This window comes from Mycobacterium sp. 852002-51971_SCH5477799-a (assembly GCF_001667145.1).
Taxonomy (GTDB): Bacteria; Actinomycetota; Actinomycetes; order Mycobacteriales; family Mycobacteriaceae; genus Mycobacterium.
The window spans coordinates 1-56173 of record NZ_LZIF01000106.1; the positions used below are offsets into that span (position 1 = coordinate 1).

Consider the following 56173-nt stretch of genomic DNA (forward strand, 5'->3'; position numbering starts at 1 on the left):
CCACGATGCGCCCATCAATCGCATTACGCTGACCGGCCAACTCCGCCAACTCCTCGAACAACACCTCCAGGCGCTCACCAGGGCTCACCACCACGGGAAGCGATGCGGTCAACGACATAACCTGATCATCGCAGCGGAGTACGACAAAACTACGCCGTGACGATTGCTAACCCCGAATGATGAGACAGCGATCCACTCAGCCGTCGATGTGCGTCGGCGGGTCGGCGAAGCTGAGATCCGCCGGATGCTGATCGGGACCCATCAGATCGCAGTGATTCTCGGGCACGAGGTAAGAACTGGCGCCATGGGGAACGAATTGGGTGACTGCCACACAGCGTTGCCATGTGCCGTCCGGCTGGACGGGTCCGTCGCACTTGCTGAGGACGGGCCCCCCGTACACACAACCGGCGCTTGCCGGCGGCGCTGCGGCGACCAGCTCCGCGGCCATCAGTAGGCCGGCTAATCCTGAAACGATGTGGCGCTTCATGGTTGCCTCCCGTCAACGACGCTACCGCTTACGCGACTGCGAACATACGGTTTGGCCGCGTTTGATCGGCATCCGAAGAGGGCACGCGGCAACCATGTCAGTCACAGCCTTTCAAGACCTGCCGCTGGCCGATCGCGACCGCAAGTGGGACGGGGACGCGGCCGAAAAGCGGGTGCGTAACTGGGCCGACGCGCAGGATGGCCCCAACCAGAAATACCGCGACGCGCACGTCTGGTACGACGGCGACAAGAAGGACAACTTCACGGCTTACAAGCTGCTGATCGCCGACGTCATCGACGGCGACCTGAAGGCCGTGCCACGCGGTGTGATGGCGGCTGGCGCGATCATGGACGGGGCGCGCGGCGGTATCGACGTGCCCAAGTCCGATGTCGATCGGATCAAGAGCCACTTGGCGAAGTACTACCGAAAGATGGATGAAAGCCCGCCGTGGGAACGGGATTAGACCCTGACCATGAGCTGCGATAGGCCGCGCAGCGTGACATTGGGTTTGTACTGAGGCTCACCGTCCAATCGGGCGTTCGGGAAACGCGCCGTCACCGCCGACAGGGCCACCCCGGCTTCAATCCGGGCCAGTGGCGCACCCAGGCAGTAATGCGCGCCGCGACCAAATCCTAAGTGCCGCGGCGCCTTCCGATCCGGGTCGAAGACGTCGGGGCGGTCATATTCGGCGGGATCCCGCTGGGCGGCGGCCGTCAGCAACATCATGATGTCGCCCGCCGGTACCTCGATGCCGCCAATCGTCATGTCGTCGCCGGCGGTTCGGGCGATCATCTGCACCGGCGGGTCATAGCGCAACGTTTCCTCGATGACCGCGGGGGCACGGTTGGCGTCGGCGCCCAGCGCGGTCCACTGCGACGGTTGGCGCAGCATCGCCAGGACCGCGTTGCCGATCAGGTTCACCGTGGTTTCGTGGCCGGCGACCAGCAACAAAACGCACGTGGAAACGATCTCCTCCGCAGTCAGATGGTCGCCCGACTCTTCCACGGCGATCAGTCCGGACATCAGGTCGTCGCCGGGCTGCGAGCGTCGCCGGTCGATCAGTCCGTGCAGGTAGGCGCGCAACCACGTGCCGGCGGCCATCCGCTCTTTCAGGTTGTCCGACGGCGTACCGGTGAAGGCGACGAACGGGTCCAGTGATTGCGCCAGCAGCGCGGATACCCGGCTGAATTGCGGTTCGTCCGCGATGGGCACGCCGAGCAGCCGGCAGATGACCGCCACCGGCAGTGGATAGGCGAGGTCTTCGACGACTTCGAACCGCCCCGTTTCGGCGATCCGGTCGAGCAACCCGTCTATCAGCGCGGTGATGTCGGCCTGCAGCGCATTCACCACCTTGGGCGCGAACGCCTTGCTGACCAGTTTGCGCAGCCGGGTGTGGTCCGGCGGGTCCAGAAACAGGAACCCCGGCGGGGCCGGGGCCGGCGCCTCGGCACCGGCCTCGATGAGCTGGCGGGTCTGTTCCTCGATCTGCGCGCGGGCGGCCGTCGACTTGGACCGGTCGTTGCTCGACGACGGGTGGCGTAGGGCGCCGTCACAGTCACGGTAGGTCGAGAACACCGCGAGGTTGCCCTCCGGCAGGGCGAACAACCCGCACTCACGAAACTGCGCGAACAGCGGGTAGGGGTCGGCACGGACCGCCGGGTCCAATAGACGTACCAACAATTCGTCGGGTTTCGTGGTCTCGGCAGGCGCTGTCGTCATCCTGACATTGTGCCCGCGTCCCGGCAGCGCCCTATTCAGCGGCGCAAGAACTCCACGATGTGGCCGGCCAGTTCCGCTCCGGCGTCCTCCTGCACGAAATGCCCGGGCGTCGTTGATCACTGGGTGGTCGATCCCCTGGGCGACACGTCGCAATACAGTGGCGGGCAAGGGAAATCGGGGACACCGCCAAACCGGTCGTCCGGTGTTCGCAGCGTTCGCACGTCACGTCCCTTCGGATAGTCCGGCCAGGCCCGGATCCGCCATCAAGCGATCGAGAAAGCCGTGCTGACCTTTGAGCAATTTGATCCGCGCGGTCGCCACCGCGAACCAGCCCACGCGATCGACCTCCAGAAACTTCCGCAGCCTCCCCGATCCTTTTGGCCACTCCAATTCGAAGGTGTTGCTGCGCGTGTCGGTGATGTCGAGGTCGCTGTGGACGGCGTAGACGGTCACAACCTTGCCGCCGGATTGCTTGAGCTGACCGAGGTCGATGCGGGGCCCCGCCGGGACCGGCAACCCCAGCTCCTCGGAGAACTCACGCTGCGCGGCCGCCCAGGGATCCTCCCCGTCGGTGTACTCGCCTTTCGGGATCGACCACGCGCCGTCATCTTTACGCGCCCAGAATGGCCCGCCCGGATGCGCGACCAAGACCTCGACGACACTGTCGCAGGTCCGGTACAACATCACACCCGCGCTCAGTTTGGCCATCGAGTCCTATGCTCCCACAGCGAGTTCCAGATCTTTGAGCGAGGACTCCAAGTGCGCGAGCAGCCGTTGCAGGTGGGGCACGCTGCGCCGGCATCCGACCAGACCGAAGTCCAGATTGCCGGCGTTGCTGGCCAGGGTGATGTTCAGCGCTTGACCATCCAGCGCTATCGACAACGGGTAGTTGCCGTCGAGCCGGGCACCACCGTAGTAGATCGGCTGCGTCGGGCCCGGCACGTTCGAGATGATGATGTTGAACGGCGGTGATGTCGAAGACACCCAGCCCGGGACCGCCGCCAGCGCCAACGCTGACGTATTGACGGCCGACAGCGCCAGTGCCTGGAACCGCGGCAACTGGGAGAACACCTTCTTGTTGCTGCGCATCGAGTCGCTGATGGTCAGCAGACGCTGCGCGGGATCATCGGCGTCGGTCGCCAGGTTGCACAGAATGGCTCCGACCAGGTTGCCCCCGGCGTCGGCCTCTTCCTCGGTGCGCAGGCTTACCGGGACCATCGCGATCAGCGGGTTGTCCGGCAGCGCGTCCTGCTCGAGCAGGTAGTAGCGCAGGGCGCCCGAGCACATTGCCAAGACGACGTCGTTCACCGTGACCCCCGCCGCCCTCTTCACGTTCTTGATGCGGTCCAGTGACCAGGACTGCGCAGCGCACCGGCGGGCGCCGCCGATCTTGACGTTCAACATTGTCTTCGGTGCCCCGAAAGGCAACGTCAGTTGCTGCTCGAACAGCGCCGCACGCGCCAGTCCAATCGTTGAGGGAGCCAGTGCCGCAAGGGATCCCGCTGCGCGGGCCAATGAGGTCAATGGAGACGTTGGACTGGACTTACGCTTGGGTCTACGCAGCGTCCACGGGGCGCGAATCTCGGGGTCCTCGGGGTCGGTGGTCAATGCGCGCTGCATCAGCTTCTGCGCGGAGACACCGTCGATCAATGCGTGGTGCACTTTGGTGTAGATAGCGAACCGGCCGTCTTTCAGACCTTCGACGATGTGCGTCTCCCACAGCGGGCGGTGACGGTCCAGCAGGGTGCTGTGCCACCGCGAGGTGAGCTCGAGCAGCTCGCGGACCCGCTTCGGCGACGGCAGCGCCGAGCGCCGGACGTGGTAGTTGATGTCGACCTCGTCGTCGTACGACCAGCCCAGGTTAGCGATTCCGCCGACAAAGCTCGCGGGATGCTTGCGGAACGTGGGCTGGAAATCCAGCTGAGCGGCAAGGCTCTTGTAGAGCTCACCAGCGAAGCCGCGGCCGGCGCCCGGCGGGGCCTCGAACAACTGCAAGCCTCCGACGTGCATGGGATGTTCGCGAGATTCTCCCAGGAGAAAGATCGCGTCGGTGGGCTTTATCAGTTCCATCCACCTATTAGACCCACTTCGGACTGATCCGGAAAGCTATCGCGCAATTGGACCGCCGTCAGATCATTGGGTCACGACCGACCATGTTGAGGTCGCGATCAGATCTCCGCGGTCCAGCCCGGCGGCGCGGTGCTGGTGCACCTTGGCGTACTCCTGGGTCGTCACCATGTCGATGAAGGCCTGCGGGGTTGGGTACTCGACGATGAGAATCGCATCCCACCAGGGCTGTTCGCCATCGCCGATCACCACCGACGGCGCTCCCCCGGCATAGCGCAGGGTGGCGCCCACGCGTTGCAGATGTGGAACCACTTCTTGGCCGTATTGCACGTAGCTCTGAAGGCCGCCCTCGGGCTTGAATTTCAACAGGTTGACCATTACCACCGGCGCATCAGCCGGTCGCGCCGCGAGCGCGGCGAATTGCTCGGGCGTCGGCTCCAAGCCACTCATGTGAATCTCCTTGCGCTGGTTTGTTTCTAAACATTTGCAGGGCGTAGTTACAGCAGATCCGTGATGGTCTTCAAGCCCGCTTCATAGAGCACGCCGGGCAGCATCCCTCCGTCGCATTCAATGGTGGTGCCGTTGACGAAGTCGGCCTGTCCGCCGGCGAGAAAAACGCACACCCGCCCGATTTCGGCGGGCTCGCCGGCGCGGCGCAACGGGACAGCGGCGAAATACTTTGCGCCATCGGGGTCGTCCTTGGGTAGCACGAATGATCGGAAGTTCTCCGTCATCGTCGGCCCGAGGGCGATGCAGTTGACCCGCACCGTGGGTCCCCACTCTTCGGCCAGCGAGCGGGTGAGGTGGTTGAGACCGCTTTTGGCCGCACCGTAGGAGACCAGGGTTGGTGATCCCGCCGGATGTCCGGCGCCGCTGGAGATGTTGATGATGCAGCCGACGCCTTGCTGGGTTTGCATCTGCCGATAGGCACGGATCGCGAACCACAGCGGGCTGATGAGGTTCATCTGCACGGCGAACGCATGAAATAGGGCCGTGCGCGCGTATTCGTCGTCGTCGGCGGGCGCGCCCTGAATGCGTTGCACCAGTTCGGGAATGCGCTCCGCATGCGGCGCCGGAACGGTCCCTCCGGCATTGTTCACCAGAATGTCGACCCGACCGTGGGTGGCCACGACGTCGGCGACGAACGCGTCGATCGAGCGATAGTCACCCTGATCGCACACCTTCTGACACGCGCGGTCCGCCCAGTCCGGTTCGATGCCGGGAATGGTGTCGAGCGGTGACCGCGAGCAGCCGATCACGGTCGCACCGGCGCGCAGCAGTTCATGGGCGATGCCCACGCCCACGCCGCGGCTGGTGCCGGTGACGATCGCGATCTTGCCGTCGAGGACGCTCATCAACACACCCTCTCACAAACCGTCCATTGTTGACAGTCACTGTCACCAAGTCATAGCCTGCCATTCCATTCGCCGTATAAACCGCGCACCGTCCGGGAGGTCGATGATGGGTAGCCCAGCCAAACTCCGTGTCATCCAGTGGGCCACCGGGGGCGTGGGGAAGGCGGCGATCGGGTGCATCATCAATCACCCACAGTTGGAGCTGGTGGGGTGTTGGGTGCACAGCGCGGACAAGAACGGTGTCGACGTCGGTCGGATCATCGGTACAGACGAACTCGGCGTCACCGCCACCACCAGCATCGACGAGATACTGGCGCTGGACGCCGACTGCGTCATGTACAGCCCGCTGATACCGAACGACGACGAAGTGATCGCCATCCTGCGCTCGGGCAAGAACGTGGTCACACCCGTTGGCTGGGTCTATCCCGATCCGAATAACAAGCGTCACCGGGCCGTCGCCGAGGCCGCGACGGAAAACGGTGTGACGCTGCATGGTTCGGGCATCCACCCCGGCGGTATCACCGAGCGGTTCCCGCTCATGGTGTCCTCGCTGTCGTCGGCGATCACGCACGTTCGTGCCGAAGAGTTCTCCGACATCCGCACCTATAACGCACCGGACGTGGTACGCCACATCATGGGATTCGGCGGTACCCCCGAGGAAGCCACTGAAGGGCCCATGGCCGGCCTGCTCGAAGCGGGCTTCAAGCAGTCGGTGCGAATGATCGCCGAGCACATGGGGTTTCGCATCGATCCCAACATCAGAACCATTCAGGACGTCGCCGTCGCGACCGCCGACATCGACTACGACCCCTTCCCGATCACGACCGGCACCGTGGCCGCACGCCAGTTCCGCTGGCAGGCGCTCGTGGATGGCGAGCCGGTCATCACCGCGGCGGTCAACTGGCTGATGGGTGAGGAGAATCTGGATCCGGCCTGGAATTTCGGCGGGCGGGGCGAGCGCTTCGAGGTGGAGATCACCGGCGACCCCGACGTAAGCCTCACCTTCAAGGGTCTGCAGCCGGAGACGATCGCGGAAGGCTTGCTGAAGAATCCGGGCGTCGTGGTCACAGCCAACCATTGCATCAACGCGATTCCCGACGTCTGTGCCGCCCAGCCGGGTATCAAGACCTATCTCGACTTGCCGTTGTTCGCCGGGCGTCCGGCTCCCGGACTCGCCGCGAGGATGCCATGACGGACAAGAGTGTGCTCGACAACCGTGTCATCGGCGCCGGCTACACCCCCGTCCAGGATCCCTTCGAAATCGGCAGCGTTCGAATGTTTTTCGTCAGCGACCCGGACGGGACGCCGGCCGAGTTCATCGAACTGCCCGACGGGGTGCGGAGCACCTACGAACTGCATCGGGGCGGGCGGCTGCGGACGGGACCGGCCAGATGAGCTACAGCCACCCTGATTCGATGCGCGGCCACGTCGCGATCGTCACGGGTGCCGCCCAAGGCGTCGGAAAGGGAGTAGCCACCGCGCTGCTCGAACGCGGCGCGCAGGTGCTGGTGGTCGACATCCAGGAAGAGGTTTTGGACAGCACCACCACCGAACTCAAGGCGATCGGACGGGTGGAACAGTTCGTCGCCGATCTGCGTGACCCGGACAGCGCCCAGCTGATCGCGGCCGCGGCGGTCAGCGCCTTCGGCACGGTGCACGGCCTGGTCAACAACGCCATCGCCACCAACGAGCCCAAGGCGTTCGTGGACATCACCACCGAAGACCTGGCCCTCGGCTATGACGTCGGCCCCCGCGCGACGTTTCTGCTGATGCAGGCCGTGCACCCATTGATGGTCGAGGCCGGCGGCGGGTCCATCGTGAACCTCGGTTCGGGGACGGGCACCGGCGGCGAGCCTAAGTGGGGCGGCTACGCCGCCGCCAAGGAAGGCATCCGCGGGCTGTCGAAGGTGGCCGCACTGGAATGGGGGCGCGACAACATTCGCGTCAATGTCATCTGCCCCTTCGCCGAATCAGACGGCGTGAAGTTCTGGAAATCGTTCGCGCCCAAGGAGTACGACAAGGCCGTGGGGCGGGTTCCGATGAAGCGCATAGGAGACGTCCGCACCGACGTGGGCGCGCTGGTGGCGTTCCTACTCGGCGATGACGCCACCTTCATCACCGGACAGACCATTCACGTCGATGGCGGAATCGGCTGCTTCCGATGACCTTTCCCAGCAGACCGGTCTCGCTCCGCGACCGGCAGCGCGCACAGATCCGGGCCGAAATCCGGCGCGCGGCGTTTCGCTTGTTCGTCGAGCGCGGGTACGACGCGGTGACCACCGAGGAAATTGCCACGGCCGCAGGCGTTTCCCCACGCACGTTCTTCCGGCATGTTCCAGCGAAGGAAGAGCTTCTCCTTGCGCCCGTGCGGTACGGCGGCGCCGCGATCGTCAATCTCCTCGAGAGACGGCCCGCCGCCGAGTCACCCGACGTCGCCCTGGTCAACGCCATCATCACGCGGACCCGCTCCTTCGAGCCGACCGACACCGAAGAATGGCGCGGGGCCCTGCTGGTCGTCCCCGACCTACTCGACAAGGTCACCGTCCACCGGCCGGCGGATAAGGAGCGAGCGACCAAGCTCATCGCCGAACGGATGGGCGCCGAACCCGAGGCCGATATCCGTCCGGGTCTGCTGGTTCAACTCGCCTTCGCGGCCGCTGATTTCGCCTTCCAGCAATGGGTGCGACAGTCCGGGAAACCACGGCCACTGGATCGTTACGTCACCGAAGCGCTGGAAGCGGTCAAAAGTCCGCACTGGAAGCGAAGGTGAATTCGCTCAGCGCCGCGGCACCACTTCGGGATTGGCGATCCGGATGGGCGTCCCGTCCAGCCAGGCCACCACTGATTCCACCGTGTCCAAATAAAAGGCACCCAGCATTTCGCGCGTGACGTACCCCAGATGGGGAGACAGCGTCACGTTCGGAAGCAACCGCAGCCGATGGTCTTTCGGCAGCGGCTCGGTGTCGTAGACGTCCAGCCCGGCGCCGGCGATGCGCCCGGCTTCCAGCGCGTCCAGCAGGGACGCCTCGTCGACGATCGGGCCCCGGGAGGTGTTGATCAAGTAGGCGCTGGGCTTCATCGAAGCCAGCTCGGCTTCGCCGACCAGTCCTACGGTGCGTTCCGACAGCACCAGGTGAATCGAGACCACATCCGAGGATTCGAACAGCGTGGCTTTATCGACCTGGCGCGCGCCAACGCTCGAGGCGGCGTCCTCGGTGAGATTCTGGCTCCACGCAATGACGTCCATGCCAAAAACCCTGGCGTATTCGGCCATGCGCCTACCGACTCTGCCCAGACCGAGCAGCCCCAGGGTCTTGCCGGCCAGGGTCATACCCGCGCTGGCCTGCCACCCGCCGGCACGCATGTTGCGATGCTCGTCGGCGAGATTGCGCACCGTCGCAATCATCAGTCCCCACGCCAATTCCGGCGTGGCGTCGCGCATGGACCTGAATCGGGGATGGGCAAAATCCGAATGCGCCACCAGAATCGAGTGCTCGCTGGCCGCGGCCATGTCCAGGTTCGGCAGACTCCTGCCGACGATCGTGATCAGCTTCAAGTCCGGCAGCTGCTCGATCAAGGTCCGCGGAAACGCCATGCGCTCTCGCAGGGTGCACACCACGTCGAACGGCCGCAACGCATCCGCGGCCTCGTCCTCGGCAAGGTGGCGGTCGAAAACGGTTACCTCGGCCCGCTTTTGCACCGGTGACCAGTCGGCAACCTGCAAGGCCACGCCGGCGTAGTCATCGAGTATCGCTACCCTGGGCATGCGGTCACCCCGATCCCGTGCATGGCTCACTGGAACATTACGTCGCGGGCGCCGTCAAGACCGCGACCGGCGGCCGAATGTGGGCAGATCCGTGGACATCGCCCGAGCACCCACCGCATACTCATCGGGTGGGGCGTCGTCTCGCTGTGTTTCTGCTCGGGTCGGCATGGATGGTCAGCGGCGCGCTCATGGCGTTCAACCCGCCGCCGCACGACATCCGCAGAGCAGCGGCCCTGCCGTTCATCGGCTGGATCACGATGGCTCTCGGGATTTACATCGCCATCAAAGTGCTTTACACGGCCGACGCCGCGCACGCCGGCAAGCCGCCCCGACACGCCAACGGGAAGGAGGCCGGTGCCCGCGAGTCCGTCAAGCTGGTGGTCGGCATGGTCTTTCTTCCCGCGTGCGGCGCCTTCGCCGTCTGGGATGGCGCTCACCGGGGATCGCTATCGCTCGTCGGCATGGGAACCGCCTGCCTGGCCCTGGGGCTGCTGGCGACACCGTTCGCATTTCAAAAAGTGCGATGGATGTTGGGTAGGGGTCGCCGCTAGGCCGATGCCGCCCTACGGGATGTTGCCGCACAGCGCGAGGCCGGCCGGGCCTGCTCAGGCCGTAATCACCGGCGGATACGGCAGATCCGTGCTGCTGTGCGGGTCGACACGCACCGGGCGACCGAGGTAGGGGAACGCGCGTTGCGGACAAGCGGGCCGGTCGCATATCTTGCAGCCCGCGCCGATCGGCACAATCGACTCGACGTTGGTCGGATCGATCCCGACGGAGTAGATGAGTTTCTCGGCATGGGCGACGTCGCAGCCCAGTCCGATGGCGAAGGTCTTGTCCGGACCGAGATAACGGCTCGGCTCGCTAGTCGTGGTTCTGGCGATCCAGAAGTAGGTGCGCTCGTCGGGCATCCGCGCGACCTGCGTCAGGAACTGTCCGGGCCGGGAAAAGGCGTGGTGGACCACCCACAGCGGACAGTTCCCGCCGACACGGGAAAAGTGAAATGCCGTGGCGGACTGACGTTTCGAGATGTTCCCCGCGCTGTCGGTGCGGACAAAGATGAACGGCACACCGCGGGCGCTGGGGCGTTGCAGGGTGGACAGCCGGTGACAGACGGTTTCGAACCCTACCTCGAATCGCCTTGCCAGCTGGTCGATGTCATAGCGGACACGCCCGGCGGTATCGAGAAATCTCAGGTAGGGCAACAGTAGTGCACCGGCGAAATAGTTGGCCAGACCGATGCGGGCCACGCCGCGTGCATCGTCACTGAGCTGATCGTCGCCGGCGATGATGCCGGTGATCAACCTGTCCTGGGTGAGCAAGGCGGTCTGGGTGGCGAGTTGAAAGGCGCGCTGGCCGGGGTGCAGCCACCGGGCCAAATACAAGGTCTTCGATTCGGGCGCATACAGACGCTTGGAGTTGGGATCCAACGTTTGGCCGTCGTCGATTACCACCGTTACGCCCAGCTTGGCGGCGAGTAACTCCGCGAGCTGACCGTCGAGACCGCCGATGCGCAAACGGTTCTCGTCGAATAGGTTTTCGGCCGCGACGTCCAGTTCTCCGATGTAGTTCTTGCGGTCGTAGAAAAAGTCTCGGACCTCTTCGAAAGGCATTGGCTGTTGCGACGGCGTCGAGGTGTCGACATTGGCGTGACTGTGCAGGGCTTCGAGGTCGGCGGTGGTGTCGTGCAACCGGCGGTGCAGATTGACCAACGTCTGACCCACCGACGGCATGCGGGCGACCAGCTCCTCGACTTGCGCGGGCGTGGCAGACGTATCGGCCAGAACTTCGCGCAGGTCCGAGACCAAGCGAGCGTCCGACTCCGGCGCAAAATAATGCGTGGGCAAGTCGAACCGATCCGTGAGGGTGAGCAGCACCGGGACGGTGATCGGACGCTGATCGTTTTCCAGTTGATTGACGTAGCTGGTCGATAAGCCCAAGACGCGCGCCAGCGCCACCTGGGTCAGCCCCTTTTCCTCGCGCAAACGCCGTAACCGTGCGCCGGCGAACGTCTTCGCCACCCGTCACACAGTACGCCTCGCCCTTACGCAAGATTCGCAAAATCTCGCGGCCAAGAACGCATGATTACGCTTTTACAGGCCATTTACCCCCGCTGCCACTCTGCGTACTGTGCGAGTTATGCGGATCCACGACGTTCGAACCCGACGCAGCGCCGATGACTTCCCCCGCGAGGAGCACCTGGCCTGGAAGATCGCCGAGGTCGCAGCGGACCCAGTCGCCGTGCTCGCGGACACCGAGGCGATGGTGATCAACCGCGTCATCGACAACGCCGCGGTCTCGGCCGCGTCGGTCACCCGTCGTCCGGTCGCCGCCGCCCGCGCTCAGGCGCGGGCGCACCCGTCCAAGGGCGCCAAGGTTTTCGGGATCCAGGGCGACTACTCACCGGAGTGGGCGGCCTGGGCCAACGGCGTCGCCGTGCGCGAACTTGACTTTCACGACACCTTCCTGGCCGCCGAATACTCCCACCCGGGTGACAACATCCCCCCGCTGGTCGCCGTGGCCCAGCACCTCGGGATCAGCGGGGCCGACCTGATCCGCGGCATCGCCACCGGCTACGAGGTCCACATCGATCTGGCCAAAGGAATCTGCTTGCACGAGCACAAGGTTGACCATGTCGCGCATTTGGGCCCGTCGGTGGCCGCCGGCCTGGGCACCATGTTGCATCTCGACAAGGAGACCATCTACCAGGCCATCGGTCAGGCGCTGCACTTGACCACCTCCACCCGACAGTCTCGCAAGGGCCTGATCTCCAGCTGGAAGGCGTACGCGCCCGCCTGGGCCGGCAAAGTCGCTATTGAAGCTGTTGACCGCGCCATGCGCGGTGAGGGCGCACCCGCCCCCATCTGGGAGGGAGAGGACGGCGTAATCGCCTGGCTGCTCTCGGGACCCGACCACACCTACCAGGTGCCGCTGCCCGAGCCCGGTGAGCCCAAGCGCGCGATCCTGGACAGTTACACCAAGGAGCATTCCGCCGAATACCAGAGTCAGGCGCTGATCGACCTCGCCCGCCGGATGCGCGAGAGTATCGGCGATCTGGAGCAGGTCGCGACGATCGTGCTGCACACCAGCCATCACACCCACTACGTGATCGGCACTGGAGCGGGCGACCCGCAGAAGTTCGACCCGGATGCCTCTCGCGAGACGCTGGACCATTCCGTGATGTACATCTTCGCGGTCGCGCTGCAGGACCAAACCTGGCATCACGAAAGGTCTTACGCGCCGGAGCGGGCCCACCGGCCCGACACCATCGAGCTGTGGCGCAAGATCTCGACGGTCGAAGATCCCGAATGGACCCGGCGCTACCACGCCGCGGACCCCGCGTCGAAGGCGTTCGGCGCCCGTGCCGAAGTCACCCTGAAGAACGGTGAGGTCATCGTTGACGAGATCGCGGTCGCCGACGCGCACCCGCTGGGGGCCCGGCCGTTCAAGCGCAAGCAGTACATCGGAAAGTTCACCGAACTGGCCCAGGGTGTGGTCAGCGACACCGAGCAGCGGCGGTTCCTCTCAGCGGCCGAGGCCCTTCCGGACCTGCAGGCGGGCGCTCTGGGTGCGCTCAACATCACGGTCGATCCGCTGGTGCTCGACAATGCGCCCACTGTTGCCTCGGGGATCTTCTGATGAGTGGATTGATCGGCAGCTCCGTGCCGGCGGCAACCAAGCGGGACCAATTTCGCGCCTCGTTGAAAAGTGGTCGCTTGCAACGATTTCCGGGCGCCTTCTCGCCACTGGTGGCCAAGCTGGTCGCCGAGCTCGGGTTCGACGGCGTGTACGTGTCCGGGGCGGTGCTGTCGGCCGACCTCGGCCTGCCCGACATCGGCCTGACCACCCTGACCGAAGTCAGCGCGCGCGGAGCACAGATCGCCTCGGTCACCGACCTGCCCACCCTGATCGATGCCGACACCGGCTTCGGGGAACCGATGAGCGCGGCGCGCACCGTGACCGTGCTGGAGGATGCCGGGCTGGCCGGCTGCCATTTGGAGGACCAGCAAAACCCCAAGCGGTGCGGGCATCTCGACGGAAAGGCCGTCGTGCCTGCCGGCGAGATGATCAAACGCCTGCGCGCTGCCGTGGCCGCCCGGCGGGACCCAAATTTCATCATCTGCGCTCGCACCGACGCCGCCGCGATCGAGGGGATCCCCGCCGCGATCGACCGTGCGAAGGCCTACGCCGAGGCGGGCGCCGACCTGATCTTCACCGAAGCCCTGCACACACCAAGCGAATTCGAGCGGTTCCGGGCCGCCGTGGACACACCGTTGCTGGCCAACATGACCGAGTTCGGTAAGTCGGAGCTCTTGAGCGCCCGGCAGCTGTCCGACATCGGCTACAACGTGGTGATCTACCCGGTGACCACGCTGCGGTTGGCCATGCACGCCGTCGAGGCCGGCCTACGTGAAATCGCGGACGCGGGAACGCAAGCCGGGCTCTTAGACCGCATGCAACTCCGCAACCGGCTTTACGAGCTGCTGCGCTACGCCGATTACAGCCAATTCGATTCCGACATCTACAACTTCGCGCAAGGAGTCGTGCAATGAGCACCGTCGAAGACAACCAGCCCCGCATCTACAAGGGCCTGGCCGGTGTCGTCGTCGACACCACCGCCATCTCCAAGGTCGTTCCGGAAACCAACTCCCTCACCTACCGTGGGTACGCGGTGCAGGACCTGGCGGCGAAGTGCAGCTTCGAACAGGTTGCCTACTTGCTGTGGCACGGCGAGCTTCCCGACGACCAACAGCTTGCGCTGTTCTCCCAGCGGGAACGCGCGTCCCGCCGACTGAACCGATCCCAGCTGTCGTTGTTGGCCAAGTTGCCCGAGACCTGCCACCCGATGGACGTGGTGCGCACCTTCATCAGTTCGATGGGGGCCGAGGATCCGGACGAGGACGACAGCAGTCCGGCGGCCAACTATGCCAAGGCGATGCGAATGTTCGCGCTGTTGCCCACCATCGTCGCCGCCGACATGCGCCGCCGGCGCGGCCTGGACCCCATCGCCCCGCACAGCCACATGAACTATGCGCAGAACTTCCTGCACATGTGCTTCGGCGATGTGCCCGAGCAGGTGGTGATGGACGCCTTCGAGCAGTCGATGATCCTCTACGCCGAGCACAGCTTCAACGCATCGACCTTCGCCGCCCGGGTGGTTACCTCCACCCAATCCGACATCTACAGTTCGGTCACCGCCGCTATCGGCGCGCTCAAGGGCCCGCTGCACGGCGGCGCCAACGAGGCCGTCATGCACGACATGCTCGAGATCGGCACCGCGGACAAGGCCGCAGAATGGCTGCGGGGCAAGCTGGATCGCAAAGACAAGATCATGGGCTTCGGCCACCGGGTGTACAAGAACGGTGACTCGCGGGTGCCGACCATGAAGGAGGCCCTCAAACGGGTCGCCGCCGCGCGCGACGGCCAGAAGTGGCTCGACATCTACGAAGTTCTGGAGATGGGGATGGCCAAGGGCAACGGCATCAAACCCAACTTGGACTTCCCGACCGGACCGGCCTATTACCTGATGGGCTTTGACATCGGCATCTTCACGCCGATCTTCGTGATGAGCCGGATCACCGGGTGGACGGCGCACGTCATGGAGCAGACCGCGTCCAACGCGCTGATCCGTCCGCTGAGCGAGTATGTCGGACCTCCGCAACGCGCTCTATCGTAAACACCGTGTTTGCGAAAGTACTTGTCGCCAATCGCGGCGAGATTGCGATCCGCGCGTTCCGCGCCGCCTATGAGCTGGAGATCGGCACGGTCGCGGTCTACCCATACGAGGACCGCAATTCCGTGCATCGGCTGAAGGCCGACGAGTCCTACCAGATCGGTGAGGAGGGCCACCCGGTCCGCGCTTACCTGTCGGTCGACGACATCGTCGCGACGGCACAGGCGTGCGGAGCGGACGCGATCTACCCCGGCTATGGCTTCTTGTCGGAGAATCCCGACCTGGCGGCGGCGTGCGCGGCGGCGGACATCACCTTCGTCGGCCCGAGTGCAGAAGTGCTCGAGCTCACGGGCAACAAGTCGCGGGCGATCGCGGCGGCGCGGGAGGCGGGTCTTCCGGTGCTGGCTTCCTCGGCGCCCTCGACGTCCGTGGATGAACTGCTGGCGGCCGCCGAGTCGATGACGTTTCCACTGTTTGTCAAGGCGGTCGCCGGCGGCGGCGGACGCGGGATGCGCCGGGTGGCCGAGGCCGCGTCGCTGCCGGAGGCGATCGAGGCGGCCAGCCGTGAGGCCGAGTCCGCGTTCGGGGATGCCTCGGTGTTTCTCGAGCAGGCGGTGATCAACCCGCGTCACATCGAGGTGCAGATCCTGGCCGACACACAGGGCAACGTCATGCACCTCTACGAGCGGGACTGCAGCGTGCAGCGCCGCCACCAGAAGGTCATCGAGATCGCCCCCGCTCTCGGCCTTGATCCTGAACTGCGCCAACAGATCTGCGCGGACGCGGTGGCATTCGCGCGAAGCATCGGCTATACCTGTGCGGGCACCGTGGAATTCCTGCTCGATGAGCGCGGCAATCATGTGTTCATCGAGATGAATCCCCGCATCCAGGTGGAACACACGGTGACCGAGGAGATCACCGATGTCGACCTGGTGTCGGCACAGCTGCGGATCGCCGGGGGGCAGAGCCTGGAAGACATTGGCCTGAGCCAGGATTCGGTGGTTCCGCATGGCGCGGCGTTGCAGTGCCGGATCACCACCGAAGATCCGGCGAACGGTTTCCGTCCGGACACCGGCCGGATCACCGCCTACCGAACACCCGGCGGCGCGGGAATCCGGTTGGACGGCGGCACGACGCTGGGCGCCGACATCAGCGCCCACTTCGACTCGATGCTGATCAAGCTGACCTGCCGGGGCCGCGACTTCGCGACCGCGGTGCGCCGGGCCCGACGCGCCGTCGCGGAGTTCCGGATCCGCGGCGTCTCGACGAATATCCCATTCCTGCAAGCGGTCCTGGACGATCCGGATTTTCAGGCCGGCCGTATCACGACGTCGTTCATCGAGGAGCGCCCGAAGCTGCTCACCGCGCGCAGCTCCGCTGACCGCGGCACCAAAATTCTCAACTACCTGGCCGACGTGACCGTCAACAAGCCGCACGGTGAGCGTCCGTCGGCGGTCTACCCGCACGACAAGCTGCCCGACATCGATCTGTCGGCGGATCCCCCGGCCGGTTCCAAGCAGCGGCTGGCCGAGCTCGGGCCGGAGCGCTTTGCGGCGTGGTTACGCGAGTCGCGCGGCGTCGGCGTCACCGATACCACGTTCCGCGACGCGCACCAATCCCTGCTCGCCACGCGGGTCCGCACCAGCGGCCTGATCAAGGTGGCGCCCTACATCGCGCGGACCACACCGCAACTGTTGTCGATCGAATGCTGGGGCGGGGCGACTTACGATGTGGCGCTGCGGTTTCTGAAGGAGGATCCGTGGGAGCGGCTGGCAACGCTGCGCGAGGCGTTGCCCAACATCTGCCTGCAGATGCTGCTGCGCGGGCGCAACACCGTCGGATACACGCCCTATCCGGAGACCGTCACCACGGCGTTCGTCGAGGAAGCGACGGCGACCGGCATCGATATCTTCCGGATCTTCGATGCGTTGAACAACGTCGACTCGATGCGACCGGCCATCGACGCCGTGCGGGAAACCGGGGCGGCGGTGGCCGAGGTGGCGATGTCCTACACCGGCGATCTCAGTGATCCGGCCGAAAAGCTGTACACGCTCGACTATTACCTGAAGCTGGCCGAACAGATCGTCGACGCGGGTGCCCATGTGCTGGCGATCAAGGACATGGCCGGGCTGCTGCGTGCGCCGGCGGCGGCGACGCTGGTCTCGGCGCTCAAGTCCCGATTCGACCTGCCGGTGCACGTGCATACCCACGACACCCCGGGTGGCCAGCTGGCGAGCTACGTGGCGGCCTGGCACGCCGGGGCCGACGCCGTCGACGGTGCCGCTGCCCCCCTCGCGGGAACCACCAGCCAGCCCGCGCTGTCGTCGATCGTGGCCGCCGCAGCGAACACGACCTACGACACCGGGTTATCGCTGCCGGCCGTCTGCGATCTGGAGCCATATTGGGAGGCGCTGCGAAAGGTGTACGCGCCGTTTGAATCCGGGCTTCCCGCCCCGACAGGACGGGTGTATAACCACGAGATTCCGGGCGGCCAGCTGTCGAACCTGCGCCAGCAAGCCATCGCGCTGGGACTCGGTGACAGGTTCGAGGACATCGAAAACGCCTACGCCGGAGCCGATGCGATCCTCGGCCACCTGGTCAAGGTCACCCCGTCCAGCAAGGTGGTCGGTGACCTGGCGCTGGCGTTGGTCGGCGCTGGCGTCAGCGCCCAAGACTTCGCCGACGACCCCGCTCGGTATGACATCCCGGATTCGGTGATCGGCTTCCTGCGCGGAGAACTCGGTGACCCACCGGGCGGTTGGCCCGAGCCGTTGCGCACCAAGGCATTGGAGGGGCGCGGCCCGGCGAAGCCGGAGCAGGCGCTGTCCGCCGACGACGAGAAGGCGTTGGCCGCCCCGGGCGTCGAGCGGCAGGCGGCGCTGAACCGGCTGCTGTTCCCCGGGCCCACCAAGGAACTCGAGGACCATCGCGAACAGTACGGGGACACCTCTCGGCTGAGCGCCAACCAGTTCTTCTACGGATTGCGCCACGGGGATGAACACCGCGTCGAGCTGGAGCGCGGTGTGGAGCTGTTGATCGGCTTGGAGGCCGTCTCGGATGCCGACGAACGCGGCATGCGCACCGTGATGTGTATCCTCAACGGTCAGCTACGGCCCGTCGTGGTGCGGGATCGCAGCATCGCCTCGGACGTGCCCGCCGCCGAGAAGGCCGATCGCGCCAACCCGGATCAGATCGCCGCGCCCTTTGCCGGCGTCGTGACGGTGACCGCCGACGTCGGCGAGGAAGTCGAAGCCGGCCAGACGATCGCGACGATCGAAGCGATGAAGATGGCGGCGGCCGTCACCACCCCGAAGGCCGGAAAGGTCGCCCGAATCGCGGTCGCGCAGACCGCACAGGTGGAGGGCGGCGACCTCTTGGTGGTGATCGACTAGCGGTGATCGACTAGCTAACGGCTGCCGTTGATCAGGGCCGCGCGCGCCAGGGTCTGCTCGGCCTGCTTCACGTAGGCGGCGTCGACCAGGACACCGTTCACGCCCACCGCGCCGCGGCCCTTGGCCTCGGCCTCGCGGTAGGCGGCGACATTGGCTTGGGCCCTGGCGATTTCGTCGGCGGTCGGAGCGTAGACCTCGTTGGCGACGGGCACCTGATCGGGGTGGATGGCCCACTTGCCGGTGTAGCCGAGTAACGATGCGCGCCGCGCGTCGCGCTCGTAGCCCACCAGATCCCGGTAGTCGGGATACGGCGCGTCGATCGCGTCGATGCCCGCGATGCGCGCCGCCACGATCACCTTGTTGCGCGCGTAAGCCCAGAATTCGCCGGGGTATTCACCGAGCGGCACGAAGTTGGTGTCCACCCGGGCCCCCTGGGACAGCGAGAAATCGCCAACGCCGAATATCAGGGCGTCCAGGCGAGGGCTGGCCACCGCGATCTCTTCGGCATTGGCCAGGCCTTCCACTTCCTCGATGAGCACTTCGAGCCGAATGCGATTGCCCAAGCCAAGTTTCGATTCCAGCTGGGTGAGCAGCACATCCACCCACCACACGTCGCGAGCGCGGCGGGCCTTCGGGATGATGATCGTGTCAAGATTGTGGCCTGCCTTGGTCACCACGCCGACGACGTCGTCGTGACACCACTGGGTGTCCAGGCCGTTGATCCGGATGGCGCGGGCGGTGCGGCCCCAGTCGATGTCGTTGAGCGCGGCGATCGCCTTGGCGCGCGACTCTTCCTTATACGCCGGGGGCACCGCGTCCTCGAGGTCGAGGAACACCAGGTCGGCGCCGCACTGGGCGCCCTTGTCGAACATGTTGTCGTTGCTCGCGGGCACCGCGAGTTCGGAACGACGGAGCAGATCGGTCACTAGCGAGTTTTCTTTCTTCTCACAGCACGCCGCGGGCGCGCAGGTCGTCAATGTCGTTGGGAGTCAAACCGAGTAGCTCACCGTAGACTTCGGCATTGTGTTCGCCCAGGCGAGGTCCGAGATGGCCGACCGCGCCGGACGCCGATGAGAAACGCGGGACCGGAGCCTGCACCGTCATCGCCCCGAGCTCTGCATCGTCGACGGAGATGAACACCTCACGATGCGCCAACTGCTCGTCGGCGACCAGGTCTTTGATGTCGTAGACCGGGGCCGCGGCCACCTCATGGGAGTCGAAGACCTCCATCGTCTCCGAAAGTGTCTTCGTGGCAACCCAATCGGCCACCACGGCGTCGACCTCGCGGGCCCGCGCCAGCCGCCGCTGCGGGTCTGAGAAGTCGGGGTCCGTCACCAGATCGTCTCGCCCTATCGCTCGGAACACGCGCAGCGCCAGGGTCGGTGAGCTTCCCGACATGGCCAGCCACCGCCCGTCGGCCGTTTGATACGTGTTGCGCGGCGCCGAAATATCCCACCGGTTGCCGGACCGCTCCGGCACCAACCCCAGCTGGTCATAACCCAGCAGCGTCTGCTCCAGCAGCCGGGCGAGCGGGTCGATCAGGTTGACGTCGATCAGTTGCCCCGTCCCGCCGTGCACGTCGCGGTGATACAGCGCCATCATCACTGCGTAGGCGGCATTCAATGAGGCGACCCCGTCGGCCAACATGAAGGGCGGCAGGGTGGGTGGACCGCCGGCCTGGCCAGTGATGTGCGCGAATCCGCTCATCGCCTCCCCCAGCGTGCCGAACCCCGGGCGCTCGCTCTTGGGCCCGGTCAAGCCGTAGCCGGTGATGTGCAGCATCACGATCCGGTTGTTGACCGCGCGCAGGCTCTCGTAGTCCAGGCGCCACTTGCGCAAGGTCTGGGGACGGGTGTTGAAGATGGCGACGTCGGCATGTTCCACCAGGCGGCGCACCAGCGCCTGGCCTTCGGCGCAGCGCAAATCGAGAGTGATCGAACGCTTGTTGCGGGACAACGACTTCCACATCAGCCCGACGCCGTCGCGCTGGTTGCCCCAGCCACGGATCGGGTCTCCATTCCGGGGTTCTTCGACCTTGACCACGTCGGCACCGAACTCGCCCAGATAGGTGGCCACCAGCGGCGCGGCGGCCAGGGTGGCGAGGTCGAGTACGCGCAGCCCGTCAAGCATTGGCACCGGCGGCAGCTCGCGTGTTCGAAGGACGTTGCAACCCAAGGTGTCCCCGCAGCGTCGACGATTCGTATTCGGTGCGGAACAGTCCCCGGCGCTGCAGCTCCGGAACCACCATCCGCACGACGTCCTCGAACGCTCCGGGCAGATGCGTTGCCGCCAAGACGAATCCGTCGCAGGCACCGGTTTCGAACCAGTCCGCCATCTGGTCGGCCACCTGTTGACCCGTGCCGACGAAACGCGGTCCCTGCAGCAAGGTGGCGCGATGATTGGCAAGGTCACGCAGCGTGACCGTGTCACCGCCGATGTGGGTACGCAGGTTCTGCATCAGCCCGCGGATGCCGGAGACCGAGGCGAGCAGTTCGTCGGTAACAGCATCGTCGAGATCATGTTGCGCGAAGTCGTAATTCATCAACTCCGACAAGAGCGTCAGGGATGCCATGGGATGAACCAGGTCATCGAGGAACATGGCTTCGCGCTCCTTGGCGTGGGCTTCCGATTCGCCGACGACAGCGTAGGCCATGGGGCAGATACGGACATCCGCGGGATCGCGGCCGGCGTCGGCGATGCGATCCTTCTGATCCGCGTAGTGGCTGCGCGCGACGTCGATGCCCGGATCGCCGGTGAAAATCAATTCGGCCCACCGCGAAGCGAATTCGCGTCCACGGCCCGACGATCCGGCCTGGATGATGACCGGCCGGCCCTGCGGGGTGCGCGGCACCGTCAACGGACCGCGCGCGGAGAAGAACTGGCCGACGTGGCCAAGCTCGTGCACCTTCGCGGGATTCGCGTAGTGCCCGGACGCCCGGTCGTGCAGGATGGCGTCGTCCTCCCAGGTGTCCCACAGCCCGGTGACGACGTCCATGAATTCGTCAGCGCGGTCGTAGCGTTCGTCGTGGCCGAGGTGGGCGTCGACGCCGAAGTTCTGTGCCTCACTGTCGTTGACCGAGGTGACCACGTTCCAGGCGGCGCGGCCGCCCGAAAGGTGATCCAGTGAGGCGAAGGTCCTTGCGACGTGGAACGGCTGGTAATACGTCGTCGAGTAGGTGGCGCCTAGCCCGATCTTCGAGGTGGCTTGCGCGAGCACCCCGAGGATCACGCTGAGGTCCAGCTTGACCGCCCGGGCTCCGTAATGGACGGCTTCGTCGACCGAGCCACCGTAGACCCCCGGCATCGCCAGGCGATCGTCGAAAAACATCAGGTCGAAGCAGCCCTCTTCGAGCTGACGGCCGATTTTGGCGTAGTAAGAAGCGTCCAAGTACCCGTGTTCGGTTGCGGGGTGCCGCCATGAGCCTGCGTAGACGGATGTGCTGCCGGCCTGCATGAAGGCCACGAGGGTCATTTTGTCGGTGCGCATTTTTGAAATGTAACATCTGATATTTCAGATTTCAAACGCTACGTTTGGTATTCTGCCCAGGTGGCAGGCATCGACATCTCCGGAACCGTCCGCGAACGCGCCGCACGCGAGTTACGCGACCGTATTCTCACCGGCGCCCTGCCCGCGGGATCCCGGGTCGACCTCGACGCCATCACCGAGGAATTCGCGACCAGCCGCACACCGGTGCGAGAGGCGCTGCTGGAGCTGTCCTTCGAGGGGCTGGTCCAAGTCGCCCCCCGCAGCGGTGTCACGGTGCTCGGCATCAGCCCCGACGACGTGCTGGACAGCTTCACCATTCTCGGTGTGCTGACCGGGCAGGCCGCGGCGTGGGCCGCCGAGCGGATCGAGCCGCAGGAGCTCGAGACGCTGCGTGAACTCGCCGCCGACGTCGTCGCGCGATCCGGCGACGACAGCATTGGGGAGGCCAACTGGCATTTCCACCAGATGATCCACCGTGCCGCGCACTCGTCCCGGCTGTTGAATCAGATCAAGCAGGCCGCCCGGGTGGTGCCGAGTAATTTCCTCACCTTGTTCCCCGAGCACGAGAAGCACTCACTCGACGAACACCAAGAGTTGCTCGACGCGCTCGGTGACAACGACGTCGAACGCGCCCGCGTGATCGCCGAACGACACGTGCTGGACGCCGGCCGCTCGCTGGCCGAGTGGCTCGAGCAGCGCCGCGACGGCTGACTGCTCCACGCATTTCGACATCTCAGGTCAGCGCGGGCAGCACCTTGTCGGTGAGCAATTGGACCGACTTCCACGCCTCGTCGACCGGCATGCCACCGACCAGGGGGTGCATGACGAGCGGGCCGTAATTCTCCGCGTCGCGCACCTCCGCGATCAGCTGGTCGGGAGTCAGGAAGCGGTATCGTCCCGATGCCCGGACCTGTTCCAGAGTCTGCACACCCGGCAGGTGCATGAGTGAACGCTGATCGGTCGACCATTGGCCGTAAGTGACTGCCTCCCAAAGGATATGCTCGCCCAGCTCCGCCCACGCCCTGTCCGGATCCTCGTGCAGGTAGATCATTCCGTAGTTGACCGGGCCCGGCATGAGGATGAACGGCGACGTGCCGGCCTCAGCGCACAGCTCACTGTAGTAGTCGGCGATGTCGGGCAGGTGATCCGCCAAACTGAGCGGCAGCCGGAATCGGGCCGCGCGACGCGCCGTGGCGCGCGCGCCGCCACCGACGTACAGCGGTGGATGCGGCCGCGTCCAGGTGCCGGTGCAGATGCCGTTTTCTGGATCGTCGCCGGACCAGACGGTGAGCATGCGTTCGAGCAAACTGTCCATCAGCGCACCGCGCCGGCCGAAATCGACTCCAAGACCGTCATACTCGACGGCGCGATACCCGAGTCCCACCGTGGTGTGCAGGCGGCCGCGGCTCATGTTGTCGACGAGTGCGATGTCTTCGGCGAGCCGCACCGGGTTCCACAGCGGCCCCAGCGCGCAATCGACGCTGGCGATCAACTTCGAGGTCCGCGCCAAAAACATCGCCGCGGCCATGATCGGATTGCAGCTCCACCCGTGCCCGGTCGCATGATGCTCGTCGACGCTGATCGAGGTGACGCCGCGGGACTCTACCCATTCCCCGAGTTCGAGCGCCGCGGACAAAAGCTTGCCCTGCGTGCGTGGTTCACCGTGCGGGGAGGCGAAGTTGAAGCGCAGCACCGTCAACAGCATGTCCGGTCTCGCTACGCTTCTGGTCCGGCCGCCGCCTGCAGGAAGGCCGGAAAGTCCGGGAACAGGGCGCGGTCGACGATCTCGATGCGGGTGCCCGCCGCGTCGAGGTAGTAGGCGAAGAGCGCTAAATCCGGTGGAGCGGTGTCGGCAGTCGCCTCAAAGGTGAAGCCGTTGTGCTCCAGCATCTTTGCGCTCTCGGCCAAGTTGTCGGTCCAGTAGCCGAGGTGATGGATCGCGTTGCCGGGTGCCGCCGTCCACGCCGTGCCAGGCACCTCCCTGATCAGTTCGACGTGCGGAGCCTGCAGCGAATAGACGAAAGTCGAAGTCACCTCTTGAGTTCCGGCGGTCGTACGAAACGGCAAGGTGTAGCTGACCGGGCTGATCCAGCGGTAGCCGGCCAGCGCGCTCATACGGGCCATCGCAGCGTCGAGGTCTGCCACGATGATGCCGGTGTGATAGAAGTCCTCGGGCCGTAGTGCGAATTCCGTCATGCGTTCCTCGCTATCTGGTTGCGAAGCCATGCACTCTCCCAGAAGTTGGTGCTGCCGGCGAGAAGTTTTTCATGGGCCTCCCGCAGCACGTCACGGGCCCCGGGGTGCTCCGCGGGGACAAGCTGCGCAAGGTGGATGGCCTGCAACGCCCGATCGGCGGCCAGGTGGGCCCTGGCTCGATCCACCAGCGCATCAGCCCCGGCCAGCTCGACGATGTCTGCGGCGACGGAGTCGAATCCCACCGGGTATAGCTCGGTGGTCGATTCGTGGTGGAACCAGCCCGAGTAGTTCTCCCAAATGGCCCGCACGTCCCAGGCCACTTTGCCGTAGCCTTGGCCGACTTCGCATTCCGCGGGTAGCGAGATCTCCCGCATCAGGGTGCGGACGTCTTTGCCGGCGTTCATCCCCGCCACGGTCTCATCGTGAATGTATTGAATCGCGTCGCGCAGCCGAGTCAGCTCAACGTTGATCCGCTCGGCGCCCCTGACCGGCTCGAAGTGACCGGTTACCAGCACCTCAGCGTGCAGATCGCGGACCCTGTCCACCGATGCGATGGCCGTCAACGCGTCCCGATAGCGGTCACCGCGCATGGTGACGAGATTGGGAACGTGGCCAATCAGTGGCCCAAACATGTTTCCACACAGACAGATACGTTCGTCCGGCAACCAAACCACCAGGGAGTCGGTGGTCTCGCCGCCGGGCACGGCGATCAATTCCATGCGCCGGCCGCCGGCCTCCAAGCAGAGGGTGTCCTCGAAATCGATGTCGACGACGGGCACGCTCTGACCGGCCAGCCGTGAGGTGCCCAGGCGCCGCTGGATGGCTTGGATACCGCCGGCCAGGGTGTCTTTGAAGGCGAACGCGCTGCGGTTGGCCCGGTACGGCATCAACCGCTCGTTGTCGTCCCGCCATGTTTTCCAATTTTCCTGCGCCACAACGGTTGTCTCGGGATCGCGCACGCTGTTCAGGCCACCGACGTGATCCACATGGCCCTGCGTGAAGATGATGTAGAGCACGGGCGAGGAGTCCACGGCGTCGAAGTTGGCGCGATGCACCGGTCCCTCGAACCCCATGCCGGTGTTGACGATCACCCGGCCCTCGGTGGTCGTGAGCAGATACGAGTTGGACAAGCCTGGCGAACACCAAAGTCCGGGTGCGATCTGTTCGGCCTTCTCGGCCGAAGCCGGGCGCATCGCGTCGGCGCCCGGCCTGCTCCGATGGACAGGTTCTGACATCGCTGGCGGCTCCTTTTATTCGGGACGGACGTCGAACTTGTCGAAGTAGAAGCCGAAGCGGCCGCGGATTTCCTCGGCGGTGGCACCGAAATGCCGCTCCAGTTCATAACGGATGCGGCCGTGTTTGCCGCGCGGATTGCCGTCCAGGTACCGCTGAAAGCCTTGTAACACCGTGGGCGGTAAGTCGACGCCCGCACACCGGTAAAGCCTCTCGAGCAGCGGAATTTCGTTGCCGTTCAGCTGATGGAAGTTGATGTCGATGCTGCGTTCGGATGCCACCAGGTCGCGGTCGCGTACACATGCGCTGAGCAGTCGGTGCACGCGGTCGCTCCAATACTCTAGCAGCCACCGCGGATCAATGCTGTTCCGGCGCAACCGATCCGAGTACGCCATCATGGTGATCGCCGACTGGATCACCGAAACGGGGTCGCGGTGGGTGAACGCCACCGTCGCATCGGGGAATGTCGCGATCAGCGGACCCAGCTGCTCGCAGTGCTGCGGACTCTTGAGCACCCATGTCCGGGGGCCGCGCAGGAAGGTCAGCGCCTGCAGCACCCTTTTCATGTACGCATAGTGCCGAGTTTGATCGAGACTCAGATAGAAATCCCGCCAGTCTGGCACGCGCGCATGCCATTCCAGCACGTATGAGGCCAGATCGAGGTCAAGAAGCTCCACCTCCTCCTCGATCGCCTCGGGGAACCGGTCATGCATGGCGGCCACCACCGGCGCGCTCGCCATCAACGCATCGTGTTCTGACTTGGCACGCGCGTAGCGGGGATCGATGCCGAAGATGTCCGGGCCCTGCCCGCGGGCGGGGATGGGATCCTGGCTCTCCCAATACGGTAGGGCCCGTCGGCGCGGGTCGGCAGCGATGAGATTCACCAGATGCGTGGTGCCCGAACGCGGCATCCCGACGACGATGAACGGCCTTTCGATCGGAATGGATTCGATCTCGGGATACCGGTGGATGAGCTCGGTAAATGACAACCGGTTGCGCAGCAGGCGCACGATGCGTTGGCGCAGCGAACCGCGGGTGAGCCGGCGCAGGCCTTCGTCGGCGTCGATCGCCGCGACGTGCGCCCGCAGCCGGTCAGCGAAGCCGTCGGTGTCGCCGAGGTCGGCGGCTGCGGCTGTCAGGCCAGCCTGCTCGATGGCCTCAGCGAGCATCCGGTCGATGTCGAGGTCGACGGGCTGGGCTTCGGTGAATTCCAGGATCTGGCGCTGGACGTCGGTCAGCCGGGGCGCGGTCAAGTCGTCGAAGTCGATGTCGTCCACCACAGAACCCACCGGAACCCCTCTTCGACGCGCCAGGTCGTATGACACAGACGCTAGACGCGACGGAGATGCATCGTGAATCGGCCTCGCCGGGGGTGGGACTACAGGTTGGCCAGATCGTCGGGAACGTCGACCTTGTGTTCTTGCAGCGCCTCCAGGGGTACCACCTCGAGGGTGCTCTCGTGCGTCGCCGCCAACACCACCGGCGCGGCGCAGCCGTCGTGGTGAGCGCGTAGCCAGTTCAGCGCGGTAACGCACCAGCGGTCACCCGGCAGCAGGCCGGGGAACCGATACTCGGGAACCGGCGTCAACAAGTCGTTGCCGATGGAACGCTGGTGCTCGAGGAATTCAGCGGTCATCACCGCGCAGATGGTGTGCCGCCCGAGGTCCTGAGGGCCGGTCGAGCAACAGCCGTCGCGGTAGAAGCCGGTCAGCGGGTCTGTGCCGCACGGTTCCAGCAGACCGCCTAACACATTTCGATCGGGCACCCGTTCAGTATTGCGCTCCCGCGGGTGAAGTTTGAAGTAATTCGCCGACTGCTTGTCAGGTTTTCCGATGCCGGATAGCGGCGCCATGCCTGTGTGGACGCCCGGTTAGGACGAGTTGCTCGAATCGCAAGGGTCGACGCCGCCCGATCAACCGGTGAGACACCCTGGCGATGGCGGCCGTGGCTTGCGCGGCATCGGCCGCTTACATCGACTTGACTCAGATCGCAGCTGCGCGGCTTGTTAGATTGTCCGGCAACGCATTTAGCACGGGATGGGCCGCATTTTATCTTCATCGGCGGGCATGACGGTATGGGCTCGCCGAGTGCCGATGGTCACGGATTGGTCACGATGACGAGCGAGCCCCACCGCTCGACGACGCCGATGACGGCACGGTAACGATCGTCATCTGAAGTCGTCGCGACGCGCTGAGCAAATCCCAGGGAATCGGCCCCGAAAACTTATCGTCACATCGTGGAACGACGTACGGCCCTGAAACTTCCTTTGTTACTGGCCGCGGGCGCCGCAGTTGCCCGGATGCCGCGGGCCACCGCGGAGGAAGCGGGCCGGTGGTCACCCGAGCGCGCCAACCGCTGGTATCAAGCGCAGGGCTGGCTCGTTGGAGCAAACTACATTCCGGCGAACGCCATCAACCAGTTCGAGATGTTCCAGCCCGACACCTTCGACCCGCGGCGCATCGACACCGAGCTCGGCTGGGCCCAGTTCTACGGCCACAACACCGCACGGGTGTTCCTTCATGATCAGCTCTGGGCGGCCGATCAGCGCGGCTTTCAAACGCGCCTTGGCCAATTCGTCGACATCGCGGCGCGCCATCGCATCAAACCGCTGCTCGTCTTCTTTGACTCCTGTTGGGATCCGCAACCGCGCGCGGGACGTCAGCGTGCGCCGCGCGCCGGCGTGCACAACTCGGGCTGGGCGCAAAGCCCGGGCGCCGAACGCCTCGGCGATCCGAAGTACGTCCCGGTCATGCACGACTACGTGACGGCGGTGATGACCCAATTCCGCAACGATGACCGGATTTTGGGCTGGGACCTGTGGAACGAGCCCGATAACCCGGCACGCCAGTACCGCAGCGTCGAACGAAGCGACAAGGAGCAACTGGTCGCCAACCTGCTCCCCCAGGTCTTTCGCTGGGCCCGGGCGGTGGACCCCAGCCAGCCGCTGACAAGTGGTGTGTGGCGCGGGGATTGGGGACAACCGCAGGGCCGCAGCGCGATCAGCGACATACAGCTCGCCAACGCCGACGTGGTCACCTTCCACTCTTACGCGGGCCCGGCGGGGTTCGAGAACCGGATCAACGAGCTCACCCCGCTGGGCCGGCCGATCCTGTGCACGGAATACATGGCGCGACCCCAAGGCAGCACCGTCCAATCGATTCTGCCGGTTGCCAAGCGCCGCAACGTCGGCGCCATCAACTGGGGCCTGGTGGCCGGCAAGACCCAAACCTACTTCCCATGGGACTCATGGGACCACCCCTACACCTCGGTCCCCAAAGTATGGTTTCACGATCTGATCCGGCCCGAGGGACGGCCGTTCCAAGACATCGAAGTGCTGACGGCCCGAAAGCTGGCCGGTAGCCAGACCTGAGCTGGTTGTGGCCTCCGTCCCCTGGTCACGCCAACCAACACCAACCCGTCATAGACCTTCCGGTAGTACGGTTGTACCAGCTCAGAAGGGGGCGGCGATGCTCGTCGGTGTTTGTCGACTGCTGGCGGCACAATGACGTGGGAAAACCTGAGCGAAGCCGAACTGATCGCGTCGGCGGGCGGCGATCCATGGGCGATCAATCAGAGCCTGCAGGCGGGCAGCCCGTTTCAGATATCGCAGTTGGCCGAGGCCTTTCACGGGGCCGGTAGGCACACCGCCGAAGCCGACCACGCCTTCGAGGACGCGCGAAAACGCTTCGCCGCGGCCTGGAACCACCAGGATGGTGGTCACCCAATCAACGACTCAGAAGAAGTCCAGCGGGTCATCAAATCCCTTGGTACGCAGTCTGAGAAGCTGCCGAAGATCGGCGCCGATCTGGAGTCGATAGCGGCTGCCCTGGCCGACGCGCAAAAGCAAGGGGCTCAAGAGATCGCCCTTCTGGACAGTGAGCTGCGGGGGCTCGACCGACTCATCGGCGCGATCAAACATGACTTGACCCTTGACCTGTCCGCGTCGGAACGCGCCAAATTGGAGAGGCTGAAGGAGGCTGCGCACGCCCAGGCCGTGGACGACGTCCGCGATGCCGTCAAACAGATGACTTCGATTCGCAATGCCTACTCGGATACGTTGCGGAAGTCGATGGATGCCCTACACACCGACGGTTACGACCCTCCGAAACCCGTCGACGAATGGATCGAGAGTCCGCTCAAGCCAGGTGAGGTGCGGGATCTTGGACCGGTCGCCGGGACCGGCGGCATTCCCGGCATCCCCGGCATCGGGGCGGCCGACTTAGGGGAAGCGGTCGAGGTGCCCGGGGAGAACGGACAGCCGGCGAAGTTGTACGCAATCTTCGGGGATTCGTTCACCGGCGATAAGGCCTACGACGGCAAGCACTATCCGTCGGTGGCCGTCCCAGTCACCTTCGACGACGAGGGCCGTCCGCATTTCGGTGCGCCGGTGACCGGTCAAGACGGCCAAAACGTCTTGTTCCCACCGCCGCCTGAGGCACCAAGAGGGACAGACACACTTCCTGCCGGGAGTATCCGGATGAGTGACGGCACCACCTACATGATGGTCGCGGGTACCGACAATCTGAACCCGTCGGGGGGATCGTGGCTTGTCAAGGTGACCAATGATCCTGGCCATGGATGGAAACCGATCCAAGGATCGTGGCGCCCCTGGACACCTAACCCACCCAATCCCAATGACCCCATTCACCCGGGCACCAGCGCGACGAGCCAACCCACACAGATCAGCGGCTATCAAGCCAAAGACGGCACGGTGTACATCGCTGCCGACTCGTTCGATCGAACCCGAGGCGTGACCATGTACCGTGTGGATCCCAACCACGTCACCGAGCGCCAATACTGGCAACCCTGGAACGGAAACGGCTGGGGACAGCCCGGCGAAGTCGCCACCGCACCGATCAGCCGCACACCCTTCGGGGAGCTCAGTTTCAGGGAAGTTGGCGGCCAGGCGGTGCTATCGGGTTTCAACCAGGGCACCGGAAACGTTGAAGTCAGAGTGGCGAACGAGCCCACGAAAGTGTTGACCGTCGGGCCGACAGTTGTTGCGCAGCAGAGCAATCCGCAAGCGCCAAACTTTGTACCCCAGAACTACGGCGGATTCATCCTGCCGGGATCAACGCTGGATAAGCTGAACCTGTTTGTGAGTCAATGGAACACAACGACCAACATTCCATATAACACCCAGGAGTTTCAGGTCAATGCGAACCACTAACCTGCCCACCGATAGGATTCAGATGATCAATAAGACGCTCGCTGTCGCTGCCGGGATAGTCAGCGCTGTGGTGACGAGCTGCAATGCCCGCGCCGACACGCCTGCTTTTCCAGACATGAGTGGGTACTCACCCGTAAACGTCGCGGACTACACGATCGGGCTTCCCAACACTGGGCGTGCACCGCTCAATACGGTGTATTTCCTTACCCCGGATGGCATCACATGCGATTTTTTCTCCGGAGAGGCGCAGTGCACCGGCAATAATTTTCCCGCTATCCCGCCGGCCGCTGGGTCCGGCACGGTGAACGCGATCGGGACCACCTCGGGGCTGGCACAATCCGGCGACCCGATTGCCGCTAACAATCAGGTCTACGGACACCCCCTAAAGACCCTGCCCCCCTTGCATTCGATCACCGTGGATGGCGTGATCTGCGGGGTGGACAGCTCGGGTACCACTGCATGCAAGGACCCCCAGGGCCGCGGCTTTGTACTGTCACCGCACGGGTCCGGCTGGCTGCCTCACGTGTAATGGCCGACTAGGTGGCGCGTAGGCGATTTTCCCCGGCGTCAGCAGTGAATGAATGGAAGATGTTTTGCGTCAATGCGATACGGCCGAGAGGGAATCATCGAACGGTTCAGTAGCGCGAGTCCCCGAAGCGAAAGAAGTGAAATGTGCGTCAACAAGTTCATGTGGACCGGTGTGCTCGTCGGGACTGCTTTCTCAGTTGCATTCACCGCCCACGCCGACCCACCCAAATTTCCGGACCTGAGCGCCGATGCCCCCGTGAACGCTTCCGATTACACGATTGACATTCCCAACCCCGGCCGGCCACCGCTGCCAACGGTCTACTTTCTCACCCCTGACGGGGTCGTCTGCAACTACACGTCCGATCAAGCACAGTGCAGTGGAAATAACTTGCCTGCTATACCGCCTGCACCGTCACACCCGGAAGCGGGAATCACCGGGGTTAATTGGGTTGGCACCACTACCGGGCTGAAGCAGACGAATGAGAGCGAACCATCGCGCGTGATCGATGGACAGCCCGTCAAAACGCTTCCTCCGGGTCATTCGATCACCGTGAACGGCATCACCTGCGGGGTGGACAACTCGGGTATCACTGCATGCAAAGACCCCCAGGGCCGCGGCTTTGTACTGTCACCGCACGGGTCCGGTTGGCTGCCTCACATGTAATTGCCCGCTAGGTGGCGCTTAGCCGGCTTCACCACCCGCTTGCATAGGTATGTCGATGGTGGCGGAGCTGAAATAGATTGGCGCAGAGTGCTTTACGAAGCCGCGAAGTCACCGACGGCGGTCATTTTGTTACCGTCCCAGGCGGCGGCGAAGCCGCCCGCGTTATATGCGCAATTCAGGATGATCGCCCGGTGTGGGGGACTTTGCATCCACATGTCGAGGGCCTTGTCGGGATTCGCGGCGGATCCGGTCCCCCAGAAGACGATCTCACCTGAATACCTGCTCCTATAGCCCGCATCCGTGATACGCACCTGCGGCGAAGAGCCGTCCGAACCGATGTGCCCGTGTACCCCGCTGCGCAGCATGTCGTCAGCGTGCCGTTGGGCCGCTTCGGCCAAACGCGGGTCGTCACTGATGGCCGCGCATCCCTGACGAAGCTGGTTGATGCCGCTGGACAACACGGTTGCCGAATCGTCTGCGCGCGCTAGAAAATTGGACACTGTTTCGGGAGCCGCGATGAAGGCAATACAGATCGCGATGACGGCGATGATGCCGACTTTGCTGGCCATGACGCCTCGTGCCGTGCGCTCGTTGTGCTGCTTTTGGTGCTCAAATGTTATCCATTTTCACCCGAGAACGATTGTGAATCGCAAATCCGTCCGCGCTCCCGACGTAGCGCGGACCGACACGGGTAGCACTCGAGCCGCTCTAGTGGCCGACGTTGTGAACGAGATCGATGGCGTACTGGTTCACGAAGTTGCCGGCCGGCGGGTCACCCTTGCCGCACGTCCCATCGGATTCACCCGGACGCTTGATCCACAAGTAGGCGTCGGCATGCGCTCCCGCGGTAGCCGCGGTGGGCGGAGTGCCCAGTGCTCGGCCGCTGGGGTTGCACCAATTGAGGTCGGAGTCGGGCGCCGGTCCGGCACCATTGCGCGACGTGTCGATCACATAGTGCGAACCACTCGTGAGACCCGAAATAGCCTCGCCGTAACCGATTTCGTCCTCGGTGGTGAAGAAGTTCGCAGTGTTGATGCTGAACCCCCGCGCGTGGCCGACGCCGGCCTGGTTGAGCCTGGCCGCCATGTCGTCGGCCGTGTGCCAGCGCAGGTGACCCGCGTCGACGTAGACGGCCGCGTTCGGATCGCGGGTCAGCGTGTCGACGGCGTAGCGAACCAAATCGAAGCGCTCCTGGCGCTGATCACCCGACAGGCAATCGGCCATGGCGAGTGCATCGGGTTCGACGATGATCGCCACCCGGGATGCACCCACGCCGGATGCGATGCCGTCGATCCACGCGCGGTAGTCGCCGCCCGAGGCCATTCCACCCGCAGCGAAACTGCCGCAGTCGCGGTGGGGGATCCCGTAGATGGCCAGGACCGGGATGGCCCCGGCGGCATTGGCATCGCCGACATACTTCCCGACCGTGCCTGCCGAGGAGCCCGGGACGATCCAGTACGCCTGCGGTGTATTGGCGATCGCGGTCAGCTCGGGGCTCGGCGGATCGGCGCTCTGCGCGGCGCGCATGGCGGCCGACGTCGGGTTGACGTAGAACGGCGCTCCGGCCAATGGGTTGCCGTCGGCAACCAGGCGCACCGTCGGGGCGGGACGAACCTGTGCCGGGAAGCCGACTTGGCCCATACCGATGACGGCCGCAACCGTAAGCAAGGGGGCGATCCACCGCGCGACTGCACTAGTAGCTGAGAACTTCACCTCAGAAAAGCTAGTGGTTCGCAAGTATCGAGCGCCAATCGCCGCGGCCCGATTGGTGCGGCCGGTCATTCTCGATGATGGCCACCGCCATCCGCTTACATGGAGCCGCCCATAGGACCTCCGCCAAGACGGCTGGCCGCAAAGGCTGCGCCCTGGTCGATCACTGCCATGTTGGTCGAGTACGTGTCATGCGCGGCGAAATTCATGCCCTCAGAGCAGATCGGGTCCTGGGCGGCGCACACCTCGATGGTCTTGGCCTGATAGAGCGGGCCGATGACGACCGGCGGCTCACCGAAGAAGTTCATCGCCTTCTCGTTGGGTAAGGCGAAGAGCACAACCGACGAGACGTGGTTAGCGATTTCCGGATCCAACGGTTTGGGCACGGCCGCCGGATCGATCCCAGTCGGCACGACAGGCGAGGTGACGAAGCCCATCACGGCCGCGCCTTGGGAATACCCGCCGAGCACCATCTTGGTGCTGGGACAGTCGTGCGCCATCGAAACGACGTGTGCGCCCGCGTCTCTGACACCGGCCTCCCCCGCGCTCGTCCAGTCATGGGTGGCGGGGTAATCCACCGGATAAACGTCGAACGACTTCGCGCCGATGCGCGAGTGCAGAGAGTCGACGAAAGCCTGTCCGGTCGGACCCAGACCGGGTGGATCGTCGGTGCCGCGGGCGAACACCACCTGAACGTCCGGACAGGGATCGGCGGTTGCGGCGGGGATGGCGGATACCAGCACACCAGCGGCAACGCTCGACGCGGCGGCTACTGCGCTAGCAAGGAGACCAGGGCTGTGACGTGCGGTCATGCGGCAGTTTGCCCAAAATTGCGAATTTTAAACCGCGATTTTCCGGCGGGCGCGCAGTGGCGCACAAAGTGCGCGTACGCAGTGGTCTCCCGGCTTCCAGCAAATCCGAACCACTGAGGTTCGTACAGTCTTGGCGGTGGCGGAGGGATTTGAACCCTCGGACGGTTTTAGCCGTCACACGCTTTCGAGGCGTGCTCCTTAGGCCGCTCGGACACGCCACCGCCGAGCAGCTTACCCAACCCAAGGGCCCTCACCCCAATCGCTGGCGGGCGAAGAAGGCCTCCAGTGGCGCAGCGCACTCCTGCGCAAGCACACCACCGCGCACTTCCGGGCGGTGGTTGAGTCGCCGATCGCGGACCACGTCCCACAGCGACCCGACCGCTCCGGTCTTGGGCTCCCAGGCGCCGAACACCAGCCGGGCGACGCGGGAGAGCACCAGCGCCCCCGCGCACATCGTGCACGGTTCGACGGTGACCGCCAGCGTGGCGCCTTCCAGCCGCCAGCCGTCCCCGAGCACCTCGGCCGCCGCGCGCAGCGCCAGGATCTCGGCATGCGCCGTCGGGTCTCCGCATGCCTCGCGGGCATTGACCGCGCGGGCCAATTCGGTTCCGTCCGCGCCGATCACCACCGCCCCGATAGGCACGTCACGGGGACCCGCCGTCGCGGCAACCGCCAGTGCGGAACGGATCAGGTCTTCGTCGGATCTCACCGACCGGTCCTGATGGCGGCGACCCGCCGCGCCCGGCTCCATCAGCTGTGGCGACCCGCCGCGCCCGGCGCCGCCGCGCTTGCGATCGCCACGGCCGCGCTTGCGATCACCGACCGAGGCGCTCGATCACCGCCGACAACTGATCGGCGAAGCCCATCTCGCGGGCGATGCGGCCCAACTGCTCATCGGCGTACAGATCGGTCTCGTCGAGGATGACCCCCAGCACCGCCTCGGGCAACCCGACGTCGGACAGCAGCCCCAAGTCGCCCTCCTCGAATGGATCCGAGTCCTCCAGATCCTCCGGATCGATGTCGGCGTCCAGCTTGTCGAGCACTTCCGCGGCGATGTCGTAGTCCAGCGCGGCGGTGGCATCGGAGAGCAACAACCGCGTGCCCGACGGGGCCGGCCGCACGATGACGAAAAATTCGTCGTCGACGTCGAGCAGGCCGAAGACCGCCCCGGAACTGCGCAATTCACGCAGCTCCGTCTCCGCGGCCGGCAGGCTCAACAGCGACTTACGGGCCATCGGAGCGCAGCGCCACTGCCCTTCTTCACGCACCACCGCGACACCGAAACCGTCCGGTGTGTCGGCGGACACGCGCTGGGCGGAGGCCCGTTGTGCTCCCATGGCCGCTTACGGTAGTCCCTGACCAGGCCCCTGACCAGATGGCGGCTGGTAGCCGCGAGATCTGACGGCGCCGTTCCCGGCCAGATGTGCCAACCTTGGAATGTGGCAAGCCCTCCATCTAAGACACCGGTGTGTGTGCTCGGGCTGGGGCTGATCGGCGGCTCGATAATGCGGGCCGCAACGGCAGCCGGCCGTGAAGTGTTCGGCTACAACCGTTCGGTGGAGGGTGCGCAGGGCGCGACCGCCGACGGCTTCGACGCTGACACCGATCTGATCGCGACCCTGTCGCGCGCCGCCGACTCCGGGGCGTTGATCGTGCTGGCCGTGCCGATGCCGGCGATAACCGGCATGCTCGCCCACATCAAAGAGACGGCTCCGGGGTGCGCATTGACCGACGTCACCAGCGTCAAGCAAGCGGTGCTCGATCAGGTCGTCGCGGCCGGTCTGCTGAAACGGTTCGTCGGGGGCCACCCGATGACGGGTACCGCGCATTCGGGGTGGACCGCCGGCTACGCCGGCTTGTTCGCCGGGGCCCCGTGGGTGGTCAGCGTCGACGACCATGTCGATCCCTCGGTCTGGTCGACGGTGATGACGTTGGCGCTGGACTGCGGCGCGGTGGTCGTACCGGCCAGGTCCGACGAACACGACGCCGCCGCGGCCGCCATCTCGCATCTGCCCCACCTGCTCGCGGAGGCACTGGCCGTCGTGGCCGCAGACGTCCCGCTGGCATTCGCATTGGCCGCCGGGTCATTCCGTGACGGGACTCGGGTGGCGGCCACGGCCCCGGACCTGGTGAGGGCGATGTGCGAAGGCAACTCCGATCAACTGGTGCCCACGGCCGATCGCGCCATCGAACTGTTGAAGCGCGCCCGGGACTCGCTGGCGTCGCATGACTCGGTCGCCGACCTCGTCGACGCCGGCCATGCCGCGCGAACGCGGTACGACAGCTTCCCGCGCTCCGACATTTTCCACGTCATCATCGGGGCGGAGAATTGGCGTCAGGAACTGGCCGCCGCGGGCCGGGCCGGCGGGGTGATCAGATCCGCTCTGCCAAGCCTGGATAGTCGACGATGAAGCCGTCGTCGTCGACGCTCACCGTGGTGTCGGAGATCGGCGAGCGCAACTTGATCACGTCCAGGCTGCCGGTGCTGCTGTAGCTCACGGTGTCCGCAGTGATGGACATCTCCGGCATGTTCACATAGACCACTGGGAGCGTGACAGAGGCGGCTCGCTCGTACAGACCGAGCCGCCGGATGGGCAGCGCATTGAAGAACGGGCTGAACTCCACGTCGACGTCGAGCGCACCGTTGTAGGCCGCGCGGTGCTCGCCCTGATGGTCGGTGACCAACCACATGTTCTCTTCGTCGCGGGCAAAGGAGAAGACGCGCTCACGCTCGGCCAGGGTCACGGTCATGCCGAGCCGCTTGGTGGCGCCGGTCTCATCGGTCAGCAAGTCGTAATAGGCGCCGAACGCCGGATGGGTATCGGTGGCGGCGGCAATGATGCGGCCATTGGCCTTGATTCTGTTGCCGGACACCTGAACTCGTACCGATTCCATCCGGGGAGCATCATGTGCGCGCCAGGTGAGCATCGCCTGCCACACGCGGCGAGACGGGTCAGAGGGGGCTGCGTTCACTCATCTACCGTAAGACGTGCCCGCCAACCGCTGCGGAAGTGCCCGGTATGTTCGCCGCAACCGCCCGGTGCCCGGCACCGAAATCCACACCGCCAGCGCCAGCAGTCCGTCGAGCACCAGCGCCAATGCGGCCACCGTCAACGCCCCGACAAGGGCGAGATGAAACTCACGTTCTTTGATCCCGTCGATCAGGTATCTGCCCAGACCACCGAGGCTGGCGTAGGCGGCCACTGTCGCGGTGGCGACCACCTGCAGGGTCGCGCTGCGTAGCCCTCCGAGGATCAACGGCAACGCATTCGGCACTTCGACGCGCATCAGCACTTGGGCCTCGGTCATACCCATCGCGCGGGCCGCATCGACGACCGTCGGCTCGACATTGGCGATCCCGGCGTAGGTGCCCGCCAACAACGCGGGCACACCCAGCAGCATCAGCGCCACCAAAGACGGACCGAGCCCCAACCCGAACAGCAGCGTCCCGAACAGCAGCACGCCTAGCGTCGGCAGGGAGCGCAAGCCGTTGACGGCGCCCACCACGAGCAGGGTGCCGCGGCCGGTGTGCCCGATGATCAGCCCGACGGGAATCGCGATGAGCGCCGAGGCCACCACCGCCAGGGCGGTGTATTCGAGATGCTCGAGGATCCGGGCCGCGAGCCCCACCGGGCCGGTCCAGTTGTCGGCGGTCAGCACATAGGAGATCGCCCGCTCGAAGAAGTTCACCGCGCGCCACCCACTACGGGCGCCACGACCGAGCGACGGCCGGCGCTTCGGGTGGCGTGTGCCCACGGCGTGGCCAGCCGGCCGGCCACCACGATGAGCACGTCGATCACCACCGCCAGCAGGAACAGCGCGATGATGCCAGCCAGGATCTGGTCGCTCTTGTTGGTCTGGTAACCCTGGGTGAACCAGCTGCCCAGGCCGCCGATGCCGATCACCGAACCGACCGAAACCATCGCGATATTGGTGACCACGACCACCCGCAAACCGGCGACGAGTACTGGAATCGAAAGCGGCAGTTCGACTTTCAGTATCCGCGTGATCGGCGGATAGCCGACGGCGGTGGCGGCGTCACGCACCTGGGCGGGCACGGCGTCGAGCGCCTCGAGCACCGCCCGCACCAGCAGTGCGGCGGTGTAGGCCGTCAACGCCACCATGACGTTGGCCTGGTCGAGGATGCGGGTCCCGATCAGCATCGGCAACACCACGAACAGCGCCAGCGATGGAATGGTGAACACGACGCTGGCGGCCGCCGTCGTCAGCCGGCGGGCGATTCGCGTGCGCTGCACCAGCATGCCCAGCGGCAGCGCGATCGCCAGCCCGATCAGCACCGGCACCAATGCCAGCCACAGATGTATCCCGGTCAGCGCCCAGGCGTCGTCGAGGTGGGTCAGCAGATAGTGCATCGGCTAAGTCCCATGAGGTTCCGCCGAGCCCGCCCGTAGGGCCTGGACCGCGGCCAACACGTCGGCGGCCAGGACACCGCCGATCACCTTTCCGGCGTCGTCAACGGCGAGGCCGATGCCCGACGGCGACGACAGCGCCGAATCCAGTGCCTGGCTCAGATTGCCCTGGGGCCGAAACAGCGATCCCACCGCGCTCATGATGTCGGACAACGAGACATTGGCGCGGTGGCGGCGCAACCCCTCGTCGTCGATCCAGCCGAGGGGCGCACCGGTATCGTCGACGACGACCGCCCAACCGTCGGAAAGCCTTGTGTCGGAGAGCTTGTCGGGGGTGATCTGTTCGACGTGGTGCATCGGCAGACCGGCCGCGTCGAGGAGTTGCAACCATCGATAACCGCGGCCCAGGCCGATGAACCTGGAGACGAAATCATTGGCCGGCCGCGACAGCAGCCGGCCAGGCTCGTCGTACTGCTGTAATGAACCGCCCTTGAACACCGCCACCCGTTCGCCGAGCCGCAGCGCCTCATCGATGTCGTGGGTGACGAAGACGATCGTCTTATGCATTTCGCCCTGTAGACGCAGTATTTCGTTCTGCAGGTCGTGGCGAACCACCGGATCGACGGCGGAGAATGGCTCATCCATCAACAGGATCGGCGGGTCGGCGGCCAGCGCTCGCGCCACGCCGACCCGTTGTTGCTCGCCGCCGGAAAGTTGCGCGGGGTAGCGGGTCGCGAGCCTGGCGTCCAGCCCCACCCGTTCGAGCACCGCGTAGGCGGCTTTGCGGGCGGCCCTGCGAGACTGGCCAAGTAAGACGGGAACCGTTGCCACGTTGTCGATTACGCGTTGGTGGGGCATCAGTCCGGCGTGCTGGATGACGTATCCGATTCCCAGCCGCAGCTTTACCGGGTCTCGGGTGGAGACATCGACGCCGTCGATCGAGATGTTGCCCTCGGTGGGTTCGATCATCCGGTTGATCATGCGCAGCGCCGTCGTCTTGCCGCTGCCCGAGGACCCGACGAATACGGTCAGTTTGCCGTTGGGCACGCTGAGGCTGAGCTGGTTCACGGCTGTGGTGCCGTCGGCGAAGGCCTTGCTGACGTTGTCGAAGATGATCAAGTCATCCTCCGATCGGGTGGTGCAAGCCGTTGGCCTGTACCCAGTTTCGCGCCGCCTCGTCAGGGTCGATGCCCGAGTTCCCCGACACCGCGGCGTTGAGTCCGGCGACACCGGAGGTGGTCAGCTTCGCCGAGACCGCATCCAGGACCACCTTCAGACGGTCGGACCGCTTCTGCGTATTGAGAAGTGGCACAATGTTTCCGGCCACGAAGTTGTGGTCGGGGTCGTCGAGGACAACCAGATGGTTCTGCGGTATGGCCGGCGATGTGGTGAAGATGTTGGCGGCATTCACCCTTCCCTCAACCAACGCGCGCACGGTGACCGCACCGCCGCCGTCGTCGATGGCGACGAAGTTGCCCGGCCTGATGTCGAGTCCATACTTCTGCCGCAGCCCCGGCAGGCCCGCCGGTCGGGTGGCGAAGGCCGAGGGCGCCCCGAATCGGACGTCGGCCGAGTGGGCGGCCAAATCGGCGATCGCCTTCAAATCCCAGGAGTTCGCCGTCTGCCCGGTCACGGTGACCGTGTCGGTGTCGGCGGCCGGGGCGGGGGTCAGAATGGACAGGCCATCGGGCAGGCGCTGGTCGAGCTCCCGCTCGACGGCGTCCAATGTGGTGGCGTTGGACTGCGGGGAGACATAGCGCAGCAGATTGCCGATGTACTCCGGCACCAGGTCAATGGAATGGTCTTTGAGCGCAGGGATATACGTCTCGCGACTGCCAATGCCCATCCGCTTGCCCACTTCGAAACCATTGGCCTGCAACGCTTGTGCGTAGATCTCGGCGATGATCTGTGACTCCGGAAAGTCGGCGGAGCCAATGACAATGGAGTTTGGACTGCGAACCTGCGCTCCCAATGGATCGGAATTGCTGCACGCTGCAACGACGGACATCGCCAGCACCGACGCTGCCGCGCGCGTGATCGCGCCCCGCAGTCGCGGCAGTGCCGTCATACCGCCGACCCTAACGCTCGAACGGCTCGGATGGCGGTCGCCGAGGACCGGTTGCGCTGAATCGGTTTCATTCTGCTCCGGATGGGGCAAAGATGGCACTATGAGCAGCCAAACCCCTGCCTCGCCGGGCCAGCCACCCCCCAAGCCCGATCCTGCGGCCAAGGCGGGCGCACCCGCGAAGGAACCGGCCATCGCCTTCACCCGCGCCGGCGCGCTGTGGTCGTCGCTGGTCGCCGGATTCGTAATCCTGATCCTGTTGCTAATTTTCATCACCCAGAACACGTCGCCGACAGACTTCAAGTTCTTGGGCTGGCACTGGAGCCTGCCGTTGGGTGTGGCGATCCTGCTGGCCGCCGTGGTCGGCGGCCTGATCACGGTTGCGGCCGGCACCGCACGGATCTTGCAGCTTCGCCGCGCGGCAAAGAAAAGCCACGCGGCCGTCCCGCGCTAGCCGGGTAGCTTGGCCAGTTCGGCCAGACCCCGCGAGATCAGCGGCGCCACAACCTCCGGGGCGTGGTCGGAGTCCGCGCCGCGGGCTTGATCCGACATCCGCCGGCGGAAGTCAATGCCCGCCGCGATGATGGCGAGTTTGAAGTAGGCCAACGCCATGTAGAACTCCCAATGCGCCAGCGGTGTCCCGGCCACCAACGAATACCGATCGGCCAGTTCGTCGGCCGTCGGCAGCAAGGGCGATGTCCATGCGGCCTGCGCATTGACGATCAAATCCAGGGCGGGGTCGCGGTACACGCACATCAGGGCCGCGTCCGACAGCGGATCGCCCAGCGTGGAGAGCTCCCAGTCGACGACGGCGCGAACCTTCGTCGGGTCGTCGGAATCCAAGATCGTGTTGTCGATCCGGTAGTCGCCGTGCACGATCGACGTGCGGCTCTGCTGCGGAATAGCCTCGCCCAGACCGGAATGCAGCCGTTCCACGTCGCCATCGCGCCGATCTTCGGGCAAGCGCACCAGCGACCATTGCGAACCCCACCGCCGCACCTGACGTTCCAGATAACCGCTGGGCTTGCCGAAATCGGCCAAGCCGACGGCGCTGGGATCGACATGGTGTAGGTCGACAAGCACCCGGATCAACGAGTCGACGCAGCCGCCGATGACGGTGTGGCTGAACGATTCGAGTTGACCGCGGCGGCGTACCACCTGGCCGTCGACGAAGTCGACGATCTGGAAGGGGGCGCCCAGCACCGAATCGTCCTCGCAGAGCGCGATCGTGCGCGCCACCGGGACGGGTGTGTCTTGCAGTGCCGCAACGACGCGGTACTCGCGGGCCATGTCGTGGGCCGACGGGGTCAACCCGTGCAGCGGCGGTCGCCGCACCAGCCAACTGGTGCTGTCGTCGTAGACCCGAAACGTCAGATTGGAGCGGCCACCGGAGATGAAGTCCGCGCGCAACTCACCGTCGCGCCCGATCCCGAGCGAACGCAGGTAGGTGTCCAGCGAGGCCAGGTCGAGCCCCTCGAGTTGGTCAGCTGAAGTCACCGAACTTGTCTACCATCGCCGAGCTCGACTCGGTGCACCACCTGCGATTGCCGGTGTTGCGCTCAGCCCGCGTCGCGGCTCACGTCGTCGTCGAGCATCCTCTGGTTTCGCGGCAACAGGTCCCACACGTGCTCGGTGGTGTTGACCGCGGCGACCGTCGCTTGACCGGACCGAGAGAACAACAGCCGAGTGACCGACGCGTAGTCGACGGGAAAGGACAGCAGCCGGGCGGTACCGAGAATCTCGTGCAGGAGGACGTTGATGACCCCGCCGTGGCTGAACACCGCGACGGTGTCGTCGGGGTCGGCGGTGGCGACGAGGTCGTCGACCGCGGCGCGCACCCGGTCACGAAAAGCGTCCTCGTCGACCGCGCTGGGCAGATGCCCCCGAGCCAGTCGCGCCCACTCTTCGGGCATCTCCGCGCGGATCTGTTCGACGGGGATGTACACCGGCAAGTCGCGGTCGTACTCGGCGAAGCGGTCGTCGACCTCGACGGTCAGCCCGCGATCCGCCGCAACCGGTTCGGCGGTCTGGATGGCCCGGCGCTGCGGACTGCTCACCACGCGGGAAATCGGAAACCTCGCGAGCGCGTTCGGGAGTCGCTCGATCTGCGCCAACCCTTCCTCCGACAGTTCCGGGTCGGAACCTTGGCCGTGTTCGCTGCGCAGCGGCAGCGCGTGCCGGACCAGGAGCACTTGCATATGTCTTCCCGTCTTGTCGAAAGGTTTGCCGGTCCGAAGTCTCTCATCGCCCGCTGACCGTCGTTCGGGGCGTGCACAATGGCATCGCTGTACCGAGCCCATTGCGCTCTAGTGCCGAGGAGGACGGATGACCGAACCGGATAGGGATTGGGACGCCGCATACCGACAAGCCATCCCGCCCCCGTGGAGCATCGGCCGGCCGCAGCCGGAACTGGCGCTGCTCATCGATGAAGGCAAGATTCGCGGCGAGGTGCTGGACTCCGGCTGTGGCCACGCCGCGCTCTCGCTGACGCTCGCCGCGCTCGGCCACACCGTTGTCGGCCTGGACGCCAGCGCGACGGCGATTCAGGCTGCCACCGCCGCGGCCGCCGAGCGAGGGCTCACCACGGCGACGTTCGCCCAGGCCGACGTCACCAGCTTCAGGGGCTACCCGCCCGGTTCGGACGGCCGCTTCTCCACCATCCTGGACAGCGGGCTGTTCCATGCGCTGCCGCCCGACCGGCGCCAGGACTATGTGCGGTCCATCTTTCGCGCCGCCGCGCCGGGAGCCTCGCTGTACATCCTGGCCTTCGCCGCCGGGGCACTCGACGACGCCCATTCGAACCGGCCGGGCCCGCCCGGCTTCACCGAAACCGAACTGCACGATGCCGTCGCGACGCTGTGGCGGGTCGACGACGTTCGCGCGGCGAAGGTGTACGGCACGGACGACGCAGCCGGCTCGCCCGACAATCCGCTGGCGCATCTGGACCACGACGACGAGGGCCACTTCATGGCGCCCGGGTTCCTGCTGAGCGCGCACAAGCCCGATTGAGCCGCCTCGCGGCCATGGAGAATGCTATTCTCCATGCGGAGATTGGGGTGTGCAGCAAGGTGGGACGGAGGCTCACGTGAGTGAATCGGGACTCGACGCGGGCGTCCTCGCCCGCTGGCTGGATGCCAACGACGCACCGGGTGGTGGCGAAGAGCCGCGGTTGACTCAGCTGAAGGGCGGCTCGCAGAACACCCTCTATCTGATCGAGCGCGCCGGCCAGCGCATGGTGTTGCGGATGCCCGGCGCCCGGGCCGACGCCGCCCGCATCGACGGGCTGCTGCGGGAGATTCGCCTGGTTCGGGCGCTGTCCGGCACCGATGTCCCGCACGCGGCGCTGATCGCCGCCGACGACACCGGCGACCTGCTCGGGATGCCGTTCTACGTCATGCAGGCGATCGACGGCTGGAGCCCGATGGACGGCGGGTGGCAATCGCCGTTCGACACCGACTTGCAGGCCCGGCAAGGCCTGGCCTTCCAATTGGTCGACGGCGCGGCCAGGCTGGGCCGAGTGGATTGGCGCAAACAAGGACTCGAAGGCTTCGGCCGGCCCGACGGATTTCACGAGCGGCAGGTCGATCGCTGGCTGGCGTTCCTCGACGCCTACAAGGTCCGCGAGCTGCCCGGGCTAGACGTTGCCTCCGACTGGCTGCGCCGCAACCGCCCGGCGCACTACCGGGCGGGCATCATGCACGGCGACTATCAGTTCGCCAACGTGATGTTCGCCCACGGCGGGCCCGCGCGCCTGGCCGCGATCGTGGACTGGGAGATGACCACGGTCGGCGATCCGCTGCTCGACCTGGCGTGGTGCCTGCTGGGCTACGACGGCGAAAAGCCGCGCGAGGACGGCTTTTATCTCGACATGCGCGGAATGCCCACGCGCAGCGAGCTATTGGAGCACTACGAATCCGTCAGCGGGTTGTCCACCGAGAACATCGACTACTACCTGGTGCTGGCCAACTGGAAGCTGGGCATCGTGCTGGAGAAGACGTACGCGGCCGGGGTAAGGACCGGCAAGGTGGACCCGAAGATCACCGACGCGTTCGGCCCGATGATCCTGCAGCTCATCGCCACAGCAGCCGAGCTCGCCCGATCCAGCAAGGTGTCCTGAAATGGGTTATGCCGAAGAGCTTTTCGATCTCACCGACCGGGTAATTCTGATCACCGGCGGCAGCCGCGGACTGGGACGCGAGATGGCGTTCGGCGCGGCGCGCTGCGGTGCGGATGTGGTGATCGCCAGCCGCAACCTGGACAACTGCGTGTCCACCGCCAAGGAGATCGAGGCCGAGACCGGCCGTGCGGCCATGCCGTATCAGGTGCACGTGGGGCGCTGGGATCAGTTGGACGGCTTGGTCGAGGCGACCTACGAGCGGTTTGGCAATGTCGATACGCTGATCAACAACGCGGGTATGTCGCCGTTGTACGACAAGCTCACCGACGTGACCGAGAAGCTGTTCGACGCCGTGGTCAATCTCAACCTCAAGGGCCCATTCCGGTTGTCGGCGTTGGTCGGTGAGCGCATGGTGGCGGCCGGGCGGGGTTCGATCATCAACGTGAGTACGGCCGGATCGTTGCGACCGACACCCGACATCGTGCCCTACGCCGCATCGAAGGCCGGGCTCAACGCCATGACCGAGGCGCTGGCGAAGGCGTTCGGCCCGGCGGTGCGGGTCAACACCCTGATGGCCGGGCCGTTCCTCACCGACGTGAGCAAGGCCTGGAATCTGGGTGCGGCACTTCAGAATCCCTTCAAGCATCTCTCCTTGGAGCGTGCGGGCGACCCGCGCGAAATCGTCGGCGCCGCGCTGTTTTTGGCGTCTGATGCGTCCAGCTTCACCACCGGCTCGATTTTGCGGGCCGACGGCGGGATCCCTTAACGCAGGAGGTTGCACGATGTCCTGGGACTTTTCTACCGATCCCGAGTTCGAAGAGAAGCTCGAATGGATCCGCGGGTTCGTTCGCGACGAGGTGGAACCGCTCGAGGTGCTATTTCCCGGGTGTGAATTTCTGCCGCTGAACGACGAGCGACGCCGCATTGTCGACCCGCTCAAACAGCAGGTGCGCGACAAGGGTTTGTGGGCACCGCATCTGGGCCCGGAGCTGGGTGGGCAGGGCTTCGGCGCGGTCAAGCTGACGCTGATCAACGAGATCCTGGGTCGCAGCCCCTGGGCGCCGATCGTGTTCGGGACGCAGGCGCCCGACACCGGCAACGCCGAGATCATCGCCCGCTTCGGGACCCAGGAACAGAAGGACCGCTACCTGTCGGGCCTGCTGTCCGGGGAGATCTTCTCGTGCTTCTCGATGACCGAGCCGCAAGGCGGCGCCGATCCGCGGGTCTTCACCACCCGGGCCGTGCGCGATGGCGACGACTGGGTCATCACCGGGCGAAAGTACTTCTCCTCCAACGCCTCCGTCGCCTCCTTCTTCATCGTCGTCGCGATCACCGACCCCGACGTGCCGGTGCATACCGGCGCGTCGACGTTCCTGATCCCCGCCGGCACCGAGGGACTGGTAGTGGAAGCCAACCACCACCTGGTCGGCGCCGATCCGCACGAGCCGGGCCATTCCCTGGTGCACTACAACGACGTGCGAGTGTCCTCCGACGCGTTGCTGGGAGAGCCGGGCCAGGGCTTCCTGATCTTGCAGACCCGGCTGGCCGGCGGGCGGTTGCACCACGCGATGCGCTCCATCGGGATGGCGCAGCGCGCCGTCGAGATCATGTCGCGCCGGGCGAAAAGCCGCTTCACCCAAGGCAGCCTGCTGGCCGACAAACAACTGGTCCAGGAATTCGTCGCCGACTCCTACACCGAGCTGATCCCGTTCCGGCTGACCGTGCTGCACGCGGCGTGGCTGATCGACCAGGGTGACGAGCGCGCCGCCCGGGCCGAGATCGCGGCCTGCAAGATCCTTGCTTCGCAAGTGCTCAAATCGATTGCCCTGCGGGCGATCCAGGTGCACGGGGCGCTGGGACTCACCAATCAGCTGCCACTGGTCAACGTCCTGCTCGGCGGCATCGCACTGGGCCTGGCAGACGGGCCCACCGAGGCGCACAAGGTGAACCTGGCCCGGATGCTGCTCAAGGGTTACGAGGCCGAAGAAGGCGATTGGCCCAGCGCGATGCTCGATGTGCGGCGCGCGGCGGCGCGCACCAAATACGGTGAGCTCGTTGACCTCTGACCGGGTGACCGCAGCGGTCGAGCGGGCGCTCGACGACCGCCAGCGCGGGGCCACCGAGGAGGTGGAACGCATCCTGGCCGCCGCGGTGCGCGTCATGGAACGCGTCGCACCCGAAGCGCCCCGGGTCAGCGACATCGTCGCCGAGGCGGGCTCGTCCAACAAGGCGTTCTACCGTTATTTCGCCGGCAAGGACGACCTGATCCTGGCGGTGATGGAGCGCGGGGTGGCGATCGTGGTGTCCTATCTCGAGCACCAGATGGCCAAGGAATCGCGTCCGCGCGACAGGGTCATGCGGTGGATCGAGGGCACGCTGGCCCAGGTGGCCGACCCGCACCTGATCAGCATGACCCGCGCGGCGGCCGGCCAGCTGTCGGCCGGCACCAGTTCGCGCGCGGCCGACCAGGAGATGATGCGGCCGCTTCGCGAGCTCCTCGTCGAACCCATTGCGGCGCTGGGCAGTACCGACGTCGAACGCGATGTCGAGGCGGTGTTCAACTGCACCGCCGCGACCATGCGTCACTACATGGGTTCGGCCGAGCAGCCCGGCGCCGACGACATCGCCCACGTGGTGCGGTTCTGCTTACAGGGATTGGGGGTCAGTTGATGCGCGCGGTAATCTGCCGTTCCTATGGCACACCCGAGGACCTGGTGATCGACGACGTGCCCGACCCCGTTGCGGCTCCCGGCCAACTGCTGGTGCGGGTCCGCGCCGCCGCGGTCAACTTTCCCGACGTGTTGTTCATCGCCGGCAAGTACCAGGTGAAAATTCCGCCTCCGTTCATACCCGGCAACGAGATCGCCGGGGAGGTCATCGCCGCCGGGGACGGCGCGCCGTTCCGTCCCGGGCAGCGTGTGTCCGGAACCACATTCGGGGCGTTCGCCGAACAGGCGCTGCTCGACGCGAGCCAGGCCGAGCTCATTCCCGACGACGCCGACTTCGCGTCGGCCGCTGCCTTCGGCGTCACCTACCGCACGGCCTATCACGCGCTGCGCTCGACCGCCGCTGTCGCACAAGGAGATTGGGTGGTCGTGCTCGGGGCCGCCGGCGGCGTGGGGCTGGCCGCGGTGGACCTGGGAGTCGCGATGGGCGCTCGGGTACTGGCCGCGGCGTCCAGCCCGGAGAAGCTCGAGCTGTGCCGGCGCCGCGGGGCCGAAGCAACCGTGGACTACGACCGCGAGGACCTGAAGACCCGCATCCGTGAACTCACCGGGGACCGCGCCCGCGTGGTGCTGGACCCGGTGGGCGGACCGTACTCGGAGCCGGCGCTGCGCGGTCTCGCGCGTGGCGGCACCTTCGTCACGCTGGGCTACGCCGCGGGCTCCATCCCGGCCATTCCGCTCAATCTCGTTCTGCTCAAAGACATCTGCGTGCGTGGCATGGAAATCCGGACGTTCATGACCGACCGGCCCGACGAGGCCGTGCGCGACATGGCGGAGTTGGCACAGATGTTCGCTGACGGCACGGTGCGGCCGTACATCGGCGCGAGATTCCCGCTGTCGCAGACCGCGGCGGCGTTGCGGCACGTGGCCGACCGCAAGGTGCTGGGCAAGGTGGTAATCGACGTCGCGTGACTCCGTGTCACGGCGTGACGATGTTGAAATTCGGGTCCGGCCCGTCGAGCACACTCAGCAGCGACTGCAGCGCGGCCCGATCGCCGGACAGCTGCAGGCCCGGTGCGCTGAAATCCCCCATCGTCACGGTGAGCAGACGAATCTTGTTGTCCAACAGTATCGCAACGGTCGCGGTCGAGGGATCGGGTGCCGCCTGGCGGCGTACCAGCACCCCATTGCGCAGGGTGAGCCGATAATTGAGTGCGGTGTCGGCGAAGGTGATGTCGATGGCGATATCCAGATCCCAGCTGCGTGGCCCGTTGACCCGAATCGCCAGGCCGTCGAAGATCTGCTCCGGCGTCAGCTGATTCAGCATTGACGGCGACGTTGTGGTGGTTGCGGTGCCGAAGTTGCCGTCGTGCAATTCCTTTGCCCCGCTGAGGAAGAAGTTGCGCCAGGTCGCGTTTTCTGCCCCGTAGGCCAGCTGCTCGAGAGTGTCGGCGCACAGTGCGCGGGCACCGGCATGTTCGCTGTCGGTGAAGATCGCGTGGTCCAGCAGCGTTGCGGCCCAGCGGAAGTCGCCGGAGTCGAAGGCCACCCTGGCCAGGTCGACGACGCGGTCGATTCCGCCCATTGCCTCTACATACCGGGGCGCCAGGGCCTCGGGAGGATGGGGCCACAACCGGGCGGGGTTGCCGTCGAACCAACCCATGTAGCGCTGATAGATCGCCTTGACGTTATGGCTCACCGATCCGTAGTAGCCGTGCGTATGCCAGGCCTGCTCGAGAGCCGGTGGCATCTGGAACATTTCGGCTATCTCGACGCCGGTGTGGCCCTGATTGAGCATTCGTAGCGTCTGGTCGTGCAGGTAGGCATACATGTCGCGCTGCAGCGACAGAAACTCGACGATGCTGTCCCGTCCCCACGTCGGCCAATGATGGGAGGCGAACACGACATCGGCCCGATCGGCAAACGTGTCGATGGCTTCGGTGAGATATCCGGACCAGGCGTGCGGGTCACGCACCAGGGCGCCGCGCAGGGTCAGCAGGTTGTGCAGATTGTGCGTGGCATTCTCGGCCATGCACAAGGCGCGGAAACGCGGGAAATAGAAATGCATTTCGGCGGGCGCCTCGGTGCCGGGCGCCATCTGGAACTCGATCTCCACGCCGTCGATCGTGTGTTTTTCACCGGTAGTGCGGATGTCGATGGTGGGCACGATTAAGGCGACTTCACCGGTGGACGGCGTCTGGCCAAGCCCGCAGCCCACCTGATCCAGGGGTCCGCGCGGCAGCAGGGTGCCGTACATGTAGGTCGCGCGGCGCGTCATTGCCGGTCCGGCGTAGACGTTCTCCTGGACCGCATGCTCGACGAAGCCTTCCGGCGCCAGCACGGCCACCGCGCCGGCATCCACATCGGTCTGCGAGGTGATGCCCAGCACGCCGCCGAAATGGTCGACGTGGCTGTGGGTGTAGATCACCGCGACGACGGGGCGCTCACCACCCCGGTGTGTGCGATACAGCGCCAGCGCCGCCCCCGCCACTTCCGTGGACACCAGAGGATCGATGACGATGATGCCGTTGTCGGATTCCACGAAGGTGATGTTCGAGAGGTCGAAGCCGCGAACTTGGTAGATGCCCGGAACCACTTCGTAGAGGCCTTGCTTGGCGGCCAGCGTCGACTGGCGCCAGAGGCTGGGGTGAACCGACGTCGGGGCGGGACCATCCAAGAACGAGTAGGCGTCGTTGTCCCACACCACCCGTCCGTCGGCCGCTGTGATCACGCACGGAGAAAGGGCGGCAATGAATCCGCGGTCGGCGTTGGCGAAATCCGTCTCATCGTGAAAAGGCAGAACATGGCCGCGATGCGCCGATTCGATGACTGCGCTGGGAGACTTGTGGTCCACAAGTCTTACCTTGCCATTAACGCGCCATCAGCAAAGTCGTTCCGATGGCTTTTGGTCGTCCAATTAATGAACACGGCAACAATTTCTTCGGGTTCTGGATCACGGCCCAGTTAACCCGCATACTGCCCAGGCGGCTCTCGATGCCGAGGACCGCAACTTCGGGCAAAGGAGAACAGGTGAAGCGTGGACTGACTGCCGCGGCAGCTGGAGCGGCATTTCTGGTCGCCGGGATATCGGGCTGTTCGAGCAACAAATCAAATGGCGTTTCGACCTCGGTGCCGGGCGGCTCCGTGTCGGCCGGCGGCAACAACTCGTCGAAGGTCATCATCGACGGCAAGGATCAGAACGTCCAGGGCACCACTATTTGCACCAAGGCCGGCGGCAATATCTCAATCGCGGTCGGCGGGAACACCACCGGAATCAGCGTCGTGCTCGCCGACGCCAGCCCGCTCGCGGTTAAGGCGGTCCAGCTCGGCAACGTCAACGGCGTGACGCTTCAGTACGCGCAAGGTGGCCAGGGCAACGCCTCGGCGACCAAGGACGGCAATACATACAAGGTCACGGGCACCGCCACCGGCGTCGACATGGCGAACCCGATGCAGCAGGTGAACAAGCCGTTCGAAATCGACGCGACGTGCTCCTGACTTAGGGCTCGTCAGCGGGCGGTTGCCATCCATCGGGTGGCAACCGAACCGTGAACTCAGTGCGGCCCGGCGCGCTGTGCACCGCGATACTTCCGTTGTGCGCCTTGACAACCGCGGAGGCGATCGCCAGGCCCAGTCCGGTGCTGCCGCCCTTCCGAGAGCGCGAGGAGTCGCCGCGGGCGAAGCGTTCGAAGACCTCGGACTGCAGCGCCGCCGGCATGCCGGGACCGTTGTCGATGACTTGGAGCACGGTGTGCGACGGCTCGGTGCTCAACCGGGTCGTCACGACGGTGCCCGCCCCGGTGTGGACGCGGGCGTTGGCAAGCAGGTTCGTCAGCACCTGATGAAGGCGTGCCCCGTCGCCGGTGACCACCACCGGTTCTTCGGGCAGGTCGAGTTCCCATTGATGGTCGGGCCCGGCGGCGTGAGCGTCGCTGACCGCGTCCACCGCCAACCTGGACAGGTCCACCGGTGCACGTTCCAGCGGGCGCCCGGAATCCAGCCGGGCCAGCAGCAGCAGATCCTCGACCAGGTGCGTCATCCGTTCGGTCTCGGAGGCCACCCGACTCATCGCCTGCGCCACCGCCTCGCGATCGTCGCCCATCCGCTGGGTCAGTTCGGTATACCCGCGGATCGCCGCCAGCGGTGTGCGCAGCTCATGACTCGCGTCGGCGACGAACTGCCGAACCCGCGTCTCGCTGGCCTGCCGCGCCGAGAGCGCGGCAGCGATGTGGTCGAGCATCTGGTTGAGGGCCGTGCCGAGTTGCCCCACCTCGGTGGAGGGGTTCGCGTCGGATTCGCGCACGCGCATAGGAAGTTCGACCTCGCCGCGCGCCAGCGGCAGGCCGGCCACCTCGCTCGCGGTTTGCGCGACGCGGCGCAACGGCGCCAGCGCCCGCCTGATGATGATCACGCCGGCCGTGGTCGCTGCGACCAACGCGATGACGGTGACGATCCCGAAGATGACGAGCATTCGCATCAGCGTGGCGTCGATGTTGGCCATCGACAGACCGGTGACGATGACGTCGCCGCCGCTTCGGCTGGGCGCCGCGACCACCCGGTAACGGCCCAGCCCGTCCAGGTTGAGGGTCACCGGCTTGCGGCTGCCTGCGATCCCGGACAACTGCTGCTGGGCGGTCGGGGTTAGCTCGGCCCGGTCACCGCTGCTCGTCGTGTAACCGGCATCCACGGTGTTCCCGTGGCTGACCACCGCCGCCACCATGCCCGCCGGCTGGCCCGGGGCGTCCAGGAATCGCGGGCCGGGGCCCGGCCGCGGATAGACGTGCTGATGCCGCCAGCCCGAATGCGGCGGCTCGGGATACATGAGCGCCGAGCGAAAGGAGGTGCCGGCGAGCTGACCGTCGAGCTGGGCCACCAGGTGGTGAAGCAGCGCCAGTTCGGTAGCGCCGGTGATGCCGACGCAAACGATTGCCAACACGACGATCTGACCGACCAGCAGCCGAAGGCGCAGGGACCAGACCCTTCGTGTATCAGCGGGCCGGCTTGAGGACATAGCCCGCGCCGCGCAGCGTGTGGATCATCGGTTCTCGCCCGTTGTCGATCTTCTTGCGCAGGTAGGAAATGTAGAGCTCGACGATGTTGGACCGGCCACCGAAATCATAACTCCATACGCGGTCCAGGATTTGGGCCTTGCTCAACACCCGTTTGGAGTTGCGCATCATGAATCTCAGCAGTTCAAACTCGGTGGATGTCAATGAGATTGGCTCACCCGCGCGGGTGACCTCGTGGCTGTCCTCGTCGAGCACCAAGTCGCCGACCACCAGTTGTGCGCCGCTGTCCACCGTCGTCACCCCGGTGCGGCGCAACAGCGCGCGCAGGCGCAGCACAACCTCTTCGATGCTGAACGGTTTGGTGACATAGTCGTCGCCACCGGCTGTCAGGCCGGCGATGCGGTCTTCAACGGCATCCTTCGCGGTCAGCAGCAGGACCGGCAACTGCGGGTTCTCCTCGCGCAGTTTGCGCAAGACGTCGAGGCCGCTCATGTCGGGCAGCATCACGTCAAGAACCACCACGTCGGGCCGCTGGGAGCGGGCGGTAGCGATTGCCGATGCGCCGTCACCGGCGGTGGAGATGTTCCAGCCCTCGTAGCGCAGTGCCATTGACACCATGTCGGCCAGCACGGATTCGTCGTCAACGACCAAAACATTGATGGGGTTGCCGTCGGCACGGCACATAACGACCCGCTCTACCGAGGCTCGGGGCTGCGTCACGATTCCCAGTATCCGCCCCGCACTGAGCCAAGGCTATGCCGAAGCTATGCGTGTCCTGTGAAACGGATCGCGCGGCTGCTGAGCCGCCGCGCGATCCGTGTTCGGCAGAAGCCGTTAATACCAGTAGCGGCGACCGGCGACCGGGCGGCCGACCGAGCCGAGAATCCAGAGGACCACGCCGATGACCAGAAGCACGATGCCAAGCGTGGTCAGGATGGGTACGTGGAAAAAGAATCCCAGGATAAGCAGGATAATCCCTAAGATAACCATGTCGACTTCCTTTGAGTGAGTGGTTAGAGGTTGATCGATTGCATTGAACTTGGTTGCGGCAGATGGCAATCCGTTACTTTCGGATTGACACCGAAATAATTCAAGGGTCCGGCGATCACGGTTACCGCAACCGTGCCCGCCGAGGCGCATGATGTGTTGTCGTTCTTGAAGTAATCGCGCTGCCATGCCGCGAACACCCCGATCAGCAACCACACCAACGCAACCGTTCCGATGATCCCGCTGCCACGCATCGTGACCTCCAATGTGGACGAGAAGAAGTTTTCTCGTGGACGTGAAGTTACCCATTCGACTCATGTCTAAACATGCAATGGGTTATGCAACAGTGCTTGTCGGCGCAGCTCCCGGCGTTAGAGGTGGTCGGCGAGCCAGGTGGCGGCCCGCTTTTTCGACGCCCGGGACAACCAGGCGTCCTGAATGAGCTCAGCTAATTCGGTTCTGCTGATTTCCGCCAGCCGGCTGGCCCGGACCAACACCGAAGGGTGCCCGTCGAAATGGTCGGTGGTGAAGAACGGCGAACCTGGATCGGAAATCAACGCCAACTTGTCGCTTTCCGATTCCACCCAGAGCATGATCACGTCCGCATAGCGCTCTCCGGTGTCCGGATCGGTCGCGTCGGGCCGGGGCGTGCGGAAGAAGACGAACGACTTCCCGCCCACCTGGTAGATCGCATTGCCCTTGGGGCCCTCCAGGCGCTGGACGTGCGGCATCGCGGCAGCGATCTCGTGCACGTCGCTTAGCCGGGCACGTCGAGCAGCCATAACGGGGAGGGTACCGCCCATCCGCCATCCTGGCGAGAGACGTTGCGGTAGTTGACTTTAACCTCGCGGCGACCCGTCGGGCGAATCAGCCCGCCGTCCGCTGCGCGGACACGTACAGGGTGGGCGGCATCGAGTCCTCCGCGCCCTGCGGAACGTCGCGGCCATAGCGCGCCATCAAATCCGAGAACGAGTCCGTCGTGACGTCCCAGCCGCGGTCGCGCAGCCAGCCGTCGACCGGTGTCCGCTCCTCCGGGTACCAGAGGTCATCGAAATCCGTGATCTCGGCGTCGACCAGTTCGGCGGCCGCGGCCCGCATCCGTCGCATGTCGTCGCGCTGGCGCTGCACACGAGCGGGATCGGTGAAACCCGGGGCGGGCACGTTGGACGCCAGCCGACTGCCCTCGACACTCAGCGAATCGATCCGTTCGAACAAAAGATCCTGGGCCTGCGCGGGCAGGTAACGAACGAGCCCCTCGGCCGACCATACGGCGGGCTTCGTGGCATCAAATCCCGCCTCCTGCAGCGCTTTCGGCCAATCCTGTCGCAGGTCGATCGCGACGTTGACCAGTCGCGCCTTGGGCTGCGCCCCGTGCTCGCGCAGTGTGCTGGATTTGAAATCCAGCACCTTGGGCTGGTCGAGCTCGTAGACGACGGTGCCGTCGGGCCACGGGAGGCGCCAGCTGCGTGCGTCGAGGCCGGCCGCCAAAATCACCACCTGTCGAACGCCGGCAGCCGCGGCGTCGAGAAAGAACTCGTCGAAAAACGCCGTCCGCGTCGCCATGAAGTCGACCATCAGCTGTAGCCGATTCCGCAGGCCCGGCTCGATATCACCCGCCTTGGCCAACAGCGCGGGGTCGGCATAGATGCTCCACATCCCCTTACCCGCGGCCTCGACGAACACGCGCGCGAAAGGATCCTTGATCAGTGGGTTCTCGCTCTCGGTTTCGGCCGCGCGAGCTGCCGCGACACCCAGCGCGGTGGCGCCCACGCTTTGAGTGATTTCCCAAGAGTCATCGTCGGTCCGCGGCATCGCCAGTTCCCCTCGCCAGAAAGTAAGTTACGCACACTATTCTTCCAGCCGCCGCCGCCCGAGGTCCCCGGTCGCCCCTGCCCTAGTCTTTTTCCCAGACGGTCCACAGGTTGCAAGGGAGTGCCATGACGACCACCCCGTCACGTACGCCGCAGGAGGTTTTCGCCCACCACGGCACCGCACTGGCGGCCGGCGAGCTTGACGAGATCGTCGTCGACTACACCGAGGACTCCGTGCTGCTCAGCCCGGCCGGCGTCGCTCACGGCAAGGACGCCATCCGCAGAGTCTTCGCGGCATTGCTCGCCGATCTACCGGATGCGAACTGGGACTTGGAAACCCAGCTTTTTCACGAGGACGTGCTGTTCTTGGAGTGGACCGCGGACTCAGCGGTCAATCACGTCGACGACGGCGTCGACACCTTCGTGTTTCGCGACGGCATGATCCGAGCGCAAAGCGTCCGCTACACCCCGCGCCCGAAGGGCTGAAGAGTGGATTACGTGAACTTAGAAGTCGTAGCGGAGTGGATGTCCGGGCAGGGACTCGGCGAGGGGCCGCTGCAGGACGTTTCCAATGTCACGGGTGGAACCCAGAACGTCATGGTGCGCTTCACCAGGGCCGGCCGGCCTTATGTGCTGCGCCGCGGACCGCGACACCTGCGCCCGCGCAGCAACAGCGTGATCCTGCGGGAAACGAAAGTCCTTGCCGCACTGGCCAGTTCCGACGTTCCCCACCCCCACCTGATCGCCGCCTGCGAGGACCCGGGTGTGCTGGGTGACGCCGTCTTCTACCTGATGGACCCGGTCGACGGTTTCAACGCGGGCGAGGGCTTGCCACCCCTGCACGCCGGCGATGCCAAGGTGCGTCACGGCATGGGCCTGTCGATGGCC

Annotated in this window: 61 protein-coding genes, 1 tRNA gene and 1 pseudogene (1 of these 63 cut by a window edge); 26 read left to right on the top strand and 37 right to left on the bottom strand. The window is 65.4% G+C overall.

Features of this window, described 5'->3' with window-relative positions:
* Positions 1 to 196: 196 nt before the first annotated feature.
* Positions 197 to 487, bottom strand: a complete 291-nt coding sequence (locus A5753_RS15690; RefSeq protein ID WP_067129768.1) for a hypothetical protein — start codon at positions 485 to 487, stop codon at positions 197 to 199.
* A gap of 94 nt (positions 488 to 581) precedes the next feature.
* On the opposite strand from A5753_RS15690, the gene A5753_RS15695 reads away from it, so the two are divergent.
* Complete coding sequence (locus tag A5753_RS15695; RefSeq protein WP_067129770.1) at positions 582 to 950, top strand: hypothetical protein; 369 nt, start codon at positions 582 to 584, stop codon at positions 948 to 950.
* Here the strand turns inward: A5753_RS15695 and A5753_RS15700 are convergent.
* From A5753_RS15700 to A5753_RS15720, 6 genes and pseudogenes are all read right to left on the bottom strand, one after another.
* Positions 947 to 2206: a cytochrome P450 gene (locus A5753_RS15700; protein WP_067129772.1), complete on the bottom strand. Its 1260-nt coding sequence runs from the start codon at positions 2204 to 2206 to the stop codon at positions 947 to 949. The genes A5753_RS15695 and A5753_RS15700 overlap by 4 nt on opposite strands.
* Positions 2207 to 2241: 35 nt before the next feature.
* Positions 2242 to 2353 (bottom strand): annotated as a pseudogene (locus A5753_RS24385) (haloalkane dehalogenase); the annotation flags it as partial.
* A gap of 75 nt (positions 2354 to 2428) precedes the next feature.
* Positions 2429 to 2914: an NUDIX domain-containing protein gene (locus A5753_RS15705; protein WP_067129774.1), complete on the bottom strand. Its 486-nt coding sequence runs from the start codon at positions 2912 to 2914 to the stop codon at positions 2429 to 2431.
* 6 nt (positions 2915 to 2920) lie between these two features.
* Positions 2921 to 4276 carry a wax ester/triacylglycerol synthase family O-acyltransferase gene (locus A5753_RS15710; RefSeq protein WP_067129778.1) on the bottom strand — a complete coding sequence of 452 codons (1356 nt, stop codon included), beginning with the start codon at positions 4274 to 4276 and terminating at the stop codon, positions 2921 to 2923.
* 63 nt (positions 4277 to 4339) lie between these two features.
* A complete protein-coding gene (locus A5753_RS15715) occupies positions 4340 to 4723 on the bottom strand; it encodes a DUF1330 domain-containing protein (protein WP_067129780.1) in 384 nt (127 codons plus the stop codon).
* A gap of 47 nt (positions 4724 to 4770) precedes the next feature.
* On the bottom strand, positions 4771 to 5628 hold the full coding sequence (locus tag A5753_RS15720) for an SDR family oxidoreductase (protein ID WP_067129783.1): 858 nt from the start codon (positions 5626 to 5628) through the stop codon (positions 4771 to 4773).
* A gap of 106 nt (positions 5629 to 5734) precedes the next feature.
* On the opposite strand from A5753_RS15720, the gene A5753_RS15725 reads away from it, so the two are divergent.
* Genes A5753_RS15725 through A5753_RS15740 form a run of 4 tightly spaced genes read left to right on the top strand, consistent with a single transcriptional unit; the run spans position 5735 to position 8398 of the window.
* Positions 5735 to 6820 carry a dihydrodipicolinate reductase gene (locus A5753_RS15725; protein ID WP_067129790.1) on the top strand — a complete coding sequence of 362 codons (1086 nt, stop codon included), beginning with the start codon at positions 5735 to 5737 and terminating at the stop codon, positions 6818 to 6820.
* Positions 6817 to 7023, top strand: coding sequence for a lactoylglutathione lyase (locus A5753_RS15730; RefSeq protein ID WP_067129793.1), 207 nt, complete (start codon positions 6817 to 6819; stop codon positions 7021 to 7023). The genes A5753_RS15725 and A5753_RS15730 overlap by 4 nt, the downstream gene beginning before the upstream one ends.
* A complete protein-coding gene (locus A5753_RS15735) occupies positions 7020 to 7793 on the top strand; it encodes an SDR family NAD(P)-dependent oxidoreductase (protein ID WP_067129796.1) in 774 nt (257 codons plus the stop codon). Before A5753_RS15730 ends, A5753_RS15735 begins: the two co-directional genes overlap by 4 nt.
* Positions 7790 to 8398 (top strand): TetR/AcrR family transcriptional regulator, encoded by a 609-nt coding sequence (locus tag A5753_RS15740; protein ID WP_067129799.1) that lies wholly within the window; start codon positions 7790 to 7792, stop codon positions 8396 to 8398. Before A5753_RS15735 ends, A5753_RS15740 begins: the two co-directional genes overlap by 4 nt.
* A 6-nt stretch (positions 8399 to 8404) precedes the next feature.
* Here the strand turns inward: A5753_RS15740 and A5753_RS15745 are convergent, their stop codons facing one another.
* Positions 8405 to 9394: a D-2-hydroxyacid dehydrogenase family protein gene (locus A5753_RS15745; protein WP_067129801.1), complete on the bottom strand. Its 990-nt coding sequence runs from the start codon at positions 9392 to 9394 to the stop codon at positions 8405 to 8407.
* Positions 9395 to 9522: 128 nt separating this feature from the next.
* On the opposite strand from A5753_RS15745, the gene A5753_RS15750 reads away from it, so the two are divergent.
* Positions 9523 to 9945, top strand: coding sequence for a hypothetical protein (locus A5753_RS15750; protein WP_156656126.1), 423 nt, complete (start codon positions 9523 to 9525; stop codon positions 9943 to 9945).
* A 54-nt stretch (positions 9946 to 9999) separates the two neighbouring features.
* Here A5753_RS15750 and A5753_RS15755 read toward each other — a convergent pair whose 3' ends face one another.
* Positions 10000 to 11415 carry a short-chain fatty acyl-CoA regulator family protein gene (locus A5753_RS15755; RefSeq protein WP_067129807.1) on the bottom strand — a complete coding sequence of 472 codons (1416 nt, stop codon included), beginning with the start codon at positions 11413 to 11415 and terminating at the stop codon, positions 10000 to 10002.
* Positions 11416 to 11533: 118 nt separating this feature from the next.
* On the opposite strand from A5753_RS15755, the gene prpD reads away from it, so the two are divergent.
* The 4 genes from prpD to A5753_RS15775 are packed head-to-tail and all read left to right on the top strand — an operon-like array spanning position 11534 to position 18460.
* Positions 11534 to 13033: a 2-methylcitrate dehydratase PrpD gene (gene prpD, locus A5753_RS15760; protein ID WP_067129810.1), complete on the top strand. Its 1500-nt coding sequence runs from the start codon at positions 11534 to 11536 to the stop codon at positions 13031 to 13033.
* A complete protein-coding gene (prpB, locus tag A5753_RS15765) occupies positions 13033 to 13947 on the top strand; it encodes a methylisocitrate lyase (protein ID WP_067129813.1) in 915 nt (304 codons plus the stop codon). Before prpD ends, prpB begins: the two co-directional genes overlap by 1 nt.
* Entirely contained in the window at positions 13944 to 15071 is a 1128-nt protein-coding gene (locus tag A5753_RS15770; protein ID WP_067129816.1) for a bifunctional 2-methylcitrate synthase/citrate synthase, read from the top strand. The genes prpB and A5753_RS15770 overlap by 4 nt, the downstream gene beginning before the upstream one ends.
* 5 nt (positions 15072 to 15076) lie before the next feature.
* Positions 15077 to 18460 carry a pyruvate carboxylase gene (locus A5753_RS15775; protein ID WP_067129819.1) on the top strand — a complete coding sequence of 1128 codons (3384 nt, stop codon included), beginning with the start codon at positions 15077 to 15079 and terminating at the stop codon, positions 18458 to 18460.
* A gap of 14 nt (positions 18461 to 18474) precedes the next feature.
* Here A5753_RS15775 and A5753_RS15780 read toward each other — a convergent pair whose 3' ends face one another.
* Genes A5753_RS15780 through A5753_RS15790 form a run of 3 tightly spaced genes read right to left on the bottom strand, consistent with a single transcriptional unit; the run spans position 18475 to position 21947 of the window.
* Entirely contained in the window at positions 18475 to 19386 is a 912-nt protein-coding gene (locus A5753_RS15780) for a CoA ester lyase (protein ID WP_067130159.1), read from the bottom strand.
* Between the two features lie 19 nt (positions 19387 to 19405).
* The gene (locus A5753_RS15785; protein ID WP_067129822.1) at positions 19406 to 20590 is read right to left on the bottom strand and encodes a CaiB/BaiF CoA-transferase family protein; all 1185 of its coding nucleotides are present in this window, start codon (positions 20588 to 20590) and stop codon (positions 19406 to 19408) included.
* Positions 20583 to 21947: an LLM class flavin-dependent oxidoreductase gene (locus A5753_RS15790; RefSeq protein ID WP_067129825.1), complete on the bottom strand. Its 1365-nt coding sequence runs from the start codon at positions 21945 to 21947 to the stop codon at positions 20583 to 20585. The genes A5753_RS15785 and A5753_RS15790 overlap by 8 nt, the downstream gene beginning before the upstream one ends.
* Before the next feature lie 60 nt (positions 21948 to 22007).
* On the opposite strand from A5753_RS15790, the gene A5753_RS15795 reads away from it, so the two are divergent.
* Entirely contained in the window at positions 22008 to 22658 is a 651-nt protein-coding gene (locus A5753_RS15795) for a GntR family transcriptional regulator (protein WP_067129828.1), read from the top strand.
* A 22-nt stretch (positions 22659 to 22680) separates the two neighbouring features.
* Here A5753_RS15795 and A5753_RS15800 read toward each other — a convergent pair whose 3' ends face one another.
* From A5753_RS15800 to A5753_RS15820, 5 genes are all read right to left on the bottom strand, one after another.
* Positions 22681 to 23652 (bottom strand): LLM class flavin-dependent oxidoreductase, encoded by a 972-nt coding sequence (locus tag A5753_RS15800; RefSeq protein ID WP_067129831.1) that lies wholly within the window; start codon positions 23650 to 23652, stop codon positions 22681 to 22683.
* Between the two features lie 11 nt (positions 23653 to 23663).
* On the bottom strand, positions 23664 to 24143 hold the full coding sequence (locus tag A5753_RS15805; RefSeq protein WP_067129834.1) for a VOC family protein: 480 nt from the start codon (positions 24141 to 24143) through the stop codon (positions 23664 to 23666).
* Positions 24140 to 25378, bottom strand: coding sequence for an MBL fold metallo-hydrolase (locus A5753_RS15810; protein WP_067129837.1), 1239 nt, complete (start codon positions 25376 to 25378; stop codon positions 24140 to 24142). Before A5753_RS15810 ends, A5753_RS15805 begins: the two co-directional genes overlap by 4 nt.
* 15 nt (positions 25379 to 25393) lie before the next feature.
* Positions 25394 to 26665, bottom strand: coding sequence for a sulfotransferase (locus A5753_RS15815; protein ID WP_067129840.1), 1272 nt, complete (start codon positions 26663 to 26665; stop codon positions 25394 to 25396).
* 89 nt (positions 26666 to 26754) lie between these two features.
* The gene (locus A5753_RS15820; RefSeq protein ID WP_067130161.1) at positions 26755 to 27141 is read right to left on the bottom strand and encodes a DUF2237 family protein; all 387 of its coding nucleotides are present in this window, start codon (positions 27139 to 27141) and stop codon (positions 26755 to 26757) included.
* Positions 27142 to 27612: 471 nt separating this feature from the next.
* On the opposite strand from A5753_RS15820, the gene A5753_RS15825 reads away from it, so the two are divergent.
* The 4 genes from A5753_RS15825 to A5753_RS15840 all read left to right on the top strand — a co-directional run bounded on the left by A5753_RS15825 (position 27613) and on the right by A5753_RS15840 (position 31738).
* Positions 27613 to 28746 (top strand): cellulase family glycosylhydrolase, encoded by a 1134-nt coding sequence (locus A5753_RS15825; RefSeq protein WP_067129843.1) that lies wholly within the window; start codon positions 27613 to 27615, stop codon positions 28744 to 28746.
* A 132-nt stretch (positions 28747 to 28878) separates the two neighbouring features.
* Complete coding sequence (locus tag A5753_RS15830; RefSeq protein ID WP_067129846.1) at positions 28879 to 30546, top strand: DUF4185 domain-containing protein; 1668 nt, start codon at positions 28879 to 28881, stop codon at positions 30544 to 30546.
* A 115-nt stretch (positions 30547 to 30661) separates the two neighbouring features.
* Positions 30662 to 31075: a hypothetical protein gene (locus A5753_RS15835; protein WP_369829327.1), complete on the top strand. Its 414-nt coding sequence runs from the start codon at positions 30662 to 30664 to the stop codon at positions 31073 to 31075.
* A gap of 141 nt (positions 31076 to 31216) precedes the next feature.
* On the top strand, positions 31217 to 31738 hold the full coding sequence (locus tag A5753_RS15840) for a hypothetical protein (RefSeq protein ID WP_067129852.1): 522 nt from the start codon (positions 31217 to 31219) through the stop codon (positions 31736 to 31738).
* 92 nt (positions 31739 to 31830) lie between these two features.
* On the opposite strand, the gene A5753_RS15845 is transcribed toward A5753_RS15840, so the two are convergent.
* The 6 genes from A5753_RS15845 to A5753_RS15870 all read right to left on the bottom strand — a co-directional run bounded on the left by A5753_RS15845 (position 31831) and on the right by A5753_RS15870 (position 35597).
* Positions 31831 to 32307 carry a CAP domain-containing protein gene (locus A5753_RS15845; RefSeq protein ID WP_197694710.1) on the bottom strand — a complete coding sequence of 159 codons (477 nt, stop codon included), beginning with the start codon at positions 32305 to 32307 and terminating at the stop codon, positions 31831 to 31833.
* 139 nt (positions 32308 to 32446) lie between these two features.
* Complete coding sequence (locus A5753_RS15850; protein WP_067130167.1) at positions 32447 to 33451, bottom strand: glycoside hydrolase family 6 protein; 1005 nt, start codon at positions 33449 to 33451, stop codon at positions 32447 to 32449.
* Between the two features lie 95 nt (positions 33452 to 33546).
* Positions 33547 to 34260, bottom strand: a complete 714-nt coding sequence (locus A5753_RS15855; protein ID WP_067129855.1) for a cutinase family protein — start codon at positions 34258 to 34260, stop codon at positions 33547 to 33549.
* A gap of 131 nt (positions 34261 to 34391) precedes the next feature.
* A tRNA-Ser gene (locus A5753_RS15860) sits at positions 34392 to 34481 on the bottom strand.
* 29 nt (positions 34482 to 34510) lie between these two features.
* Entirely contained in the window at positions 34511 to 34969 is a 459-nt protein-coding gene (locus A5753_RS15865) for a nucleoside deaminase (RefSeq protein ID WP_067130170.1), read from the bottom strand.
* Positions 34970 to 35075: 106 nt separating this feature from the next.
* Positions 35076 to 35597: a tRNA adenosine deaminase-associated protein gene (locus A5753_RS15870; protein WP_067129858.1), complete on the bottom strand. Its 522-nt coding sequence runs from the start codon at positions 35595 to 35597 to the stop codon at positions 35076 to 35078.
* 129 nt (positions 35598 to 35726) lie between these two features.
* Between A5753_RS15870 and A5753_RS15875 the strand changes: the two genes are divergently transcribed.
* Positions 35727 to 36671 carry a prephenate dehydrogenase gene (locus A5753_RS15875; protein ID WP_197694718.1) on the top strand — a complete coding sequence of 315 codons (945 nt, stop codon included), beginning with the start codon at positions 35727 to 35729 and terminating at the stop codon, positions 36669 to 36671.
* Here A5753_RS15875 and A5753_RS15880 read toward each other — a convergent pair.
* From A5753_RS15880 to A5753_RS15900, 5 genes are read right to left on the bottom strand one after another with little or no spacing between them, the layout of a single operon-like run.
* Positions 36634 to 37233 carry a putative glycolipid-binding domain-containing protein gene (locus A5753_RS15880; protein WP_067129864.1) on the bottom strand — a complete coding sequence of 200 codons (600 nt, stop codon included), beginning with the start codon at positions 37231 to 37233 and terminating at the stop codon, positions 36634 to 36636. The two genes, A5753_RS15875 and A5753_RS15880, sit on opposite strands and share 38 nt — an antisense overlap.
* Entirely contained in the window at positions 37234 to 37950 is a 717-nt protein-coding gene (locus A5753_RS15885) for an ABC transporter permease (RefSeq protein ID WP_067129867.1), read from the bottom strand. It abuts the gene before it with no gap.
* Positions 37947 to 38633 (bottom strand): ABC transporter permease, encoded by a 687-nt coding sequence (locus A5753_RS15890; protein WP_067129870.1) that lies wholly within the window; start codon positions 38631 to 38633, stop codon positions 37947 to 37949. The genes A5753_RS15885 and A5753_RS15890 overlap by 4 nt, the downstream gene beginning before the upstream one ends.
* Before the next feature lie 3 nt (positions 38634 to 38636).
* A complete protein-coding gene (locus tag A5753_RS15895; RefSeq protein WP_067129873.1) occupies positions 38637 to 39749 on the bottom strand; it encodes an ABC transporter ATP-binding protein in 1113 nt (370 codons plus the stop codon).
* A gap of 1 nt (position 39750) precedes the next feature.
* Positions 39751 to 40698, bottom strand: coding sequence for an ABC transporter substrate-binding protein (locus tag A5753_RS15900; RefSeq protein WP_067129877.1), 948 nt, complete (start codon positions 40696 to 40698; stop codon positions 39751 to 39753).
* 100 nt (positions 40699 to 40798) lie between these two features.
* Between A5753_RS15900 and A5753_RS15905 the strand changes: the two genes are divergently transcribed.
* Positions 40799 to 41149: a lipopolysaccharide assembly LapA domain-containing protein gene (locus tag A5753_RS15905; RefSeq protein WP_067129880.1), complete on the top strand. Its 351-nt coding sequence runs from the start codon at positions 40799 to 40801 to the stop codon at positions 41147 to 41149.
* Here the strand turns inward: A5753_RS15905 and A5753_RS15910 are convergent.
* Together A5753_RS15910 and A5753_RS15915 are read right to left on the bottom strand one after the other, a co-directional pair.
* Complete coding sequence (locus A5753_RS15910) at positions 41146 to 42192, bottom strand: phosphotransferase family protein (protein ID WP_067129883.1); 1047 nt, start codon at positions 42190 to 42192, stop codon at positions 41146 to 41148. The two genes, A5753_RS15905 and A5753_RS15910, sit on opposite strands and share 4 nt — an antisense overlap.
* Positions 42193 to 42254: 62 nt before the next feature.
* Positions 42255 to 42893, bottom strand: a complete 639-nt coding sequence (locus tag A5753_RS15915; protein ID WP_067129886.1) for a histidine phosphatase family protein — start codon at positions 42891 to 42893, stop codon at positions 42255 to 42257.
* 127 nt (positions 42894 to 43020) lie between these two features.
* Here A5753_RS15915 and A5753_RS15920 point away from each other — a divergent pair, with 127 nt between their 5' ends.
* The 6 genes from A5753_RS15920 (at position 43021) to A5753_RS15945 (ending at position 48450) form a co-directional block, all read left to right on the top strand.
* Positions 43021 to 43704, top strand: a complete 684-nt coding sequence (locus A5753_RS15920; RefSeq protein WP_067129889.1) for a class I SAM-dependent methyltransferase — start codon at positions 43021 to 43023, stop codon at positions 43702 to 43704.
* Between the two features lie 76 nt (positions 43705 to 43780).
* A complete protein-coding gene (locus tag A5753_RS15925; protein ID WP_067129892.1) occupies positions 43781 to 44812 on the top strand; it encodes a phosphotransferase family protein in 1032 nt (343 codons plus the stop codon).
* Between the two features lies 1 nt (position 44813).
* Entirely contained in the window at positions 44814 to 45578 is a 765-nt protein-coding gene (locus A5753_RS15930) for an SDR family NAD(P)-dependent oxidoreductase (RefSeq protein WP_067129895.1), read from the top strand.
* 16 nt (positions 45579 to 45594) lie between these two features.
* Positions 45595 to 46878 (top strand): acyl-CoA dehydrogenase family protein, encoded by a 1284-nt coding sequence (locus A5753_RS15935; protein WP_067129898.1) that lies wholly within the window; start codon positions 45595 to 45597, stop codon positions 46876 to 46878.
* Positions 46859 to 47482, top strand: coding sequence for a TetR/AcrR family transcriptional regulator (locus A5753_RS15940; RefSeq protein ID WP_067129901.1), 624 nt, complete (start codon positions 46859 to 46861; stop codon positions 47480 to 47482). Before A5753_RS15935 ends, A5753_RS15940 begins: the two co-directional genes overlap by 20 nt.
* Complete coding sequence (locus A5753_RS15945; RefSeq protein ID WP_067129904.1) at positions 47482 to 48450, top strand: NADPH:quinone oxidoreductase family protein; 969 nt, start codon at positions 47482 to 47484, stop codon at positions 48448 to 48450. Before A5753_RS15940 ends, A5753_RS15945 begins: the two co-directional genes overlap by 1 nt.
* Positions 48451 to 48457: 7 nt before the next feature.
* Here A5753_RS15945 and A5753_RS15950 read toward each other — a convergent pair whose 3' ends face one another.
* Positions 48458 to 50332: an alkyl/aryl-sulfatase gene (locus tag A5753_RS15950; protein ID WP_067129908.1), complete on the bottom strand. Its 1875-nt coding sequence runs from the start codon at positions 50330 to 50332 to the stop codon at positions 48458 to 48460.
* Positions 50333 to 50508: 176 nt separating this feature from the next.
* Between A5753_RS15950 and A5753_RS15955 the strand changes: the two genes are divergently transcribed.
* Positions 50509 to 50976 carry a lipoprotein LpqH gene (locus tag A5753_RS15955; RefSeq protein ID WP_067129911.1) on the top strand — a complete coding sequence of 156 codons (468 nt, stop codon included), beginning with the start codon at positions 50509 to 50511 and terminating at the stop codon, positions 50974 to 50976.
* 1 nt (position 50977) lies between these two features.
* Here A5753_RS15955 and A5753_RS15960 read toward each other — a convergent pair whose 3' ends face one another.
* The 6 genes from A5753_RS15960 to A5753_RS15980 form a co-directional block, all read right to left on the bottom strand.
* Positions 50978 to 52489, bottom strand: coding sequence for a cell wall metabolism sensor histidine kinase WalK (locus A5753_RS15960; protein WP_067129914.1), 1512 nt, complete (start codon positions 52487 to 52489; stop codon positions 50978 to 50980).
* The gene (locus tag A5753_RS15965) at positions 52467 to 53171 is read right to left on the bottom strand and encodes a response regulator transcription factor (RefSeq protein ID WP_067129917.1); all 705 of its coding nucleotides are present in this window, start codon (positions 53169 to 53171) and stop codon (positions 52467 to 52469) included. Before A5753_RS15965 ends, A5753_RS15960 begins: the two co-directional genes overlap by 23 nt.
* A 150-nt stretch (positions 53172 to 53321) precedes the next feature.
* On the bottom strand, positions 53322 to 53477 hold the full coding sequence (locus A5753_RS24580) for a DUF6131 family protein (RefSeq protein WP_197694711.1): 156 nt from the start codon (positions 53475 to 53477) through the stop codon (positions 53322 to 53324).
* Between the two features lie 23 nt (positions 53478 to 53500).
* Complete coding sequence (locus tag A5753_RS15970) at positions 53501 to 53740, bottom strand: hypothetical protein (protein WP_064880197.1); 240 nt, start codon at positions 53738 to 53740, stop codon at positions 53501 to 53503.
* A 105-nt stretch (positions 53741 to 53845) separates the two neighbouring features.
* Complete coding sequence (locus tag A5753_RS15975; RefSeq protein ID WP_067129920.1) at positions 53846 to 54256, bottom strand: MmcQ/YjbR family DNA-binding protein; 411 nt, start codon at positions 54254 to 54256, stop codon at positions 53846 to 53848.
* Positions 54257 to 54341: 85 nt separating this feature from the next.
* Positions 54342 to 55286, bottom strand: coding sequence for a class I SAM-dependent methyltransferase (locus A5753_RS15980; protein ID WP_067129923.1), 945 nt, complete (start codon positions 55284 to 55286; stop codon positions 54342 to 54344).
* A 125-nt stretch (positions 55287 to 55411) separates the two neighbouring features.
* On the opposite strand from A5753_RS15980, the gene A5753_RS15985 reads away from it, so the two are divergent.
* Together A5753_RS15985 and A5753_RS15990 are read left to right on the top strand one after the other, a co-directional pair.
* Positions 55412 to 55771: a nuclear transport factor 2 family protein gene (locus A5753_RS15985; RefSeq protein WP_067129926.1), complete on the top strand. Its 360-nt coding sequence runs from the start codon at positions 55412 to 55414 to the stop codon at positions 55769 to 55771.
* Positions 55772 to 55810: 39 nt separating this feature from the next.
* Positions 55811 to 56173, top strand: partial view of a phosphotransferase family protein gene (locus A5753_RS15990; protein WP_067129929.1) — the beginning only. It continues 636 nt past the right edge of the window; only the first 363 of its 999 coding nucleotides appear in the window; the start codon lies at positions 55811 to 55813; its stop codon lies beyond the right edge, outside the window.

Coding starts and splice junctions, on each gene's coding strand:
- A5753_RS15735 (WP_067129796.1), top strand. CDS start 7,020: ATGAGCTACAGCCACCCTGATTCGATGCGCGGCCACGTCGCGATCGTC.
- prpD (WP_067129810.1), top strand. CDS start 11,534: ATGCGGATCCACGACGTTCGAACCCGACGCAGCGCCGATGACTTCCCC.
- A5753_RS15965 (WP_067129917.1), bottom strand. CDS start 53,171: ATGTGCCGTGCCGACGGCAACCCCATCAATGTTTTGGTCGTTGACGAC.
- A5753_RS15715 (WP_067129780.1), bottom strand. CDS start 4,723: ATGAGTGGCTTGGAGCCGACGCCCGAGCAATTCGCCGCGCTCGCGGCG.
- A5753_RS15785 (WP_067129822.1), bottom strand. CDS start 20,590: ATGCTTGACGGGCTGCGCGTACTCGACCTCGCCACCCTGGCCGCCGCG.
- prpB (WP_067129813.1), top strand. CDS start 13,033: ATGAGTGGATTGATCGGCAGCTCCGTGCCGGCGGCAACCAAGCGGGAC.
- A5753_RS15805 (WP_067129834.1), bottom strand. CDS start 24,143: ATGACGGAATTCGCACTACGGCCCGAGGACTTCTATCACACCGGCATC.
- A5753_RS15985 (WP_067129926.1), top strand. CDS start 55,412: ATGACGACCACCCCGTCACGTACGCCGCAGGAGGTTTTCGCCCACCAC.
- A5753_RS15835 (WP_369829327.1), top strand. CDS start 30,662: ATGAGTGGGTACTCACCCGTAAACGTCGCGGACTACACGATCGGGCTT.
- A5753_RS15720 (WP_067129783.1), bottom strand. CDS start 5,628: ATGAGCGTCCTCGACGGCAAGATCGCGATCGTCACCGGCACCAGCCGC.
- A5753_RS15915 (WP_067129886.1), bottom strand. CDS start 42,893: ATGCAAGTGCTCCTGGTCCGGCACGCGCTGCCGCTGCGCAGCGAACAC.
- A5753_RS15800 (WP_067129831.1), bottom strand. CDS start 23,652: ATGCTGTTGACGGTGCTGCGCTTCAACTTCGCCTCCCCGCACGGTGAA.
- A5753_RS15905 (WP_067129880.1), top strand. CDS start 40,799: ATGAGCAGCCAAACCCCTGCCTCGCCGGGCCAGCCACCCCCCAAGCCC.
- A5753_RS15790 (WP_067129825.1), bottom strand. CDS start 21,947: ATGCGCACCGACAAAATGACCCTCGTGGCCTTCATGCAGGCCGGCAGC.
- A5753_RS15930 (WP_067129895.1), top strand. CDS start 44,814: ATGGGTTATGCCGAAGAGCTTTTCGATCTCACCGACCGGGTAATTCTG.
- A5753_RS15730 (WP_067129793.1), top strand. CDS start 6,817: ATGACGGACAAGAGTGTGCTCGACAACCGTGTCATCGGCGCCGGCTAC.
- A5753_RS15705 (WP_067129774.1), bottom strand. CDS start 2,914: ATGGCCAAACTGAGCGCGGGTGTGATGTTGTACCGGACCTGCGACAGT.
- A5753_RS15845 (WP_197694710.1), bottom strand. CDS start 32,307: ATGGCCAGCAAAGTCGGCATCATCGCCGTCATCGCGATCTGTATTGCC.
- A5753_RS15695 (WP_067129770.1), top strand. CDS start 582: ATGTCAGTCACAGCCTTTCAAGACCTGCCGCTGGCCGATCGCGACCGC.
- A5753_RS15770 (WP_067129816.1), top strand. CDS start 13,944: ATGAGCACCGTCGAAGACAACCAGCCCCGCATCTACAAGGGCCTGGCC.
- A5753_RS15935 (WP_067129898.1), top strand. CDS start 45,595: ATGTCCTGGGACTTTTCTACCGATCCCGAGTTCGAAGAGAAGCTCGAA.
- A5753_RS15945 (WP_067129904.1), top strand. CDS start 47,482: ATGCGCGCGGTAATCTGCCGTTCCTATGGCACACCCGAGGACCTGGTG.
- A5753_RS15840 (WP_067129852.1), top strand. CDS start 31,217: ATGTGCGTCAACAAGTTCATGTGGACCGGTGTGCTCGTCGGGACTGCT.
- A5753_RS15870 (WP_067129858.1), bottom strand. CDS start 35,597: ATGGGAGCACAACGGGCCTCCGCCCAGCGCGTGTCCGCCGACACACCG.
- A5753_RS15960 (WP_067129914.1), bottom strand. CDS start 52,489: ATGTCCTCAAGCCGGCCCGCTGATACACGAAGGGTCTGGTCCCTGCGC.
- A5753_RS15740 (WP_067129799.1), top strand. CDS start 7,790: ATGACCTTTCCCAGCAGACCGGTCTCGCTCCGCGACCGGCAGCGCGCA.
- A5753_RS24580 (WP_197694711.1), bottom strand. CDS start 53,477: ATGGTTATCTTAGGGATTATCCTGCTTATCCTGGGATTCTTTTTCCAC.
- A5753_RS15975 (WP_067129920.1), bottom strand. CDS start 54,256: ATGGCTGCTCGACGTGCCCGGCTAAGCGACGTGCACGAGATCGCTGCC.
- A5753_RS15980 (WP_067129923.1), bottom strand. CDS start 55,286: ATGCCGCGGACCGACGATGACTCTTGGGAAATCACTCAAAGCGTGGGC.
- A5753_RS15700 (WP_067129772.1), bottom strand. CDS start 2,206: ATGACGACAGCGCCTGCCGAGACCACGAAACCCGACGAATTGTTGGTA.
- A5753_RS15920 (WP_067129889.1), top strand. CDS start 43,021: ATGACCGAACCGGATAGGGATTGGGACGCCGCATACCGACAAGCCATC.
- A5753_RS15745 (WP_067129801.1), bottom strand. CDS start 9,394: ATGCCCAGGGTAGCGATACTCGATGACTACGCCGGCGTGGCCTTGCAG.
- A5753_RS15725 (WP_067129790.1), top strand. CDS start 5,735: ATGGGTAGCCCAGCCAAACTCCGTGTCATCCAGTGGGCCACCGGGGGC.
- A5753_RS15830 (WP_067129846.1), top strand. CDS start 28,879: ATGACGTGGGAAAACCTGAGCGAAGCCGAACTGATCGCGTCGGCGGGC.
- A5753_RS15710 (WP_067129778.1), bottom strand. CDS start 4,276: ATGGAACTGATAAAGCCCACCGACGCGATCTTTCTCCTGGGAGAATCT.
- A5753_RS15855 (WP_067129855.1), bottom strand. CDS start 34,260: ATGACCGCACGTCACAGCCCTGGTCTCCTTGCTAGCGCAGTAGCCGCC.
- A5753_RS15900 (WP_067129877.1), bottom strand. CDS start 40,698: ATGACGGCACTGCCGCGACTGCGGGGCGCGATCACGCGCGCGGCAGCG.
- A5753_RS15810 (WP_067129837.1), bottom strand. CDS start 25,378: ATGTCAGAACCTGTCCATCGGAGCAGGCCGGGCGCCGACGCGATGCGC.
- A5753_RS15890 (WP_067129870.1), bottom strand. CDS start 38,633: ATGCACTATCTGCTGACCCACCTCGACGACGCCTGGGCGCTGACCGGG.
- A5753_RS15690 (WP_067129768.1), bottom strand. CDS start 487: ATGAAGCGCCACATCGTTTCAGGATTAGCCGGCCTACTGATGGCCGCG.